At 41.6% G+C, this 57,671-nt stretch carries 53 protein-coding genes and 3 pseudogenes (1 of these 56 running past the window's edge); 32 read left to right on the forward strand and 24 right to left on the reverse strand.

The genetic code is table 11. The features are described 5' to 3' along the window. Positions 1-306: 306 nt before the first annotated feature. Positions 307-678: a hypothetical protein gene (locus tag HWQ58_RS04440; protein ID WP_292858294.1), complete on the forward strand. Its 372-nt coding sequence runs from the start codon at positions 307-309 to the stop codon at positions 676-678. A 104-nt stretch (positions 679-782) separates the two neighbouring features. Here HWQ58_RS04440 and HWQ58_RS04445 read toward each other — a convergent pair whose 3' ends face one another. Further along, positions 783-2,012, reverse strand: coding sequence for a TetR family transcriptional regulator (locus HWQ58_RS04445; protein WP_292858297.1), 1,230 nt, complete (start codon positions 2,010-2,012; stop codon positions 783-785). A gap of 172 nt (positions 2,013-2,184) precedes the next feature. Here HWQ58_RS04445 and HWQ58_RS04450 point away from each other — a divergent pair, with 172 nt between their 5' ends. The 13 genes and pseudogenes from HWQ58_RS04450 (at position 2,185) to HWQ58_RS04510 (ending at position 13,040) form a co-directional block, all read left to right on the forward strand. After that, positions 2,185-3,042: a fatty acid desaturase gene (locus tag HWQ58_RS04450; RefSeq protein WP_292858300.1), complete on the forward strand. Its 858-nt coding sequence runs from the start codon at positions 2,185-2,187 to the stop codon at positions 3,040-3,042. A gap of 92 nt (positions 3,043-3,134) precedes the next feature. Next, entirely contained in the window at positions 3,135-3,554 is a 420-nt protein-coding gene (locus HWQ58_RS04455) for a hypothetical protein (RefSeq protein ID WP_292858303.1), read from the forward strand. 137 nt (positions 3,555-3,691) lie between these two features. Beyond that, positions 3,692-4,501: an Rpn family recombination-promoting nuclease/putative transposase gene (locus HWQ58_RS04460; protein ID WP_292858306.1), complete on the forward strand. Its 810-nt coding sequence runs from the start codon at positions 3,692-3,694 to the stop codon at positions 4,499-4,501. 76 nt (positions 4,502-4,577) lie between these two features. Further along, a complete protein-coding gene (dusB, locus tag HWQ58_RS04465) occupies positions 4,578-5,633 on the forward strand; it encodes a tRNA dihydrouridine synthase DusB (protein ID WP_292858309.1) in 1,056 nt (351 codons plus the stop codon). 151 nt (positions 5,634-5,784) lie between these two features. Continuing rightward, the gene (locus HWQ58_RS04470) at positions 5,785-6,339 is read left to right on the forward strand and encodes a Uma2 family endonuclease (protein WP_292858312.1); all 555 of its coding nucleotides are present in this window, start codon (positions 5,785-5,787) and stop codon (positions 6,337-6,339) included. A gap of 115 nt (positions 6,340-6,454) precedes the next feature. Continuing rightward, on the forward strand, positions 6,455-6,802 hold the full coding sequence (locus HWQ58_RS04475) for a hypothetical protein (protein WP_292858316.1): 348 nt from the start codon (positions 6,455-6,457) through the stop codon (positions 6,800-6,802). Beyond that, positions 6,771-6,988: pseudogene (locus tag HWQ58_RS04480) on the forward strand (IS630 family transposase); the annotation flags it as partial. The gene HWQ58_RS04475 and the pseudogene HWQ58_RS04480, both read left to right, overlap by 32 nt. Positions 6,989-7,299: 311 nt before the next feature. Further along, positions 7,300-8,499 carry an ABC exporter membrane fusion protein gene (locus HWQ58_RS04485; RefSeq protein ID WP_292858319.1) on the forward strand — a complete coding sequence of 400 codons (1,200 nt, stop codon included), beginning with the start codon at positions 7,300-7,302 and terminating at the stop codon, positions 8,497-8,499. Between the two features lie 111 nt (positions 8,500-8,610). Next, entirely contained in the window at positions 8,611-9,783 is a 1,173-nt protein-coding gene (gene devC, locus HWQ58_RS04490) for an ABC transporter permease DevC (protein ID WP_292858447.1), read from the forward strand. Between the two features lie 89 nt (positions 9,784-9,872). Next, positions 9,873-10,571, forward strand: a complete 699-nt coding sequence (locus HWQ58_RS04495) for a DevA family ABC transporter ATP-binding protein (RefSeq protein WP_292858322.1) — start codon at positions 9,873-9,875, stop codon at positions 10,569-10,571. A 519-nt stretch (positions 10,572-11,090) separates the two neighbouring features. After that, a complete protein-coding gene (locus HWQ58_RS04500; protein ID WP_292858325.1) occupies positions 11,091-12,026 on the forward strand; it encodes a M23 family metallopeptidase in 936 nt (311 codons plus the stop codon). A 121-nt stretch (positions 12,027-12,147) separates the two neighbouring features. After that, positions 12,148-12,312 (forward strand): annotated as a pseudogene (locus tag HWQ58_RS04505) (competence protein ComFB); the annotation flags it as partial. Positions 12,313-12,455: 143 nt separating this feature from the next. Then, positions 12,456-13,040: a late competence development ComFB family protein gene (locus HWQ58_RS04510; RefSeq protein WP_292858450.1), complete on the forward strand. Its 585-nt coding sequence runs from the start codon at positions 12,456-12,458 to the stop codon at positions 13,038-13,040. A gap of 4 nt (positions 13,041-13,044) precedes the next feature. On the opposite strand, the gene HWQ58_RS04515 is transcribed toward HWQ58_RS04510, so the two are convergent. Then, positions 13,045-13,677, reverse strand: coding sequence for a L,D-transpeptidase (locus HWQ58_RS04515; RefSeq protein WP_292858453.1), 633 nt, complete (start codon positions 13,675-13,677; stop codon positions 13,045-13,047). 678 nt (positions 13,678-14,355) lie between these two features. Here HWQ58_RS04515 and HWQ58_RS04520 point away from each other — a divergent pair. The 3 genes from HWQ58_RS04520 to HWQ58_RS04530 all read left to right on the forward strand — a co-directional run bounded on the left by HWQ58_RS04520 (position 14,356) and on the right by HWQ58_RS04530 (position 16,302). Then, positions 14,356-14,508 carry a hypothetical protein gene (locus HWQ58_RS04520; protein ID WP_292858327.1) on the forward strand — a complete coding sequence of 51 codons (153 nt, stop codon included), beginning with the start codon at positions 14,356-14,358 and terminating at the stop codon, positions 14,506-14,508. 365 nt (positions 14,509-14,873) lie between these two features. After that, the gene (locus tag HWQ58_RS04525) at positions 14,874-15,530 is read left to right on the forward strand and encodes a sigma-70 family RNA polymerase sigma factor (RefSeq protein WP_292858330.1); all 657 of its coding nucleotides are present in this window, start codon (positions 14,874-14,876) and stop codon (positions 15,528-15,530) included. A gap of 157 nt (positions 15,531-15,687) precedes the next feature. Then, positions 15,688-16,302, forward strand: coding sequence for a transcriptional regulator (locus tag HWQ58_RS04530; protein ID WP_292858333.1), 615 nt, complete (start codon positions 15,688-15,690; stop codon positions 16,300-16,302). A 16-nt stretch (positions 16,303-16,318) separates the two neighbouring features. On the opposite strand, the gene HWQ58_RS04535 is transcribed toward HWQ58_RS04530, so the two are convergent. Next, the gene (locus tag HWQ58_RS04535; protein WP_292858336.1) at positions 16,319-16,789 is read right to left on the reverse strand and encodes a gamma-glutamylcyclotransferase; all 471 of its coding nucleotides are present in this window, start codon (positions 16,787-16,789) and stop codon (positions 16,319-16,321) included. A 183-nt stretch (positions 16,790-16,972) separates the two neighbouring features. Next, positions 16,973-17,161 carry a hypothetical protein gene (locus HWQ58_RS04540; RefSeq protein ID WP_292705282.1) on the reverse strand — a complete coding sequence of 63 codons (189 nt, stop codon included), beginning with the start codon at positions 17,159-17,161 and terminating at the stop codon, positions 16,973-16,975. A gap of 128 nt (positions 17,162-17,289) precedes the next feature. On the opposite strand from HWQ58_RS04540, the gene HWQ58_RS04545 reads away from it, so the two are divergent. From HWQ58_RS04545 to HWQ58_RS04565, 5 genes are all read left to right on the forward strand, one after another. Continuing rightward, a complete protein-coding gene (locus tag HWQ58_RS04545; RefSeq protein WP_292858339.1) occupies positions 17,290-17,667 on the forward strand; it encodes a hypothetical protein in 378 nt (125 codons plus the stop codon). 253 nt (positions 17,668-17,920) lie between these two features. Continuing rightward, positions 17,921-20,569, forward strand: coding sequence for a leucine--tRNA ligase (gene leuS / locus HWQ58_RS04550; protein ID WP_292858342.1), 2,649 nt, complete (start codon positions 17,921-17,923; stop codon positions 20,567-20,569). 175 nt (positions 20,570-20,744) lie between these two features. Next, positions 20,745-21,071, forward strand: a complete 327-nt coding sequence (locus HWQ58_RS04555) for a DUF433 domain-containing protein (RefSeq protein ID WP_292858345.1) — start codon at positions 20,745-20,747, stop codon at positions 21,069-21,071. 3 nt (positions 21,072-21,074) lie between these two features. Continuing rightward, positions 21,075-21,416 (forward strand): DUF5615 family PIN-like protein, encoded by a 342-nt coding sequence (locus HWQ58_RS04560; protein WP_292858456.1) that lies wholly within the window; start codon positions 21,075-21,077, stop codon positions 21,414-21,416. Between the two features lie 1,210 nt (positions 21,417-22,626). Beyond that, positions 22,627-23,781, forward strand: coding sequence for an alanine--glyoxylate aminotransferase family protein (locus HWQ58_RS04565; RefSeq protein WP_292858347.1), 1,155 nt, complete (start codon positions 22,627-22,629; stop codon positions 23,779-23,781). Between the two features lie 344 nt (positions 23,782-24,125). Here the strand turns inward: HWQ58_RS04565 and HWQ58_RS04570 are convergent, their stop codons facing one another. The 6 genes from HWQ58_RS04570 to HWQ58_RS04595 form a co-directional block, all read right to left on the reverse strand. Further along, positions 24,126-24,353 (reverse strand): DUF2949 domain-containing protein, encoded by a 228-nt coding sequence (locus tag HWQ58_RS04570; protein ID WP_292858349.1) that lies wholly within the window; start codon positions 24,351-24,353, stop codon positions 24,126-24,128. 510 nt (positions 24,354-24,863) lie between these two features. Continuing rightward, positions 24,864-25,364 (reverse strand): DUF192 domain-containing protein, encoded by a 501-nt coding sequence (locus HWQ58_RS04575; RefSeq protein ID WP_292858352.1) that lies wholly within the window; start codon positions 25,362-25,364, stop codon positions 24,864-24,866. A gap of 151 nt (positions 25,365-25,515) precedes the next feature. Then, positions 25,516-26,202: a response regulator transcription factor NblR gene (gene nblR / locus HWQ58_RS04580; RefSeq protein WP_292858355.1), complete on the reverse strand. Its 687-nt coding sequence runs from the start codon at positions 26,200-26,202 to the stop codon at positions 25,516-25,518. A gap of 418 nt (positions 26,203-26,620) precedes the next feature. Further along, complete coding sequence (locus tag HWQ58_RS04585; RefSeq protein ID WP_292858358.1) at positions 26,621-27,538, reverse strand: NAD(+) kinase; 918 nt, start codon at positions 27,536-27,538, stop codon at positions 26,621-26,623. A gap of 131 nt (positions 27,539-27,669) precedes the next feature. Then, entirely contained in the window at positions 27,670-28,668 is a 999-nt protein-coding gene (locus HWQ58_RS04590) for an SDR family oxidoreductase (protein WP_292858361.1), read from the reverse strand. 232 nt (positions 28,669-28,900) lie between these two features. Next, the gene (locus HWQ58_RS04595; RefSeq protein WP_094344256.1) at positions 28,901-29,005 is read right to left on the reverse strand and encodes a PetM family cytochrome b6-f complex subunit 7; all 105 of its coding nucleotides are present in this window, start codon (positions 29,003-29,005) and stop codon (positions 28,901-28,903) included. Positions 29,006-29,211: 206 nt separating this feature from the next. Here HWQ58_RS04595 and pdxA point away from each other — a divergent pair, with 206 nt between their 5' ends. From pdxA to HWQ58_RS04610, 3 genes are all read left to right on the forward strand, one after another. Continuing rightward, on the forward strand, positions 29,212-30,303 hold the full coding sequence (gene pdxA, locus HWQ58_RS04600; RefSeq protein ID WP_292858364.1) for a 4-hydroxythreonine-4-phosphate dehydrogenase PdxA: 1,092 nt from the start codon (positions 29,212-29,214) through the stop codon (positions 30,301-30,303). Positions 30,304-30,342: 39 nt separating this feature from the next. Beyond that, positions 30,343-30,483, forward strand: a complete 141-nt coding sequence (locus HWQ58_RS04605; RefSeq protein ID WP_292858366.1) for a hypothetical protein — start codon at positions 30,343-30,345, stop codon at positions 30,481-30,483. 98 nt (positions 30,484-30,581) lie between these two features. Next, positions 30,582-30,815, forward strand: a complete 234-nt coding sequence (locus tag HWQ58_RS04610) for a hypothetical protein (protein ID WP_292858369.1) — start codon at positions 30,582-30,584, stop codon at positions 30,813-30,815. 356 nt (positions 30,816-31,171) lie between these two features. Here the strand turns inward: HWQ58_RS04610 and HWQ58_RS04615 are convergent, their stop codons facing one another. Then, the gene (locus HWQ58_RS04615; protein ID WP_292858372.1) at positions 31,172-31,891 is read right to left on the reverse strand and encodes a response regulator transcription factor; all 720 of its coding nucleotides are present in this window, start codon (positions 31,889-31,891) and stop codon (positions 31,172-31,174) included. A 662-nt stretch (positions 31,892-32,553) separates the two neighbouring features. Here HWQ58_RS04615 and HWQ58_RS04620 point away from each other — a divergent pair. Together HWQ58_RS04620 and HWQ58_RS04625 are read left to right on the forward strand one after the other, a co-directional pair. Next, positions 32,554-32,769, forward strand: a complete 216-nt coding sequence (locus HWQ58_RS04620) for a hypothetical protein (protein WP_292858375.1) — start codon at positions 32,554-32,556, stop codon at positions 32,767-32,769. Positions 32,770-33,023: 254 nt separating this feature from the next. Continuing rightward, a pseudogene (locus tag HWQ58_RS04625) lies at positions 33,024-33,470 on the forward strand (rhodanese-like domain-containing protein); the annotation flags it as partial. A 635-nt stretch (positions 33,471-34,105) separates the two neighbouring features. On the opposite strand, the gene HWQ58_RS04630 reads toward HWQ58_RS04625, so the two are convergent. The 7 genes from HWQ58_RS04630 to alaS form a co-directional block, all read right to left on the reverse strand. Next, a complete protein-coding gene (locus HWQ58_RS04630; RefSeq protein WP_292858378.1) occupies positions 34,106-34,735 on the reverse strand; it encodes a ribonuclease D in 630 nt (209 codons plus the stop codon). Between the two features lie 89 nt (positions 34,736-34,824). Next, positions 34,825-35,373 (reverse strand): CAP domain-containing protein, encoded by a 549-nt coding sequence (locus HWQ58_RS04635; RefSeq protein WP_292858381.1) that lies wholly within the window; start codon positions 35,371-35,373, stop codon positions 34,825-34,827. Positions 35,374-35,786: 413 nt separating this feature from the next. Next, on the reverse strand, positions 35,787-36,314 hold the full coding sequence (locus HWQ58_RS04640; RefSeq protein ID WP_292858384.1) for a CAP domain-containing protein: 528 nt from the start codon (positions 36,312-36,314) through the stop codon (positions 35,787-35,789). A 429-nt stretch (positions 36,315-36,743) separates the two neighbouring features. Beyond that, the gene (locus tag HWQ58_RS04645; protein ID WP_292858387.1) at positions 36,744-36,932 is read right to left on the reverse strand and encodes a hypothetical protein; all 189 of its coding nucleotides are present in this window, start codon (positions 36,930-36,932) and stop codon (positions 36,744-36,746) included. A gap of 244 nt (positions 36,933-37,176) precedes the next feature. After that, complete coding sequence (locus tag HWQ58_RS04650) at positions 37,177-37,314, reverse strand: hypothetical protein (RefSeq protein ID WP_292858390.1); 138 nt, start codon at positions 37,312-37,314, stop codon at positions 37,177-37,179. Positions 37,315-37,887: 573 nt separating this feature from the next. After that, entirely contained in the window at positions 37,888-39,123 is a 1,236-nt protein-coding gene (gene trpB, locus HWQ58_RS04655; protein WP_292858393.1) for a tryptophan synthase subunit beta, read from the reverse strand. A 286-nt stretch (positions 39,124-39,409) separates the two neighbouring features. After that, the gene (alaS, locus tag HWQ58_RS04660; RefSeq protein WP_292858396.1) at positions 39,410-42,052 is read right to left on the reverse strand and encodes an alanine--tRNA ligase; all 2,643 of its coding nucleotides are present in this window, start codon (positions 42,050-42,052) and stop codon (positions 39,410-39,412) included. Between the two features lie 258 nt (positions 42,053-42,310). On the opposite strand from alaS, the gene HWQ58_RS04665 reads away from it, so the two are divergent. From HWQ58_RS04665 to HWQ58_RS04675, 3 genes are all read left to right on the forward strand, one after another. Further along, positions 42,311-42,550 carry a heavy-metal-associated domain-containing protein gene (locus HWQ58_RS04665; protein ID WP_292858399.1) on the forward strand — a complete coding sequence of 80 codons (240 nt, stop codon included), beginning with the start codon at positions 42,311-42,313 and terminating at the stop codon, positions 42,548-42,550. 889 nt (positions 42,551-43,439) lie between these two features. Then, entirely contained in the window at positions 43,440-44,465 is a 1,026-nt protein-coding gene (locus tag HWQ58_RS04670; protein WP_292858402.1) for a diguanylate cyclase, read from the forward strand. A 500-nt stretch (positions 44,466-44,965) separates the two neighbouring features. Continuing rightward, a complete protein-coding gene (locus tag HWQ58_RS04675; protein WP_292858404.1) occupies positions 44,966-46,549 on the forward strand; it encodes a DUF262 domain-containing protein in 1,584 nt (527 codons plus the stop codon). Between the two features lie 140 nt (positions 46,550-46,689). On the opposite strand, the gene HWQ58_RS04680 is transcribed toward HWQ58_RS04675, so the two are convergent. Next, on the reverse strand, positions 46,690-47,427 hold the full coding sequence (locus HWQ58_RS04680; RefSeq protein ID WP_292858407.1) for a Ycf66 family protein: 738 nt from the start codon (positions 47,425-47,427) through the stop codon (positions 46,690-46,692). 215 nt (positions 47,428-47,642) lie between these two features. Here HWQ58_RS04680 and gndA point away from each other — a divergent pair, with 215 nt between their 5' ends. Then, positions 47,643-49,127: an NADP-dependent phosphogluconate dehydrogenase gene (gene gndA, locus HWQ58_RS04685; RefSeq protein ID WP_292858410.1), complete on the forward strand. Its 1,485-nt coding sequence runs from the start codon at positions 47,643-47,645 to the stop codon at positions 49,125-49,127. 162 nt (positions 49,128-49,289) lie between these two features. Here gndA and HWQ58_RS04690 read toward each other — a convergent pair whose 3' ends face one another. The 3 genes from HWQ58_RS04690 to cax form a co-directional block, all read right to left on the reverse strand. Continuing rightward, on the reverse strand, positions 49,290-50,462 hold the full coding sequence (locus HWQ58_RS04690; protein WP_292858413.1) for a DarT ssDNA thymidine ADP-ribosyltransferase family protein: 1,173 nt from the start codon (positions 50,460-50,462) through the stop codon (positions 49,290-49,292). Continuing rightward, the gene (locus HWQ58_RS04695; protein ID WP_292858415.1) at positions 50,459-51,607 is read right to left on the reverse strand and encodes a serine/threonine-protein kinase; all 1,149 of its coding nucleotides are present in this window, start codon (positions 51,605-51,607) and stop codon (positions 50,459-50,461) included. The genes HWQ58_RS04690 and HWQ58_RS04695 overlap by 4 nt, the downstream gene beginning before the upstream one ends. A gap of 229 nt (positions 51,608-51,836) precedes the next feature. After that, a complete protein-coding gene (gene cax / locus HWQ58_RS04700) occupies positions 51,837-52,934 on the reverse strand; it encodes a calcium/proton exchanger (protein ID WP_292858416.1) in 1,098 nt (365 codons plus the stop codon). A gap of 530 nt (positions 52,935-53,464) precedes the next feature. Between cax and HWQ58_RS04705 the strand changes: the two genes are divergently transcribed. Then, positions 53,465-56,182 (forward strand): DUF3536 domain-containing protein, encoded by a 2,718-nt coding sequence (locus HWQ58_RS04705; protein WP_292858417.1) that lies wholly within the window; start codon positions 53,465-53,467, stop codon positions 56,180-56,182. Between the two features lie 237 nt (positions 56,183-56,419). Here the strand turns inward: HWQ58_RS04705 and HWQ58_RS04710 are convergent, their stop codons facing one another. Together HWQ58_RS04710 and HWQ58_RS04715 are read right to left on the reverse strand one after the other, a co-directional pair. Then, complete coding sequence (locus HWQ58_RS04710) at positions 56,420-57,067, reverse strand: CatB-related O-acetyltransferase (RefSeq protein ID WP_292858418.1); 648 nt, start codon at positions 57,065-57,067, stop codon at positions 56,420-56,422. 382 nt (positions 57,068-57,449) lie between these two features. After that, positions 57,450-57,671: the 3' portion of a hypothetical protein gene (locus HWQ58_RS04715; protein WP_292858419.1), read on the reverse strand. 24 nt of this gene lie beyond the right edge of the window; the window shows 222 of its 246 coding nt (coding positions 25-246); its start codon lies beyond the right edge, outside the window — the gene reads right to left on this strand; its stop codon occupies positions 57,450-57,452.

The raw sequence follows: 57,671 nt of genomic DNA on the forward strand, positions 1-57,671 counted from the left end.
AACACGATGTTGAAGTACCTCAACACGACTTTGAAGTACCTCAACACGACTTTGAAGTACCTCAACACGATGTTGAAGTACCTCAACACGACTTTGAAGTACCTCAACACGACTTTGAGGTATCTGTTGCTTATTTGATGTTACTTTTTTGACAGATTTAATAAATACCTCAGTACAATCCACTAAAAATAATTAGGTCGATCTTAATTTGCTTTAATTTTTCCGAATTATCTCTCAGAGAAGTTTATTGTTGCATTGGCTAGAGTACATGCAGTAATCCTATAACTTCCTTCAGGAGCGCATTTTATGGCACGACTAAAACGCAGTTCACCGACTCTAGAAAAGGCTCTCCGTCGAATTGCAGGAATGCGATCGATTAGCCCGACGTTAGAATTTGGCAACGGATTGAGTTTGACAGACTACGACAGCCACATCCAAAACTTGCAAACCCAGCTATCAACCTACAACACTTTACTCTCTAGCATAGATGAAATGGCAGGTCGCCTCTCTCTAATTGAAGAAGAATTGGGCGGCTATTCTGAAAAGATGTTAATGAGTGTGGCAACCCATTATGGCAAAGACAGTTTGCAATATGTTCAGGCGGGAGGCAAGTCACGCAAGAAATTATCACGCCGTTCGAGCAACACCCAATCCTCATCTGATACCGTTTCACTTTAAGACTGATACAGATGGCAGGCAGGGGAGGCAGGGGAGGCAGGGGAAGTAATTTGTATCAATAATTTAGTGAAATGGTATGAGAGTACAGCTAATCTCCCCACTCCTTATCCCGGTTTATGATCCAAACGAGTCGCTTGCTCTAGGGCGGCTTTTTCTTTGGCTCGGCGAGCATAGGGTTGTAATTGCGTGCGATCGCAAGCTGTAAAAATACTCAGGTTTTCTAAGGTAATCCCCCGCATTAACATTTCTACGCGCCAGGTTTGTTGTGCCTGGGCGATCGCTGGCGTTTGTCCTTGGGGAGTTAATAGCCCTTCACTCCATACTTGCCAACGTGTCTCAAGTTCTGATTCTAAGATACGTGTACCTGTTTCATTCAGAAACATCGCTGTTTGAGCATCTTTACGACTTTTCAGCCATTTAATTAAAGGATTATTGGTAAAAGAACCGTAGCGTTTGCCCAAAATCCACTGATTCACAGGCACTTGACGGACAAATCCGGGAATTGTGATTTGCAGAAAGTGCCCTTGAGTATCGTAGATTTGGTGCGATCGCTCTAAGCTAGTTATTTCTGTAGCGGATAACCCAGCCCCAAATAATACGTAAGCCAAGGCATAATCTCGTACTCCAAATTTCCTAGACTGTTGCAGAATTTCGTGAACTAAACTAGCTGGCAAATCAGCTACTTCTGTGGTGGTGAACCCTCCTTGTAAGGAGTTTATTGCTGATTCTGCTGAGGGTGACATGGCTCCATGTAAAAACAACTCCACCAAATTTTCGAGAAAATCATTCCGATCCTCCCAAAGTTCATGAAATTCGCTGGTGAACTCAATTACTGCATATCCCAAAATCATCCCATTCAGCAAACTGGCTAATTTTTCTGCGGGTAAATAGGTATTTAGGTGTCCTTGCTGGATTACAGTAGCTAAATACTGAGCTACATAACGGTTTGCCTCTGTTACTCCCCTGCCTAGTGCGCGGCGATTTTCTGCCGGGAATTGGTCGGCTTCACCTACCACAGACCGAACAAACTCTGGTACTCGTTCTAATGCATGTAAGCTATCACTTGCATAATCTTTAAGAGCTTGGTAGACATTGCCGGGAGGCGTTGCCCGCCGCACCAGCGACTCACCTAAATCCTTGAAGGCTGCGGACTCTTCTAGCACAGCTAAAAGCAGTCCATGCTTATTGCCAAAATTCCGAAATAGAGTCACTTCGTTAACTTCAGCTTTTTCAGCAATTTGGCGGGTTGTGGTAGCGCTAACTCCCTGAGCAGAAAACAATTCAAGTGCAGCTTGAATCAGGCGTTGACGAGTGGAAATGAGTTGAGATGACATAGAAAAATGCAAGTGGCACTTGCAGAAAATATCAGAGTTCTGCTAGCATAACAAATGTAAGTGATACTTGCTTTACCTACTGTAACAAACTAGTATACAGGGCGGGTAAATCTCTGTGGGATTATGCCCAAGAAAAAGCAAATCGCTTTCTCATCCATCAACAGGAATTTTTATGACCGCAAATTTTGGGGCGATCGCCCCTGAGAGAGGCAACTCACCTCGACTCAGTTGGACGAATGTAGTATTTTTTGCTGCATTTCATGCTTTAGCACTTCTGGCTCCTTGGTTTTTCTCTTGGCCAGCATTAGGTTTGCTAGTGTTTCTTCACTGGTTATTCGGGAGCATTGGTATTTGCCTGGGATATCACCGACTACTAAGCCATAAAAGTTTTCAGGTTCCCAAGTGGTTAGAGTATGCGATCGCCCTCATTGGAGCGTTGGCTTTGCAAGGCGGGCCAATTTTTTGGGTAGGTGGACACCGCCAGCATCACGCTCACACAGAAGATATCAATTTAGACCCCTATTCTGCTCAAAGAGGATTTTGGTGGAGCCATATATTGTGGATTTTCTACCCACGTCCAGAATTTTTTGACTATGACACCTATAAAAAATATGCCCCTGACTTAGCCAGACAACCCTTTTATTGTTGGCTAGATCGCTACTTTTTGCTGTTGCAAATACCCTTCGGGCTGCTACTTTATGCTATAGGAGGATGGTCTTTTGTGTTCTACGGAGTGTTTCTCAGATGTGTCTTGCTTTGGCACTCAACCTGGTTTGTGAACTCAGCATCACACCTGTGGGGTTATCGCACCTTTGATGCTAATGATGGCGCTCGTAACCTTTGGTGGGTATCCCTCGTCACTTATGGAGAAGGATGGCACAACAACCATCATACTTATCCCCACATGGCGAAATCTGGGTTGTCTTGGTGGGAAATTGATGTTACTTGGTGGAGCATCTTAGTGTTGCAGACTTTGGGTTTAGCTAAAAAAGTTGTCTCGCATCCTCCTCAAGGTGCAACTCACGGCTAAATTGCAACTAAATTATCAGAAATTTGTTATGCCGATTGCTTCTTGCAGTCGGCTTAATAAAATGTTAAATATTTTAATTGCATATTTATATCATGATAAATACTTCTAGGTTTCGTCAGACTATCCTACTAGCTGTTATCACACTCAACCTCATTTCTACTTGGCTACATTATATAGACAATGCATTATTTTTGAGTCAATATCCTGGCCCGGCGTGGTTCACTTCTGTTGGAGTAATTAGTACTGTAATTGTGATGACTCCAGTAGGACTATTGGGATATTGGTTTTACACCAAAGGTATGTTTTGGTTGGCGTACTTTTTATTAGCCTTATACTCAATCACTAGTATCTCCAGTCCAGTCCATTATCTCTTTCCGATGGTTGCTGCTATGTCTTTGAAAATGCATAGTCTAATTTGGCTGGATGGATTTTTGGGACTATTACTAATAGGTTTCTTGCTGTGGTCTAGTTTTGTATTAAAAGAGTGGCGTAGTATACAATCTGCAAATTGATGTAACATACATAGACATAATATATAATAACTGAAATCGCCCCTCATTCTGTTAACTCTAATTGAAATTGAACAAAATATTTTACTAGCTATTTCACGGTAAAATCTAACGGATTAAATCACTGTAGTGCATCAAGTGTGAAAACTGACAGCATTTTTTATCGACTTTTTCAAGAATTTCCTGGGATCTTTTTTGAATTAATTGGCAATCCACCCCAAACGGCAGAGACTTATAAATTCTCCTCAATTGAAATCAAGCAAACGGTATTCCGTATAGATGGTGTTTTTATCCCAACACAAGGGGAAGAAAATCCGATTTACTTTGTTGAAGTCCAGTTTCAAACTGACACAGAAATTTATTCACGCTTATTTTCAGAAATTTCTTTATACTTACGCCAAAATAAACCGAAAAATTCTTGGCGAGGAGTAGTTATCTATCCCAATCGCAGTTTAGATACAGCAGATATCAAGAATTACAGTGAATTTTTTGCTAGCCAGCGCATCAGTCGCATTTATCTTAATGAATTAGGTGAAACTGCATCATTGCCAGTTGGAATTGCTACGATGAAATTAGTGGTCGATGAAGAGGAGACAGCAATTATAGCTGCTAGGCAGTTAATAGAGAGAACCGAGCAAGAAATCAACATCGAACCACAACGGCGGCAGTTACTAGAATTGATAGAGACAATTTTGGTTTACAAGTTTCCGACGATGAGTCGAGAGGAGATTGAAGGTATGTTTGGGTTAAGTGATTTGAAACAAACACGAGTTTATCAAGAAGGTAAGCAAGAAGGCAAGCAAGAAGGAGCGCGTGAAGAAAAGTTTAAAATGATCCCTTTGTTGTTGAGATTGGGATTGAGTTTTGAAGAAACTGCGAAAGAGTTAGGTTTGAGTCTAGAAGAGATTCAGCAAGAAATGCAAAAACAGCCTCCAAGTCAGGATATGTAACCTACAATTACCACTGAGCGCAGATAACCCTAAATGTTCCTGCTATTTTCCATTCGCACAATTCTTAATTTTTTCTATGATTTCGCTCTCTCCTATTCTTCAAACTAGACTCTCCCAACCCTTAAAGATTGGCTCTTTCGAGGTAAAAAGTCGGGTTCTCCAGTCGCCTCTATCTGGAGTGACAGATATGGTGTTTCGCCGTCTCGTGCGTCGCTATGCCCCAGATTCGATGATGTATACCGAAATGGTGAATGCTACAGGGTTGCATTATGTCAAGCAGTTACCCAAAATCATGGAGGTAGACCCCAATGAACGCCCAATTAGTGTTCAACTATTTGATTGTCGTCCAGATTTCCTGGCAGAAGCAGCAATAAAGGCAGTTGCAGAAGGTGCTGATACTGTTGATATTAATATGGGTTGTCCAGTTAATAAAATCACTAAAAATGGTGGTGGTTCTTCCCTGTTGCGGCAACCAGAAGTAGCAGAGGCAATTGTGCGGGAAGTGGTGAAAGCTGTTGATGTCCCTGTGACAGTAAAAACCCGTATTGGCTGGAATGACAACGAAATTACCATTCTCGACTTTGCCAAACGGATGGAAGATGCAGGGGCAAAAATGATTACGGTGCATGGACGCACCCGTGCCCAAGGATACAATGGTAATGCCCGTTGGGAATGGATTACCCGTGTGAAAGAAGTGCTTTCTATCCCAGTGATTGGGAATGGAGATATTTTTTCTGTTGAAGCGGCGGTGAGATGTTTAGAGCAAACTGGCGCTGATGGTGTAATGTGTTCCCGTGGAACTTTGGGTTATCCGTTTTTGGTGGGAGAAATTGATCACTTCCTGAAAACTGGGGAGATATTACCGCCACCTACCCCAATTGGGCGTTTGGAATGTGCAAGAGATCATTTACAAGCCTTGTGGGAATATAAAGGCGATCGCGGTGTGCGTCAAGCCCGTAAGCACATGACTTGGTATGCTAAAGGTTTCGTCGGTGCTGCCGAACTCCGAGGACAGCTAAGTTTAGTTGAAAGAGTAGATCAGGGTTTGGCAATGATTGACCAAGCAATTGAAAAATTAGCTAATGGTTATGAATTAGAGGAAGAAGCGCAAGGTAGTTTGGTAATGCTTTAAAAAGTTGATTTTATCACTAGCTTGGAGTGATATTGCTGGTTGCTAAAAGTGACGCGATCGCTTGGATACTACTATTTCAGTTAGGGTTTAAATTTCCTTATGTAACTCTTGTGAATTTTGAATGTTTAACTAGTCAAAATGGAGGCTCACAATGTTAGTTTCCAAACACAATGATGTTGTAACCGTCCCCGAAATCCTCTCATTAGAAGACTTTATGGCAAATCCTCCAGACGGAATGGAGTGGGTGGATGAGCAACTGATAGAAAAAACAGGGATGACATTAAAACATAGTGAAATTGAAGTTAATCTAAGCTTTTACTGGAGAAGTTACATCAACTCCAATCAAGTAGGTGGGAAAGTTTACACTGAAGTACCTTGTCGCATATCTAAACAGGGTCGTCGTCCTGATGTAGCTTATCTGACGCCGGAATTGGTAGCTCAGTTTGGTGATGTTCCGACTTTGCCACAGAGTTTCCCGTTGATTGCTGAGATAGTTTCACCCACCGATTTAGCTGAGGAATTATTTCTCAAAGGGCAAGAGTATTTGCAGTCCTGTTGTGAGGAAGTTTGGTTAGTATTTCCTGAAAGTCGGTTAGTTATTGTCATCACTGATAATCAGGTTTGCGGGTTTAAAGCTGGTGATGTGGTTAGTACTCAAAAAGTATTACTGGGTTTTAGTGTAGCTGTAGACGAATTGTTGAGTTGAAAAGGCGATCCATTTAATAGAGATTTTAGTTAATTGCAATCTATAGGAATCATATTTGATTTCTGAAAAAGGTTACGAGATAATACGGAGGAACGTATCTGTCTAATAGCGGACAATGATAGACCAGAATCTACAAGCTGCGATACCTTCTTTACGAGACGCTACGCGTAGCTTGCTTCCCTGTAAGGGTACGGTGAGCTTCTCTACGAGACGCTTCTCTTTGCAGAGAGGCTTGTCTGCGACACGCTCTGCGAACGCCAACGCGAACGCTAACGCAGAACTACAAGAATTTATAGATAATCGCCCAGATGCGCGTGAGGTCAGGAAAGCATTGGCAGTAAAGCTGGTTTATCAAGACTATAAGTATGAGGAAATTCAAACAATTTTAGATGTGTTTGTTGGTTTGATAACAAGCTGGAAGAACGCCTATATGGAAAATTCACTGTGTCCGTTTTGCTTCTAATTGCCCATCACAAAATCCACGCTTAGGATATTTGGTTACAAGCTAAAACATGGGTGCGGCGTTTCTGTGCTTTGATTCCTTCGTTCTCTCATCTGAAGTGGATGTTTGAGTGGTTTATCCGACACACAAACGAGTGATTTTGCCACTCTTCAAATGTACGGAGTTTTTTCAAAAATAAAATATTAGTCCTATATGATTGTTGGCGCTGTTACAACCCATATTTTTGAAAAGGTTTACTATACCTAAGTACTTTCATAAACCAAAGGTAGTTTACTAGAAAAATAAACTTTTAAATCAGTAGAATGATTTGTTATTTTTCTATCCATCTAAATAACCTTATCTAAGTAAAATATCAACAATTTACAATTTTGTTATGGAGTTTTCAGTGATAAATCAACAAGAAATGACTAAGAGAAGTAGGAATTAGTAAACAAGTACGGAGAAAAGCCTAATCTATTCTTTTTCTTTTTTCTGCGCCACTAGTTAAGAGGTAATCTATGGTGCGAAACTCAAAGCTAGGGTACAGAACGTTCCCTAAGTCTATTCTGTGTCCATCCGTTGCTATAGGTATAACTATATCTTTATTAGTTGGCGGAATAAGTTTTTATATAGTAAAACGCGGGCAAAATTATGCCAATCAAGAAGCACAAGTACCAGCAACACAATTGCCACAGTTAAAAACAGTAACAGCTTTAGGGCGACTCGAACCGCAGGGAAAGGTAATTAAACTCTCTGCTGCGGTGTCTGCGGAAGGAAGTCGGGTAGAAAAGTTGTTAGTGAAGGAGGGTGATGGGGTAAAGGCAGGACAGACGATCGCAATTTTGAACAGCCGCGATCGCTTGCAAGCGGCATTTAAAGAGGCACAGGAACAAGTGAAAGTAGCCCAGGCAAATCTAAACCGCACTCAAGCAGGTGCTAAACGCGGTGAAATTACCGCCCAAAAAGCTGCGATCGCTCGTCTAAAAGCAGAACGCCAAGGTGATATCAATACGCAAGCAGCGACAATTGAGCGATTTCAAGCCGAAGTGCATAACGCCCAAGCAGAAGACGAACGCTATCAGCAACTATATCAACAAGGCGCAATTTCCGCCTCCCAACGGGATAGCAAGCGTTTAAACTTGGAAACCGCCCAAAAAAGCTTGCAAGAAGCCCAAGCACAGTTAAATCGTACCCAATCAACTAGTCAGCAACAAGTTAAACAAGCCACAGCAACACTTGATGAAATCGCCGAAGTGCGTGGAGTGGATGTAGAAGCTGCTAAAGCAGAAATCAATCGTGCCCTAGCAGCCATGAATCTGGCAAAAGTTAATCTCGAACAGGCTGTAGTGCGATCGCCCCAAAATGGACAGGTATTTGAGATCCATACCCATCCTGGGGAATTAGTATCAAATGATGGCATTGCAGATATTGGACAAACCAGCCAGATGTATGTCATCGCCGAAGTCTACGAAAGCGATATCGGCAAAGTGCATTCAGGGCAGCAAGTGCGAGTACTTGGTGATTCCCTCCCAATTGAATTGCAGGGAATTGTAGATCGCAAAGGCTTACAAGTGCGACGGCAGAATGTCATTAACACAGATCCCGTCAGCAATATTGACAACAGAGTAGTAGAAGTCCATATCCGACTAGATGAAACTTCCAGCCGAAAAGCCGCTACCTTAACCAATATGCAAGTTAAGGCAGTAATCGAATTGTGAAATTTGTCATTAGTCATTAGTCATTTGTCATTGGTTATTAATTCTTCTTCGTTACTCCCTTACTCCCTCATCTCCCTTGTCCCCTCATCCCCCCACTCCCCACTTCTTATGATGGGATTGCTCAAACAACTGCGACGGCGAACTCCTCTAGGATGGCTGCAACTAAATCATGAAAAAAGCCGTCTTTTAGTGGCATTATCAGGCATTGCCTTTGCGGATCTTCTGATGTTCATGCAGCTAGGCTTTCAAACTGCGCTGTATGACAGTAACACCAGACTACATCGCAGTTTGCAAGCAGACATTGTTTTAACCAGTCCCCAAGCCCGTAACTTAGCAAGCTTGTCTACATTTTCTCGGCGGCGACTTTACCAAGCAATGGATATACCAGGGGTGAAGTCGGCGGAACCAATGTATTTCAACAACACAATCTGGAAGAATCCCCAAACACACCGTGAGACAGGGGTGTTAGTTATCGGCTTTAACCCAGACAAGCCAGCCTTTGACTTACCAGATGTTAACCAGCAATTGCAAGCGATCAAAATGCCGGATACCGTCTTGTTCGATCGTGGTGCAAGAGGAGATTATCAAAAAGCGATCGCTCAAATTGACCAAGGTAAAACCCTGACTACCGAAATAGAACGGCACACAATTACCATTAGTGGCTTATTCCAAGTCGGGGCTTCCTTTGGCTTTGATGGCAACCTGATTACTAACGACCAAAATTTTTTGCGGCTATTTTCTGGGCGACAGTCCAGCAGTGTCAGTCTAGGTTTGATTCTTCTCAAACCAGGCTATGAACCGAAAAAAGTAGCAGCAATGCTCAAAGCCTACCTCAAAGATGATGTCAGAGTATTAACCCACGCCGAATTTATTGAATTTGAAAATAACTTTTGGAGAACAAATTCGCCAATTGGGTTTATTTTCAGTCTAGGTGTATCAATGGGGTTTGTGGTGGGCGTGATCATCGTCTATCAAGTCCTCTCTAACGATGTTAATGCCCACGTTCGAGAATACGCCACCTTCAAAGCAATGGGATATCGCAATTACTACCTGCTAGGTGTGGTGCTTGAAGAATCCTTGATTTTAGCAGCACTGGGCTTCTTCCCTGGATTGGGAGTGTCCTTAGCACTTTATCAACTGACTCACAGTGCTACAAATTTGCCCATCTACATGACTGCGATTCGGGCATTGCAGGTGTTAGTACTGACTATCATTATGTGTACAATTTCTGGTGCGATCGCCACTCGCAAACTCCAAGCCACCGATCCCGCTGATATGTTTTAAATTTGTCATTTGTCATTGGTCATTGGTCATTTGCAATTGGACTTTGGACAAATAACCAATGACGATCGTCACGAGTAATCGATCTATTTATGACCAGTCAATCCATCATCTCTATCCAGAATCTCGACCACCACTTTGGTCACGGCTCACTCTGCAAGCAAGTTTTATGTAATATCAACTTAGAGATTAACGCTGGTGAAATTATTATTATGACTGGGCCCTCTGGTTCTGGAAAGACTACCTTGTTGACCTTGGTGGGTGGATTGCGTTCTGCCCAATCTGGTAGTTTGCAGGTGTTGGGACGAGAACTTTGTGGTGCTAGTGCTGAAGAACTAGTGCAAGCGCGACGCCATAACGGTTATATTTTCCAAGGACATAACTTGCATGGTAGTTTAACGGCACTCCAAAACGTCAAAATGGCTTTAGAATTGCACAAACATCTTGGGTTAAAAAAAATGCAAGCTAGGTCAGCCCAAATGTTAGAGCAAGTAGGATTGCGAAATCATTTGCATTACTATCCCGATCGACTATCTGGGGGACAAAAACAACGAGTAGCGATCGCTCGTGCCTTAGTTAGTCATCCTCAAATAATTCTAGCAGATGAACCCACCGCCGCCCTTGACAGTCAATCGGGACGAGATGTAGTCAATCTCATGCAAAAACTAGCAAAAGAACAAGGCTGTACCATCTTGATGGTTACTCATGATAACCGCATCCTAGACATTGCCGATCGCATCGTTCACATGGAAGATGGCAAACTCAAGTCAAAAGTAATACTATCAGCCTAAAGTTAATTAGCGTATTCTCTCATTCAGAGTTGATTTATAAAGTAAATCTGAAGTGGGGCGAAGCTGACTCCCATTTCTGCCTTACTATCATCGGTTTTTGCTAATCTAAGCGCTATTATGAGCAAATTTTAAAATATTTACTATTATATATAATTTAATTTACCCTTACTGACTTACTTACCTAGTTTAAGTAATTTCCCTATACCAATTTCAACCTAACAATGTGATATTAGTGTCCAGTTGAAAAAGTGTCCAGTTGATTCCAAGATTTCCTTCAAGTATTATTTATGTAATCACAGTTAAATTTTATGCTCATTGCCAATGTCATATACCTTGGTTATTAGAGTTAAGACCAATTTCCTAAAATTACAGATAAAATGATTTGCCCTTGCAATCCATAAGTACCTGGAGAATTTCCAAAAATTTATGGTTGTCAACAACATTGGCTTCAAACAGGAAACACTAGCGATAATAAGCTAATCTATTTTCCAATACAAGCAAGGGATTTTTTGTAGTTCTATGATTATTGAGAATAGCGCTAGTAGTTCAAACAAAAAGTTGCTCGGTTTTGATGTCAAAACTTTGACAGCCAATCGCCGTGCAAGAAATGTGTTAAAGGGAATATTTGCTGTTCTCCCGATCGCCTTGGCATTGCCTGTAGATGCTTTGCAAGTAAAAGTGATTCCAACTAATCCTAAATTAGGGGATACACTCTCGGTGGTGATTAATCTAGATAATCCAGAGAATCGTACAAATCCAACAGTAGCCAGTGGTAAAAATACATACCCAGCCTTTGAAATTGCACCCAATCAGTATCGGGCATTTGTTCCCACAACTCCATTAGAAAAAGCTGGAACTAGAACACTTCGGGTTGCAGGGGATGGTCAAGTTAAAAACTTAGCAGTGAATGTACTTAATCGCAAATTTCCCGTACAACGCATTACTTTGCCACCTGGCAAAGCCGGAGTGGATGCCACAGAGTATGAACTGAAGCGTGTGGCGGCTTTTAAGGCGCTACAAACACCAGAAAAGTATTGGAATGGAGTATTCCTGAAGCCAAATGCAGGGCGGATGAGTACAAACTATGGTGTACGTCGCTACTATAATGGTACATTTGCAAAAGACTACTATCATCGTGGTCTTGACTACGCTGGTGCTGCCGGTTCACCGGTAATTGCCCCAGCCACTGGGCGAGTTGCTTTGGTAGGTAGGGTATCCCAAGGATTTCGGATACACGGTAACGTAGTTGGCATTGACCACGGTCAAGGAGTAACTAGTATTTTCATGCACCTAAGTCGTATTAACGTTAAAGAAGGTGATTTTGTGAAAGCTGGTCAACTAATTGGTGCAGTAGGTTCAACAGGTGCAGCCACGGGGCCACATTTACACTGGGGTCTGTATGTCAACGGACAATCTGTTGATCCAACACCTTGGCGAACTAAGGTTGTTAACTAGTAAAGGCAGAATTGATCTTGTCTTTGCATAATTTGTGTATTTTTTGCTGAGAATTAGGCAAAATAAATTGGATTGATACCGTCCCTACCTTGCTTGGTCAACATAAATGATGATAAGCGTTATGAGTATCGAAAAAATTGTCGAACAAGCTCTCCAGGATGGTTATTTGGCACCAGCAATGAAAGCAGAAGTCGGTAGAATCTGTGACAACGCCTCCCAACTCTCAATTGAAGAGTATATGGCGTTGGATCGGCTGATGGGTGCGTTATTGAATGGTGAGGTAGTGGAGGACTAAGGTCGTTAACTAGTAGAGGCGGAGTTGATTGTGTCTGTAGATAATTTGTGTATTTTTTACTGATAATTAGCCAAAATAAATTGGATTGATACCGTCCCTACCTTGCTTAGCCAACATAAATGATGATAAGCGTTATGAGCATCGAAAAAATTGTAGAACAAGCTCTCCAGGATGGTTATTTGACACCAGCAATGGAAGCAGAAGTCGGTAGAATCTGTGACAACGCCTCGGAACTTTCAATTGAAGAGTATATGGCGCTGGATCGGCTAATGGGTGCGCTATTAACTGGTGAGGTAGTGGCGGTACCTCGCAAACAATTCATTAACGTGATGGAAGAATTGGTATTGACAGAAGCGATCGCACGAGTCGCAGAAATTGAAGCCACCAGCGAAAGTTCTCTAGATGTCGGGGATATTGCTGCTTACGCTCTCAATCGACTACCACCTTTGTATGCTACTACAGAAGAGGGTGCTAACTTCCAGCGCCAAACGGCTCAGGCACAACTGCAAGACTTAATTTCTCAACAAATAAGTGAAGCGATTAACCGTTACCTCGATCGACCCAATTTCTTCCCAGAACGGCAAGCCTTGGGCAAAAACACTGGCAATGAGGTTGTACGCCAAGTTAGTGCTTTGCTCCAAACATACGCACCTAATTTTGAGCAAAATGACAAGCCAAATGACGAGCCAGATGACAAGCCAAATGACAACAACTCTTAACTAATTAATCACGTACTAACACTTTTGTCCCTAAACTGACTTGCTCATATAACAATCGGACATCAGAATTACGCATTCTTAAGCAGCCGTGGGATACAGCCGTTCCTACCAGGTCAATATCCGGCGTGCCATGAAAGCCAATTTCATTCCGTCCATCTGACCAAAAACCAATCCATCTATCTCCCAAGGGACTATCCGTACCAGCCTGAAATACTTTGCCAGTAATCGGGTGACGCCAGATTGGATAGTGTCGCATGTGGATCACCAGGAAAGAACCTGTAGGGGTTTCCCAACCTTTCTTACCAACAGCAATGGGATAGCTGGCTATCACCTCGTCTCCTGCATATACATAAGTGCGGCGATCGCTTAAATCAACTATCACTTGGGTCTTGGCATTTGCCAGCCTATTAGATGGTATTTGTTGGGCTGAAGCCTGAGACCACAGACCTTTTGGCCAACTATCTGCAACTGGATTTTGTCTTTCTACTTGCGCCACCAGCCGCGTCTGAGTTGGTTGGTTGCTTGCTTGAGCTACATTATTCTTAATAGTTTGGGGCTGAGTTTGAGGCTTAATGGTAGAAGGCTTGAGTGTAGAAGCTCTACGAGTACTTGCTTTGCCTAGATTCTTCTTAATTATTTGCGACTTAATGGTAGAAGACTTGAGTTTAGAAACTCTACGAGTAGTTGTTTTAGCTAGATTCTTCTTAATTATTTTTGATTTAGTTTTAGGTTTAATAGCAGAGGACTTTGGTGTAAATGTCCTCTGGGCAGTCGAGCCTTGGGTCACTTCATCAGGTGGCACAGATCCACCCAAGGCAATTTCCCCCAAACTCACTTGGGAAAGATTCTTGTAGACTCCCTCTGTCCGGCTTCCCTTAATATTGGTTCGGGTAGGATCTCGCCGCATCAAAGTAGATGCAGACTTCTCATACTGCCGTTCCGCCGTACTAATGCGCCAATGGACAGCTAAGGATAAAAATGCTGTGCCAAAACAAAGCAGCATTACCATACGCCCTACAGATTCGTTTCTTACCATTGCCATCGCCTATTGTTTATCCCTGACGTATCCAGCCGAATAATTGGATGAGTTCATCATCTAATTATCAAAAATTTATCAATACTTATCATTTCTGCTGTAAATCTGCCAACACCTCTGGGCAAACTAAGACTATGCAAATTGTCCCAGCGGCAAAATTCCAAGTGAGTAACCTCATTCCTCAAAAGTTCTGAGGATCGTAAGCCTCTCCTCGGACTTTTTGGTGGAACTCTTGAAATGTAGCAATCAATCATTAATGGTGTGGGTGGATGAAAAATCATGTTTGAAAAACTATTGCTAGCGGTAACAATTACATTTTCCCTGAATTTCTTTTTTCAAGTTCGCGTACCAGAGCAACATAACTCTAGTGCTGCCTTCGGCCCACAAGCAGAACAATCAGCAATTATTCTGGTAACGAAATCAAAAAATTAAATCACCATCTTAGCAACCACAGCAACCTAACTTCCAAAAATTATTACCCGAATTTTAAAGGTATCAAGAAGTTAGAATTACAAAATTTTATCTTCATTTTTATAGCCAAATTTAATTATCTTGAGCAAGCGTATATACCCAGTTGCTAAAAATACTAAAATGTGCATTTGAGCGCACCTTTGTTCGTTGATGGGTCTTAGGCAACTATGGGAGCAGTATAAGGAAAAGTGGCTCTGCTTATTGCTATAAATGTATCCAAAATTGTATGCTTCAGTGTTCCAGTCATCAATCCGTCACCTGAGCATGGAACTTCTGTCCCATTAGCAGGTCTAATAGATAGGGATGATTTAGAGCCAGTACGATCTATGAGTCAATCGATTACTGTATCCTGGTCAACGGTTGATGCAAAGTATCCAGAAGCATCAGTGCAAGTTGACAAACTCCCTAACCACGATTTAATTTTGCGCTGTCAAGCCGGACTGCGACCAGATCGTGCTGCTTTTGCGGAACTATTACGCCGCTATCAAAGTCAAGTCGATCGAGTTCTATACCACTTGGCTCCAGATTGGCCTGACAGAGCCGATTTGGCTCAAGAAGTTTGGATTCGAGTGTATCGGAATATTAACCGATTACAAGAGCCTGCTAAATTTCGGGGCTGGTTAAGCCGCATTGCCACGAACTTGTTTTACGACGAGTTACGGAAACGCAAGCGGGTTATGAGTCCTTTGTCATTGGATGCTCCCCGTTCCTTAGAGGACGGCGAGATGGATTGGGAAATCGCTGGCGATACCCCAGGTCCTGAGGAAGAACTGACAACTAGAGAATTTTACGAGCAATTGCATGAAGCGATCGCGGATTTACCAGAAGTTTTTCGTACTACCATTGTCCTCAGAGAAATCGAAGGCATGGCCTATGAAGAAATTGCCGAAATCACTGGAGTTTCTCTAGGAACTGTAAAGTCAAGAATAGCCAGAGCTAGATCGAGGCTGCAAGCCCACTTGCAAAATTATCTAGACTCCTAATTTACAGTATCTTGCCTCTGCCCAATGGCAGAATTTAAGCATAGATTAAAAATTACTAGAAAGACATAGATAGTTTCTGCCTTTAGGAGGAAAATTGGCTAATTTTCCCGAAATTTCCGCCCAGTTTACCCGTGTATGAATTGGTAATAATGTTAAGATGACTACTGATTCTCAGTTTTACGACCGTTCTCCTTTGCAACTTCCTCAAGATTTGTCAGACGGAATGGCCAAGCATACCAATGAATCAACGGGTCTTATGGATATGGTGAAGCGCGATCGCTTCGAGTTATTGAGTGCTTATCTTGATGGTGAAGTCACAGCCACCGAACGCAAGCAAGTAGAAGAATGGCTGTCAAATGATGCCTCTGTTCAATGCTTGTATGCCCGACTGCTAAAACTGCGCCAAGGCTTGCGGACGCTCCCAGTGCCAGCAGCCCAACAGTCGCCAGAAGTAACAGTTCAGCAAGTTTTGACACGTTTGCGCCGCCGCTCCCGTTTCAACTGGATGGTGGGAACTGCGGCCGTTGCTGCTTGTGCGATCGGTGCAGTGTCAGGCTTAGTAGGTGGTGGTTCGATGGTGCCGCAACTGGCACAACGACCACAAAGAGAACCTATACAAACGTCCTCAGCGTCTATAGTTCCCCCTTCGCCGCTGATGGTGGGACTAAATAACCCGGTAATTGAAATTCCGAAAGCAGCAGTAGCCTCTCCAGAAAATTCAATTTATCAGGTACAGCCGCAACGACACGACCCCAAACAGGACATAAACTAATCGCAAAGTTAACAGTTTACAGATAACTGTACTTTGGGGTTAAACCACAGCCGCTCCACCAGCCCCCAGGCTGGAGGAAGCCTCCTAATCGCTCAACTTTCTCTAAAGTCATTAAATAAATCCAAGCCCAACTATAAGAGAGCGACTGTTGCTCATAGACCTCGATAATTTGTCGATTATAGAGGTTTTCTGGCGTTTTTCTATTAGGCTGGTAATCTTCCAGCACATCTAGCTCATTTAAAATCTTTGGGTTGGAAAAAGAGAGTAAATATCCATAAACTTGGCTATCCCCTAGCGTCATCGCTGGGTAGCCCATTGGCAGAGCAAATAATTTGCCTTGTACAAGAGCTATTTTGACATCAACTACTTTGCCACTACAGTATCTTTTATAGTTAGCTTCACCTGGTTTGAGCGTGCCGTAGACAAAAACCCGCACCAAATCAGGAAATTTTATATTTGATTCACAACCATCGCCTATTTTAACCATCTGAATTTCTTTGCCTACTATTTACAACATAGAGGCAGATACGATAACAGATCCAGTAGGAGGATTTTTGGTGGATTCTCCATAGAATTGGTCAGCAATAAAAACCTATCATAGTAGATACATGTAGAACTGATATCTGGAGGTATTTTTATTTACTCTGATTAGTAGCTCGACAATTAAGTACTACTTTCCTTTTTTCTCATCCAGTGCTTTCTGAATTGCTTCTCTACAAAATTCTGGAGGGTCTTCCTGTGCCTTCACCTCTTCCTTCATTTCCTTGGTGACACGAAAATTTAATTGTTCGGTTAACTTAATCTCTCTATCTGACGGTGCAGGTTCTAAATTCTGAGGATTACCTTTAGGATTAGGCATTATTGCGAAAAGTAACTATAACTTTATTGGAAGGTTAACATTCAAATAGAGTTTTAAATCGGTGGTGTTTTCATCCTGGTAAATGGTTCACCACCGATACCACTTTTATAAATGGGTAACTCTATTTTATGTTCACAAGGTCAGAACTCGAAATCAAAACCACTGCTGAGTTGAGAGACTTGTGTAGGCGTTACGGATTAAAGCCTACTGGGAATGGAGGCTACAAGACTAGTTGGATTGTCACCTTAATGGCATTCCCGCAGATAGCACTCGCTCAAATAAGGCAGGGAAGAGGGTTAAAGTCTCCAGGTTTCAGTGTTATTCAATTCCTCGAAGGGGTGGTAGATGAGATGAACTCACCCACTGATGAGCAAGTGGCGTTGATTAAGCTGACGATGGAGGGCAAAGCGATGAGCTATCCTGACAGATATGCTCAAGAAAATTTGCTTAACTTGCACAAAGCTAAGATGCACCTTGAAATGGCGATCGGACTGCTAACCCAGTAAATCAGTTTAAAACCATAACACATCTAGTCCCCAACATCCTAAGCTTAGGGACTTTTTTATGTCCTATATACCCAAAGTTGCTGGACTTTAGGGATATAAGATAGATAGAAATAGAGGGTAGAAAGAAATAGTAAATTGATTTTATAAATTAAATTAGAAAATTACTAGACAGATAATTCCCTCAATATAGTAGTTCAAATGTACTAGCAAAGATCAAATACTAGAAAATTAGTAGAAGTAAAGTGTAACAGGCATGAAACCATTGGAAATACGTGATTCTGTTGATTCCCGATATAACCCAGCAGCAATTGAGGAAAAATGGCAAAAAACATGGGTAGAACTTGGCTTAGATAAAACACCGACAGCTAGCAACAAGCCAAAATTCTACGCTCTTTCCATGTTTCCTTATCCATCGGGCAGCCTACACATGGGTCACGTCCGTAATTATACGATTACCGATGTGATTGCCCGCCTCAAGCGAATGCAAGGGTATCGGGTAATACACCCAATGGGTTGGGATGCCTTTGGCTTGCCAGCAGAAAACGCTGCCATTGACCGTGGTGTACCACCAGCAAAATGGACTTATCAGAATATGGCTCAGATGCGGCAACAATTGCAGCGTCTTGGTTTATCCATTGATTGGGAATGCGAACTTGCTACCTGTTCACCAGATTATTACAAGTGGACACAATGGATTTTCTTGCAGTTTTTGCAAGCAGGGTTAGCTTATCAAAAAGAAGCAGCAGTAAACTGGGACCCGATTGATCAAACTGTACTGGCAAATGAGCAAGTTGATAACGAAGGACGTTCTTGGCGGAGTGGGGCAATAGTTGAGCGCAAATTATTACGCCAGTGGTTTTTCAAGATTACCGACTATGCCGAAGAATTACTCAATGACTTGCATCAATTGACAGGTTGGCCGGAACGCGTCAAATCGATGCAGGCAAACTGGATTGGCAAATCTACAGGCGCTTACTTAGAATTTCCCATCATTGGGATAGATGAAAAAATCGGAGTGTACACCACACGCCCAGATACAGTTTATGGTGTTAGCTACCTAGTGTTAGCACCAGAACATCCCTTAACAAAGCGCATCACTACAAAAGAACAACAAGCAGCGGTAGAAGCCTTTATTAAAGAGGTTTCCCATCAAAGTGAGTTGGAACGTACTGCTGACGACAAACCTAAGCGGGGTATCCCCACAGGTGGTAAGGCAATTAACCCATTTACAGGGGAAGAAGTGCCGATTTGGATTGCTGACTATGTACTGTATGAGTATGGTACTGGAGCAGTTATGGGTGTACCAGCACACGATGTCCGGGATTTTAAGTTTGCCAAAAATTACGATTTGCCAGTTGATTTTGTCATCGTTTCTCCACATGATGTTGCAGGCTTTGACTTAACTCCAACATTAGAGATTGATGAAGTCACACAACTCATTCAAATTGACTACAACCAGGCATACACTGAACCAGGAATTTTAATTAATTCTGGGGCTTTTACTGGTATGACTTCCACAGATGCTAAACAAGCAATAATTGAATACGCCGAACAACAAGGTTTTGGTAAGGTGCGCGTGCAATATCGCTTGCGGGATTGGTTGATTTCGCGGCAGCGTTACTGGGGCGCACCGATACCTGTAATTCACTGTCCCAACTGTGGGATAGTGCCAGTTCCTGCCAAAGATTTGCCAGTACAGTTGCCGGAAAAGGTGGAATTTACTGGACGTGGCGGTTCACCTTTGACTCAGTTGTCAAGCTGGGTAAATGTACCTTGTCCGACTTGTGGGACTCCGGCAAAGCGGGAAACCGACACGATGGATACTTTTATTGATTCCTCGTGGTATTACTTGCGCTTCCCTGACGCTAAGAATGAACAACAAGTTTTCGATTCTAGTAAAATAAACGACTGGATGCCAGTTGATCAGTATGTGGGCGGGATTGAACATGCGATTTTACATTTGTTGTATTCGCGGTTCTTTACTAAGGTTCTGCGGGACAGAGGCTTGTTAAATTTTGACGAACCTTTCCAACGCCTGTTAACTCAAGGTATGGTGCAGGGTTTAACTTACCTAAATCCTAATAAGGGTGGTAAAGATAAATGGATTCCTTCTAATCTGGTAAATTCAGCTGACCCGCGCGACCCCCAGACAGGTGAACCGTTACAACGTCTCTATGCCACCATGTCTAAATCAAAGGGCAACGGTGTAGCGCCAGAAGATGTAATTTCCAAATACGGTGTGGATACAGCGCGGATGTTCATCTTGTTCAAAGCGCCGCCAGAAAAAGATTTGGAATGGGATGAAGCCGATGTGGAAGGACAATTCCGCTTTTTAAATCGGGTTTGGCGTTTGGTGACAGATTATATTGCGGCTGGGGTATCCCGTAAAAAAGCTCAACTCTTTGATTTAACTAAAGCAGAAAAGGAGTTGCGGCGGGCAATTCACACGGCTATTCAAGCGGTGACAGAAGACGTCGAAGACGAATATCAATTCAACACAGCTATTTCAGAATTGATGAAGTTGAGTAACGCCCTAACTGATGCTGACGCAAAAAATTCACCAATTTACGCAGAAGGTATTCAGACTTTGGTGGTGTTACTAGCACCCTTTGCACCACACATTGCTGATGAATTGTGGCATTTATTGGGTGAAAGTGATTCTGTTCATACTCAAACTTGGCCATCATTTGACCCGGCTGCTTTGGTAGCTGATGAAATCACTTTAGTGATTCAAGTTATGGGTAAAACTCGCGGTTCGATTCAAGTACCAGCACAAGCAGATAAAGCAGCGTTGGAGAAATATGCCCGTGAATCAGAAATTGCCCAGCGTTACATCGAAGGCAAAGAGATTAAAAAGGTAATTGTAGTGCCTGGAAAGTTGGTGAATTTTGTAGTTAGCTAAGTACAGCTTTGCATAAAATCGTGGCAAATTAAGGGTTTAAATTTAAACGCAGATGCGCTTCGCCTTTTTGCAGGGTAGGGGCGCAGATAATTCGCCACGAATTAATAAAATGTTGTAATTAGAATCGATAAAATTATAAATGTAGCCTGAACAAAACATCAGAGGATTTACATCCGTGACACTCAAAGAGTTAGAACAACAACTTCTTGCCCTCAGTCCTGATGAAAAATTGCAGGCTATACAGTTACTTGCTCAAAGTCTTGGCAACAATTGGCAAGGAATTGAAAAAACTCCTAGAGTCTGTGGTGGAGAGGCTCGCATCGCTAAAACTCGTATTCCTGTTTGGGTACTTGTGGAAGCTCGCCATCTTGGATATAGTGATGCTGACCTTTTGACAAGCTATCCAACCATTACAGCTATAGATTTAGCTAATGCTTGGGTATATGCAGAAGCTTATCCCGATGAAATCGAATTGGCAATTGAGCGTAATGAGGTTGCCTAATCGATAGCACGATTTTATGCAGATGAGCAGTTTCCATTTCCAGTTGTGGAATTATTACGCGCTTTGGGACATGATGTTTTGACAGTTCAACAAGCAGAAAATGCAGACCAAGGTATACCTGATGAGGAAGTGCTAGCATTTGCCATAAGTCAAGAACGCTCAATATTAACTATCAACAGAGTTGATTTTATCCGTTTGCATCGTCGTGATTCTAACCACTTCGGTATTATTGTTTGCACGAACAATCGTAATTGGGAACAATTTGTAGCACGGATAGATGAGGCTGTGGCAGCAGAAGAACCGTTGCAAGGAAAACTAATTCGTGTGGTACGTCCAGTCACTTAAAAAGGTTTTGATGGAACGCGCAAATGCTAAAGTCGTCAAGTATATGTTGCAACAACTTTTTTATCGGTAGTTGACTTCTCTGGTGTATGTGTATTTAAAAACATCTATCTGATCGTCTAGAAAGTTGGACTGTTTTATTTATACACAAAAAAGCGCTTGAGAGTTTTGCTCACTCAAGCGCTTTTCCGTAAAAGCTTATACCAACTCACTCGTTTGATGCAACATTTGAAATCTGCAACACTCCCTGAGGAGGGAGTATTACGGGGATAACTTGTGACAAACATGTGTGAAATGGTATCACTCCTTGCACTAACTAAGAATATCTCTTTTGCAAGAGTACCGGGGATCTAGTGAGTGACAGTTTATGAACTGAACACTAGTTAAAAACGACTCACCGTGAATAGTAACTAAGGAGACTAAGCACGATTGTAGCAATTTTGTAAGTATAGTATAAAAACTTATAGTTTATTAGCGCCCGCCGTCGGCATCGCTTACCACTAAGTGCAGTATCAAAAAGTGCAGCAATTAGTAGCATAAATATCTCAACTTCTGCGTCAAATTAGTCGCTATCAAATAAGCCAGAAAAGGCTTGGATATTGGTATCGAAGCGATTTTGACTCAAATAAACCATAGATGAAGGTATTTTTTAGAGAATGGCAACCTAAGAACAAATCTTTGACCCAAATAGATTGAAAAGTTTGAGTTGGGTATCTTCTATCTCTTAGCAAACGGTGACATCCAAGTCTTCCGTATAGTGTAGGGGGTTACTTCTTTCGTGGAAGCAAAACACAACTTTCTCACCACAATTACCCCGATGTTCAAAACGATTTCGCGTTTTTCTATAAAAACAACTGAGGTGGATTATGGGTAGATTTTAAGAATTTATTGTACCTATGCCTCATTTAGATAGATGTTTCATCCTTGGCTAAAATAGCCGTTCGCCTACGAGCAGACACCTTAACCTGGCGTCTAAGTGTGTGGTAAGATTGCCTGGAACAAAGGTTTTATCTGAGTTGGAGTCTGGTATAAATTGCAAAGGTCAAGCTGACCGATCGTTAACTCCCACGATACTTTTCCTATGAATTTGGAAAATATACAACAATGCTGGTGACGATCTGAGTGGAATTTGTAGATGAATATCTAGGATTTGCTATCAGACTTAACTAACTTCCCACAATTTTGACTTTTATTTGACTTTTAGGATAGACACATGAACGATAAGCTGATGCTGATGATTCCAGGCCCTACACCGGTGCCAGAAGCTGCCTTACTGGCATTAGCCAAGCATCCGATTGGGCACCGTACTAGTGAATTTAGCAACATATTGGCAGAGGTGACAGAAAACCTCAAATGGCTGCACCAAACTCAAAGTGATGTGCTGATGCTGAATGTCAGTGGTACGGGTGCTGTAGAAGCGGGAATAATTAATTTTCTCTCTCCAGGCGATCGCATTTTAGTTGGTTCTAATGGTAAATTTGGCGAACGCTGGGTAGAAATCGGTCAAGCCTACGGTTTGAATGTAGAAGAAGTTAAGGTGGAATGGGGAAAACCCTTAGACCCCGCAGTATTTGCCGAAAAACTCCAAGCTGATACTCAAAAGCAAATCAAAGCCGTAATCATTACCCACAGTGAAACCTCGACAGGTGTGTTGAATGACTTAGAAAGCATCAATCGCCATGTTAAAGAACACGGTGAAGCTTTAATTCTCGTTGATGCCGTCACTAGCTTGGGTGCATTCAATTTACCCGTGGATGCTTGGGGTTTGGATATCGTCGCCTCCGGTTCCCAAAAAGGTTATATGATTCCGCCGGGATTGGGTTTTGTCTCTGTCAGTCCCAAAGCTTGGGAAGCTTACAAAACTGCGAAGCTACCGAAATATTATTTGGATTTAGGCAAATATCGCAAAGCCACAGCCAAAAATACAACTCCATTTACTCCGCCTGTGAACTTGATCGTAGCGTTACACACCACGTTACGAATCATGAAAGAAGAAGGCTTGGAATCAATATTTGCTCGACATGAACGGCTCAAAAATGCTACCCGCGCCGCCATTAAAGGGTTAAATTTACCCCTGCTTGCAGCAGATAATTCCGCTAGTCCGGCGATTACAGCTGTAGCACCACAAGGAATTGAACCGGATAAAATTCGGTCATTGATGAAAAAACGCTTTGATATTGCCCTCGCTGGTGGTCAAGATCATTTGAGCAATAAAATTTTCCGTATTGGTCATTTGGGTTTTGTGAGCGATCGCGATATCCTTAGCTGTATAGCATCCTTAGAAGTTACCCTCACAGAACTTGGCTACGAAGACTTCACCCCTGGTTCTGGTATAGCAGCAGCAGTTAAAGTGTTTAGTCAGTCCTGAGTAATAAATCAAAAGAGCGAGTTGATAATTTAACTCGCTCTTTTAATTTGTATATAGAGTAGAAACCGTCAGAGTCAAGAGAGCTCTACATCAATGTTTGCATCAGGTAGAGTTGATGTGTACATACCTCAATTCTCTAAATGACACCAAGTTGCCCTAGATAGTATTATTTGCTTTGAAGAAAGTCGTACTGTATCTTTGACACTAAACAAGACTAACTTTGGCAACTTAGTATCATACCAAATTGCCATCAATAGTATTTATTGTTTGAGATTCTGCTAATAGGCATTTGGTAGAAACTTTTAATCCAAAGTCTAAAATCTACAATCCAAAATTGGTATAATCTACGCCGTCTCCAGCCAATCATAAATTTGTTCTAATTGCTCTAGAGTAATTAACCCATATTGCCAAAGAATCATTGCCAAAGGGCCTGGGTCTTGCTCCCGATGCCGAAGCGCCACCGCTAGTGATGCTGTGGAAATTGCCAAATCTTCTTGCAAAAAATTAATCATTCGAGAATATTTTGATGGTGACATTTGTATCTCACCTCCTTGTGCAGAATGTATTGTCATATATCAGTTCACCATTACTCGGTAGACACTAGCCAGTATTTCATCTGTCACTGTGCCGTTATCGGCTATACACCCCAGCACAGTTTTTGTTAATCTGCCTTTAAGACAGGCTTCCCATAGAGGGTCTGAGAAATAAAAATTCTCATACAGATCATCTGCTAGATTATTAAGCAGTATTTTTACCTAATTAAATTCGCTTCATCTTATTTACCTTTGTGTTTTATTTAATTACACAGGTAGTAATAAAGATTCCATAGCCTATACTCTCTTATTGGCGACTATTTACACTTGCGCCCAAGGGAATATTTTTGAGACCAAAGCTGAAGACTGCGATTTCAGGTTTGAGACAGTAGAATTTTACATTATTACCACAGTTTTTAAATAGTAGCGTTACAAGTGCTTTTTGACCACATAAAGTGACATTTTTTACAGAAAAAACATATATTTCGACCGTATAGGCTCTAAACCGAGTAATTACCCAAATTTTTATCCCCACAAAGCACCGGAGTTTCAAAACTCAATTTTGAGAATATCGCCCACTTTCAACTTCAATTCGGCAGCTCTTCCAGAACGAAGTTCAATCACCTTATCAATTGGTGTATTGGGGCCATAGGTAGGACAAGGCTCACTTGCACAAGGAGGTGCAGCAATCTGAATATATTTAACTACACCTTTATGTAGAAATACCATATCCAGGGGTACAGGTACATTCTTCATCCAGAAACTGACTGGTTGTGCTGAAGGGAACCCAAACAGCATCCCTCGGTCATCTGGCAAAGCTGGTCGATACATCAACCCCATCGCTTGCTGTTGTGGCGTCTGCGCTACCTCTAATTGAATCGTTGTACCATTAGGCACAATGGCTTTAGCAGAAATTGGTAGTTTTTGACCTAAACTCTCTGGTGCTTCAGAACTAGAGGTGAGGCTAGGAGATTTAGCTGTTGTTGGTACAGAACAACCCATCAGAAAAACACTCAGCACTATCGAGAGCAAACTTAGCTGACGAGTCATATAGCTTTTCGATTTTGTAATTTAGACTTCAATTTTACAGTGTTGTAGGCAGAAAAACCTTTGGGTGGGAGACAACAGCACCCAAAGAAAGCATTCCCAATCTGAAACTGGGAATGAGGCAAGGAGATAGACAAACTCCCGCTACAGTATACTAGGATTCTCTTAAAACGTACCCTACGCCTCGCACTGTTTGAATGAGGCGCTTTTGACCTTCATCTTCGATTTTTAACCGCAAGTAACGGATGTACACTTCAATTACATTCGACTCACCCAGAAAGTCATAACCCCAAACATTTTCTAGAATTTGTTCGCGGGTTAACACTTCACGGGGATGTTCCATTAAGAATTTTAATAATTCAAATTCCTTCATTGTCAAGTCAATTGGTCGCCCGTTGTGTATGGCGCGGCGAGTTGCTATGTCTAAAATTAGATCCCCAAAGCGTAATTGCTCCGTGGTATCCACATCGGGTTTTAAGTAGAGGCGAATCAACTTCAAAAAGTCTTCTGAGCGGTAAGGTTTGAGGATGTAATCATCCGCTCCAGCTTCTAGACAAGCTACACGATCGTCAACTGTATCCCTTGCCATTAAAATCAATACAGGCGATCGCATACCAGTGCTTCTGAGATTTTTGCACAATGAGAGTCCTGATTCTCCTGCCAACATCCGGTCTAAAACAATTAAAGCAGGCTGGCGATCGCGACAGTGTTGTAAACCACTTGTCGTATCATGAGCCAAAATTGATTCATAGCCGGCTTCTTGCAAATCACAAGAAAGCTGATTTGCAAGGCTCTCATCGGTTTCAATCACCAAAACACAGGGACTTTGAGCAACTGTCATAACAATTTTAGATATTGGATTTGGGATTGTAAAGATATTCCAAAGAAAATCTTTACATCAGTTATAAAGTGCAATTACGAGTTTTTAGTGATGTAGCAATCCTGATTTGACGCGCTGCTAAGGATGTTTTAGCACGTTCAGGTGTCAGCTATCGAATTCTTGGATGCAATCTTAATAACTAACTCCAAATTCCATCTCCATACCAGTAATTCTGGAAGGAAATCAGCAAATGGGGGCATGGGGGAGGCAGTGCGGTCTTCTCCCAAAGGGAGAGGCTAGCGCCAAGGGGTTTCCCCAAGTGGAGCAACTGCCGTCATAGGGAATAGGTTGATGAGGGCGATAAGGGAAAAGAATTAATAACCAATGCCCAATCCCCATTACCCCTTATCCCCAGAGGGGGCCCCACCTTCCCCAATCCTTACGGCAATTCTACCGAAGTTGGTTTAGCGATATGTGGCAAACCCCAACCTAATTTTTCTCGCAAAATTCGGAAAAACTCAGGCGGTTGTAGGCGAATAAATCTGGCACTATATTGCGATCGCTCCATATATACTCGATCTTCTGGTAATATATAGCACCCTCCATTCCCATCTACTACCATTACCAGCCGAGGGATATTGACTGGGTAAATATTGACCGATTCAGTATCTGGAAATACCAATGCTCTAGAAGCTAGGGAATGGGGACAAATTGGTACTAGCTGTAAAACAGGTACGCCAGGAGTCACCACTGGCCCACCAGCACTCAATGAGTAAGCTGTAGAACCAGTAGGCGTAGAAACAATCACACCATCTGCGGCAATATCTACTGGTGCATGACGCCCTATGGCAATTTCAAAATGGCACATAGAGGTCAAAGGTTCCCGGTGTAGCACCATTTCATTCAAGCATAGGGCTTCCCATAGCACTGAATCATCCCGAAACACTTTGACAGTGAGCATAGCTCGTTCTTCAATTTCATACTCACCTGCCATCGCCTGTTCTAGCGCTTGGGGCAATTGATTCAGAAAAGTTTCTGTCAAAAATCCCATGTGGCCGGTATTCACTGTTAATAGTGGAATACCACAAGGGGCTACTTGACGAGACGCTGCTAGAACAGTCCCGTCTCCCCCTAATACCACTGCAAACTCCATATCTGAGTCAAAACCAGGGGGTGTCAGACCGTCAATGGGAGTATGGCACACAGGACTCTCCGGGTTAGGGTAGCCTAGTATACCACCAATACTCGATGTGATACATACATTCCAACCGGCTGCGGTTAGCTTGTCTTTCAACTCGATAGCGACACGGCCCGCTATCGGTTTAACGTCATTGTAGATAATGCCTGCTTTCGGCACACTCAAATATCCAAGTTTAGGCGATGCTCTGTATTATGTAATCGTTACACATTTTTGGTCATGTAGTCATTAATCTAGAGTCTAAATATCCAGAGTCTAGAGTTTTACGACTAATGTCTGTTTTGTAATGACTATTGACTATTGGCTTTTGAAGACTCTTTAAAAGGAGTTTTTTTCGGTTTCTGCTTTTTATTTTTATTTTTCTGGTAGTCTACTTCTTTTAGCTTCTTCATTATTCGGCTGAAGTACTCTTGTAGATAGCTTTCTAGAGTTGTGGTTTGTTGCTGATCTAAATCAAACACTGTATATACTTCATCCATTGAAGCATTTAACTGTTTACCACTAGCCAATACTTCTGTAAACGCTAGCCTGTCTGCTACGTTCCATCCCCACTGAAAGAAACGCATTATGCCGCGAACAGCACGCAGTAAGTTTATTGGCATCCGCGTTACTCTGGCATCTTTTCCAGATAAGCGTTCGCACAGGTTGATAATTTCTTCTGCACTCCATGCACGAGTACCGACTACAGGAAAAGCTTGGTTTTCCGTTTCTGGTACACTCAATGCTCGGATTGCAAACTTAGCAATGTCCTGAGTGTCCATATAGGCGATGGGAGAAGAATTACCTGTTACCCAAACTGGCTGTCCTTCCAAAATGGGAATCCCATACTGACTGATTAACCCTTGCATAAATCCAGCTAGTCGCAAGATGGTATAATTCAAGCCTGACTCAGCCAAGAATAGTTCTGTACACCGCTTAATTTCCATTAGCGGCACTTCTGGATATTTATCGGCATCTAAAATAGAAAAGAAGATAAAACGCTCTACACTCGCTGCTTTTGCAGCTTGAATCAATGCTACTTTGCCTTCCCAGTCCACTTGTTTGATACTCAGTGAATCTGTAGGGCGAGATGTTGAAGCATCAATAACTTGGGTTACACCTTCCAATGCTTCGGCTAAGGTATCGGGGTAACGCAAATTTCCGGGTACGAGTTCTGCACCCCATTCTTTAAGAAAAGCTGCTTTTTTACTGCTGCGGACAAGACAGCGTACTTTATATCCCTCATCGATCGCACGACGAGCCACTTGTCTTCCTAAGGTGCCAGTGGCACCAACGATTAATAATGTCATGAGGGTTGTAATAAATTTTAATGTTTTATGAAAATAATGTTATCAGAATAACCTATGCAAACAAAAGTTTACATCTTTTCTCAGAAAATCAATTTATTTGGATAGACTTATGGGAAAAAAGCTGTCCGATTAACGGACAAGCTTTTTTTCTCATTTCGATGAAAAAGTTAGTAGGGAATGGGGAGTGGGGAGAATAATAACTCTTAATTCTTAACTCAGCACTCAGTACTAATTATTCTTCTGTGCCCTGAATTTTCAGTAACAACGCGCCTAAGCCCCAGCCCACGAAGATTAAACCGAAAGATAATAGAGCTGCATTCAAAATTTCGCCGCCCATTGGTGTGATTCTCCTTATGCAAAGTGGTGTGTAAACTAGGTCTACCAGAAGCTTTTCAATAATTGCTGTAGGATTAGACCTGTGTAAATAATTTTAAACTAGTTTAGCAGGTAATCCCTACTGGTTCGGGGGGCAATCCCTACTCTTTCCAGAAGGAAGATGGGGAAATTGGGAAATTTTGATGATAATAATTATGAAGAGATTTTATGTATCCAAATAATCAAGCTAGTTTAATAAATTTTGTTAAAGAGAATCGTCCGCGTTTGGCGCTGACGCTGGGAGATCCAGCGGGGATTGGGCCGGAGGTGATTTTGAAAGCTTTAACTGATCCAGAAATTTGTCAAAAATATGACGTTACAGTAGTGGGTAACGGAGATTTGCTCACACAGATTTATCACAAACTGAATTTAACTGAGAATTTAGTAGCTTTGGCAAATCCAGATGAGTTGTCAGTCAGCGATGTGCAGTTGGATGGAAAAATTAAAGATCGAATTATTTCAGGAATAGGTAATGCAGCCAGTGGTGCGGCTAGTTTTGCATATATGGAATATGCGATCGCCGAAACACTGGCTGGTAAATTTGATGGTATTGTCACAGGGCCGATCGCTAAATCTGCTTGGAAAGCCGCAGGATATAATTATCCAGGGCAAACGGAACTTTTGGCACAAAAATCAGGTGTTGACCGTTTTGGGATGTTATTCGTAGCGCGATCACCTCATACTGATTGGACACTCCGCGCTTTACTTGCAACCACACATATTCCCCTACGTCAAGTAGCTGATGTGTTGACACCGCAGTTGTTGACACAAAAACTGGATTTGCTGGTGGAGTGCTTGGAGAAAGATTTTGGTATATATAGAGGGAGAATTGCGATCGCCGGGTTAAATCCCCATAGTGGCGAACAAGGACAACTTGGACATGAAGAACAAGATTGGTTAATTCCCTGGTTAGAGCAAGAGCGACAAAAGCGACCACAATTGCAGTTAGATGGGCCAATACCGCCAGATACAATGTGGGTTAAACCTGGTCAAGCTTGGTATGGAAATTCTTTAGTAGAAAATCCTGCTGATGGCTACTTGGCACTTTACCACGACCAAGGCTTAATTCCTGTGAAGCTGATGGCGTTTGATCGAGCAGTTAATACTTCTATAGGTCTTCCTTTTGTTCGGACTTCACCCGATCACGGAACAGCGTTTGATATTGCGGGTAAAGGAATTGCTGATGCTACGAGTATGAAAGCAGCTATACATTTAGCGGCTGAGTTGGTTAGTCAAAGATTGGCGGTGGATTGTAGTTAAAAGTTCTTTGTTGCAATATTTACTAGGAGTAATGCTTACTTGAATTTTGAAATTATCGGAGACATCACCAATATTGAAATAATTGCTGTTGGTAACTCCATTCGTGAACTAGAACGCTTGCGTAAAACTTATGGTTCAGGACGGTGGCGGAAACTTAAAGGCTTTGCAACCATTAGCTGAGACGACGGAAGCATTTATGAAACTGAGTTACACTGGTATGAAGCCCACGGAATTGGTAAGAAAGAAATTAAAATAAAACGCTTTCTATAGGAGTCGTTATGCAGTCAGCGAACACAGAAACTCAATATGTTGTTTGCATTAGCAACAAAGATTATCCTGCTTCTTTAGAAATTCGGAAAATTTACCAGACTGTTTTTGATTCTGATGCTGTTAAGCACCGAATGATTAGAGTTATTGATGAATCAGGTGAAGACTATTTATATCCTAGCAATTATTTCGTATTGATTGAATTACGAAAAGCGGTTGCAGAAGCTTTTTCTCTAGCTACTTAAAATTTAATTATTTGTTCCAATGACTCTAAAATCTATTTCAAAAAATAGCTGCTACTTATCACCAAATCAGTTTGTATCAACGTCCCAAATTAACGCAACTTATACGGTCAAGCCTCAGTAAAAGTATCTAGGTAAGTCATATCGTGTCCGGTTAAAGACTTATCATTTAGACCGCAGTTCTTACTGGGGGCAGGGAGCAGGGAGAAAGAGGCTTTTGCGCTTTTTGCACAGAAGCGGGAATTATAACTAATTAGGCGGACATGATATCAGATGCCATGAGAATTTATAATTATTACCCCATGCATAAATGCACTCTTTTGTCTCCATTAATAAACAATGGTGTAAATACTCATTAATTACGAATTAGTATTCTCGTCGGGCGCTTCAAACTTGTAACCATAGCCTCGCACAGTTTTAATAAACTCCGGTATGCTGGGATCGACTTCCATCTTTTTGCGAAGCTGACCAATATGCACATCAACCACCCGGCCATCTCCTACGTAGTCGCAACCCCAGATTTGTTGGATTAGTTGTGGACGACTCCAAGCCTGATTAGGATGACTTGCCAAAAAATGTAAGATATTAAATTCCAACGCTGTTAAGGCAAGGATTTTATCGTTAAGTGTTACCTCCCGACCCTCTGGATTAATTACTAGTTGCTTGAAAACGATACGTTGTGTTGGGGAGGGATTGATGTAGCGTATCCGCCTCAAAAGAGCTTCTACTCTAACTTCAACTTCTGCAAGACTAAATGGTTTAGTCATGAAATCATCAGCACCTGCGCTTAAGATTTTAATTTTATCAGCCTCGTCAGTCCTACTAGTCAGTATCAGCACTAAGACGTTAGTACGACTCTGCATTTCTTGGCAAAGATTATAACCAGTAACATCCGGCAAATTCCAATCTAGAATTACTAAAGCTGGGTTGAATTGCTCAAACAACGATAAGGCAGTCCTACCATCTGCTGCCGACTCTATTTGATATTTCCGGCTTAAAAAACGATATACAAGATTTCGGACGCCGAAGTCGTCATCAACGATCAGAATTTTGGGAGTAGTAGCAGTAACCATAACCATAATGCTGTCTATTGTAGATTGGGCGATTTACTGTTGCGCCAGTTTTACTTTACGTGTTTCTATTGAGAGTTTATTTACGCGCTTCTCTGCTGAGTACCATCGCTACTGTAGTACTTGTGTACATTTAATTTCCATGAAGCTTATGACAACCTCAGCCATTGTCATGCCGATAAAATTTATAATTATTGCATGATTATTGCATAATTTTAAATTTGCATTGTATAATGTTAGATTTTTTTTTTGCATTTTGGATAAGTGTAATTAAAACCCATCTCTGTAACCGCCAATAGTCAAAAGACACATCCAGAAGCAACGGCAATTGCTACAACTTTAAAAGAGTAACGCACTCCTTGATTAATTAGGTCTCTATAAAGGCTTACAAACTAACTTATCAGCCAATCTAGGTTCTCAAGTCCTACTTACTCGACTGTACTATAACCAATACATATGTTTTCTTGAAGAAGGTCTACGAAAATCTACGCTGGTGCATTTACATGTAGCTGCCCTCTTAAGCATATACTATACTACAAGTTTCAGTTTAGAGACTATGACAAGCCCATGACTGAAAGCATCCCCAGAAGGCATATAGGGCAGCAAAACCAGCTTTAACAGACAAAATCAACAGCAAAAAGAATTGCTCTATAGCAATCCTAAATGAGATTATGAAAATTTTTGTTATGATCGTGCTTGGTCATAAATCATTCGTCATTTGTAATTACAAAGGACAAATGACTTATGACAGCCAACTCCAAAAATATTTCACAAATGATTTAGGACTGCTATATGAGCGATCGCTGATATTAAAAAGGTATCAATTACTATATTCATCGCTAAATATTTTTCATTTTCAACTAATGTTTTTCTCGATTTATGAGTGATTTAATAAAATGAAAAATATCTAAATTACTAAAATATCAAAAATATAAACTTTAAATTATTTAATTAAATTTATCGGAAAAATTACTACGTATACTCTTAAATGGCATTATTTGCAATTTATGAATTGGTAGAAATCCTGGAAATAATTCACTCTATCTGAAGAGAGAGTTTGAGAATATTCATACTAGAGAAAGATCAATTAAATATCTTCAGTTCGCTAAATTGCTATTAATATCGTCAGTAAGGAAAAATTATGGTTAATAATTTAGTCGGCGGCATCATTCCTCCACAGGAACCAATAGAAGCACAAACTGATGCTCATGTCCTGAAGACTCGTTTGGAATGGGGCGAACCAGCTTTTACAATCCTAGATGTGCGCGATCGCACGACCTACAATGAAGGTCACATTATGGGAGCAATGCCAATGCCAGCAGATGAATTGGTAGAGCGTGCAGCAGCTTCTTTGGATAAGAGCCGTGATATTTACGTCTACGGAGCCAATGAACAAGACTCTGCCCAAGCCGCACAACAACTGCGTTCTAATGGATTTGAGCATGTCTCCCAACTTAAAGGTGGTCTTGCCGCATGGAAGGAGATCGGTGGCCCAACAGAAGGGATTGTTGAATCAACAACTCCCCCAGGTGCAGATGAGTATAATGTTGTAGATCGGCTAAAAACTCACCAAGAGCTTCAGCAAAAGGGTGGTACTAGCGCGACGGAAGCTGTTAAACAGGGAGTCAGTAACCTTAAGGAAGGCATTAAAGAGGGAGCCAGTAACCTTAAAGAAAACATTCAAGAGGGAGCCAGTAACCTCAAAGAAAACGTTCAAGAGGGAGCTAGTAACCTCAAAGAAAATGTTCAAGAGGGAGCCAGTAACCTTAAAGAAAACGTTCAAGAGGGAGCTAGTAACCTCAAAGAAAACGTTCAAGAGGGAGCCAGTAATGTCAAAGAAAACGTTCAAGAGGGAGCCAGTAATGTCAAAGAAGGCATTAGTGAATCTAAAACTCCTAGAGACACTGAATAATTCCAATATTGGATCTTAGGCAAAAAATAACTTAGAAAGTTAGCGAATAGACCTCTTGTATAAATTAAGCATAAGAACCCCACTTTGCCTTTGACTAACGTCAAAGTTTCTCCTCTTTGATAGCGAAGAGAGGTTAGGGGTGGGGTGTTAGAAAATTTTTCAAGAGGTCTAATCTCGATTTTCATGAGCAGAAAAGTCACAATTCACAAATGGAGCCGGAGACTCCGAAGCTCCGACCAGAAGACAGAATATTCTGTCTAGTGATATTTGTCCTCCAGATCAATAACTTTTGTAATAGGTTTAGGGTTTGATCAGTGTTCAAACAAATCCTTAAATTGCAACAAATCTAAAGAAACTATCGTTGGAAGAAATTTAAAACATTCTTGAGCAATTTGCCAACGTTCTTCTCGTTTGAGCATTTCTATTAGCTTCTGCTGCACACTAAGCAAGTAGCGCACATCATTAGCAGCATAACTTAGTTGAGCTTCAGATAAACTAACGGCGTTGCCCCAATCAGAACTTTGAGAGCTTTTATCTAGTTCCACTTGTTCTAACTCTTGTACCACATCTTTGAGTCCGTGGCGATTTGTGTAAGTACGGGCTAATTTACTGGCAATTTTGGTGCAAAAAATCGGCTCTGCCTGAATCCCCAGATTGGCTCGCAAAGTGGCCAAGTCAAATCTAGCAAAGTGAAACACTTTCACAACATTGACTGCTTCCAAGAGTTTTTTTAAATTGGGAGCGTCAGCTTGTCCTTTGGCTATGCGGATTGCAGTCACTTTCCCTTCAAGATTGCACAGCTGGACGAGACATAAGCGATCGCGCAACGGTAGCAATCCCATCGTTTCTGTATCAACTGCGATCGCTGTAGATTCTAAATACTGGCTGAGGGCTGCGTCACTGAGGTCGCGATCGCTCACCTGAAAATCTGGTAATGTCATCAATTGTTCAAAAATAATAGCAGTGTCCAGCAGAAAAAAGTCTTGTCAGACACTAGATTATTATTGTGCAAAAAAATCAGAAATTAAATCTACCTAGTGCGAAAAAACATCTGTGTCAGGTAGACTTCGCCTTGATTATTAGTAGCAACACCAATTCCAGTCAGGTTGTAATTTCCTTTAAGATTCTTTAGGTGTCCGGGACTTTTGATCCAACCAGTAACAGCTTCCTCTACGGGGTTGCTATATCCCCGATTGAAAGCAACATTTTCTGCTGCACTGTTATAGCGAATCGGGATAGCTTTGACTCGCCCTTCAAATCCCTGATGGCTAAATGGGGTTTTACCTTTAGCCATATTTAGACTATGAATTCTTGCCTGTCGAGTTAAATTTGCATTTAAGGTCAACTTTGGCAGCCCTTTAGAAGCCCGATATCGATTAATTTGGTCAAATACTGATTTTTCTAGCTCAGTAGTTTTAAAAGTAGGAGTCGATATTGCAACCTGACTAGAAAAAAGCGACAACAGCTTATTACGGGTGGATGTATTCGTAGAAGTATGATTTGGTATCGGAGCAGTCGTTAATCCACTAGCAAGGACAAGCGCACTTAAAGCGATGCCAAAAGCAGTTTGTCGGAACATGGAGAATTGCGTAATGTGTAGAGATATAAGACTTCTACTCTACCCTATTGTTCCAAGGATATATACCACAATACTGTTAAGTAATGATGAATTTAGGCAATTTGGCTACATCCTTTACAAGTAACACAAACAATCATTTCCAATTGTCAGTATTTCAATAGGTCAGCTTCATGAAAATCACGGTTAATTTTGCTGATAATTTCAAATTTTCAGGAAATATCTCGCAAAAGCTTTGCTAACAGGTTGAAGTCTGGGGAATTTGAGAAAAACCTAAATTTTACCAAATCTAACGCTGTGTGCAATTTTTACTTAAACCTCATTTCTCAGCCCCTTGCTTTCAAAGCCTTTCTCTTTACCGGAGAGAGGAATGGAAGTGAGGTCAGAATATTAAATAGCACATTGCGTCAAACATATCAGCGAATGAATATTTGTGTGAAGTAGATTGCGCCTTGACTATTTTTGGCAATACCAATCCCCGTCAGATTATAATTACCTCTGATATTGGCAAGATGCCCTGGACTTTTGAGCCAGCCTTGAACAGCTTTTGTGGCAGGATCTTTGTATCCCTGGTTGTAAGCGACATTTTCAGCACCTGCTCTGTAAGAAATACGGGTTGCTCTAAGACGTTCTGAAAATCCATTATGTCCAAAGGGAACAGTACCATTAGCCATGTTCTGACTGTGAATCCTCACTTGATTATCGATAGCAACATTACGAGTCAGCGCTGGTAGCCCTTGGGAAATTCTGTAATTATTAATTTGGTTAAAAACCGACTGTTCTAGAGCAGCAGTGTCGATGGTAGATGCTGCAATTTTAACAGTACTATTTGACACATCTGAAACCATCGGCGTAAAAGCTGAATTAGTCACAGGAGTAGCGATCGCTCCACTACTGAGAATAATAGTGCCTAAAGCAACGCTGTAAATTATTGGTTTAATCATTTGCTAGAAGTAAAGTTTTAGACAATGTAACTAACTAATATCAATGTGACAAATTGCTTATAGGTCTATATAGCTCTATTTGTAGGCTTTTTTATTCAAAAACTACTAGCAAACGTTTAAATTTATGATTTTACAGAAAAATAGTGCTATTTAATCAATAATCGTCTTCTAGCATTAGTATGATTATTTGTATCTACATTCCGTACTTAGCTGTCATATAGTAGTGTAATTACTAAATTTTTGGGATTTCTTTAGTTTCAGATTATGCTTGTTTATCTTCAATATTCAGTTATTTTACTGTTATTAAGTATATTAAATGACTTTATTTACATATAAAAATCAGTAAAAAACGATTGTGGCAGTTGAAGATACGGAATGTAGAATATAAATAGGCTAGATTGATTCAGCAAAATATCTGCGTGATTTCAACTAGCTTTGGTTGAGGGTTTCTAACTCTTCCTGTACCACGCGCAACACCCGTGCAATATATTCTGCACGCCACTGTTCCCGTTCCTTGGTTACTTTGGCATCTGGCTCGTAAGCTTCAATCTCACTAGCTGATAAAATACCTTTCACCTCTAGCAACCGTTCAATGGTGTCTAGCCGCTCATGCAGCACGGACACCTCACCAGTCAACAAGAGGAAAAGGGGCAGTTCTTGCTGGGAGCAGAGGGGAAGACCAGGACGGAGCTTGGATGCCCCGTATAAGCGTCCTTTATGACGGGGCTTGTACCCATGTTCCCCCCTTCATTCCACGCAGTTCTTGAAAGGGCTTGCTCCCCCCGCTAAGAGCTCCTTTTCTCCCTGTCTCTTCTGGTCAAAGCCATAACGAACGCTAACAATTTATCAGTTTGCGGATTTTCTAAGTAACTAGCGGCACCAAATCTAAATCGCGTACAGCACTCCAGAAAGGTTCGTTGTTGTTAACAGTTTCCCAATCAGAAATAAACTGTGTATAAACATCCATGTTACTAGGAAGGATATTCTTGAAAATGTGCATTTTCATACTTTGCACAAAGCTTTGGCGTGCCAACTCGTTGTGAGTGGGTTGCGGTAAGCTGATGCGTGTCTAGGTTGTACATTTTTGCATTCAGACCGTCCTTACGTCAATTGGCCAACCCCCTTCTCTGCCAGACGCTACGCGAACGGGGGAATTCACGCATTCACGCATTCAAAGTTCACGCATTACAATCCCCACGGATAAATCCGGGGGCTTGAAATAATGATGCTGCGCTTTTTTTTATACCTCCATTCATAAATCTTCGCGCTTGACCGTTGCTCCAATCCAAACTACGATCCCAAATTCATGCAATTCAAAAATGTTGGAATTAAAAATTATTTAATTATTTTTGAATTTTGAATTTTGAATTTTGAATTGAAGCGAAGCGACGGTCATCTGTCCTTTGAAATACAAATGACTGATGACCAATGACCAATGACCAATGACAACTCTCTCCTGAAGGAGACGCTGCGCGAACACGATTAAATATACAAATTAAATGCGTAACAGCTTAACATTGGGTATTGGAATTGTCGATCCATTATTGTTTTCTCCCAAATATTTTATGTAGATTTACGCTGGGTATAATAATTTGGCTACCGTTTGTACATCTTTGTCACCACGTCCAGAGCAGTTAATTACAATCCGAGGACTGCCGGTTAGTTGAGGACAGAGGGTTTCGAGATAAGCGATCGCATGGGCTGTTTCCAATGCTGGGATAATCCCCTCTAATTTCGATAATCGCTGAAATGCCGCCAAAGCCTCTGCATCTGTCACACTATAGTATTCAGCACGACCAGTATCCTTTAAATAGCTATGTTCTGGCCCCACGCCGGGATAATCTAATCCCGCACTAATTGAGTGTGCCTCAATGATTTGCCCATCTTCATCTTGCAGTAGGTAGCTCATGGCTCCGTGCAATACACCAATTCGTCCTTTTGTCAATGTAGCTGCGTGTTTTTCGGTATTGACACCTTCCCCAGCTGCCTCAATCCCAATGAAGCGTATAAAAGGCTCATTTATAAACTCATAGAATAGTCCCATTGCATTGGAACCACCACCTACACAAGCCAAGAGAATATCAGGTAATCCACCCCACTTTTCCATTGCTTGGGCGCGGGTTTCTTCGCCGATTACTGCATGGAAATCACGTACCATCATAGGGTAAGGATGAGGCCCTGCTACCGAACCCAGGATGTAGTGAGTAGTTTCCACATTTGTCACCCAATCTCTGATTGCTTCGGAAGTAGCATCCTTTAAAGTTCCGGTTCCCGCGTCCACAGGCCGCACTTCTGCTCCCATCAGCCGCATTCTAAAAACATTTAAAGCTTGGCGTTCCATGTCCTGAACACCCATGTAAATTATGCATTCCAGCCCAAAACGAGCGCAAACTGTGGCTGTAGCAACTCCATGTTGTCCAGCACCCGTTTCAGCAATAATCCGCTGCTTACCCATGCGTTTCGCCAACAATACCTGACCAAGGGCATTATTGATTTTGTGAGCACCAGTGTGATTTAAATCTTCACGTTTCAAGTAAATTTGTGGCCCGGTGCGATCGGGTCGGGCATAATGAGCAGTCAGGCGTTCAGCAAAATACAATGGTGTCGCACGTCCTACATAGTCTCGTAACAACTGCTGTAGTTCTGCTTGAAAACCAGGGTCATTGCGGTATTGCTGATAAGCTGTTTCTAATTCAGCCAAGGCAGGCATGAGCGTTTCAGGTACATACTTACCGCCAAAGCGTCCGAAGCGGCCTAGCGTATCTGGAACCTGAGCAGTTGAACTTGGAGGTAGGGGAGTGGTAGTCACAGGCTGTTTTTAATGACGGGGAATGACTTAATTATTATAGAAAAGTCTGACGCATATCTGGGGAATGGGGAGGAAGCAAGGAGGCAGGGGGCAGGGGGCAGGGGGCAGAGGGGAATAATAAATAACAATATATTTATATTTGCCTTGAAAATAGAACAGGACTTATGCAAACTAATAGTTGAAACCTTGATGTTCAGTAGGGCAATTCATGAATTGCCCCTGAGCGCGTGTGCGTAAGTTCTATAGAAAATGGAGCTTGGGGGTTAGGTTTCGCGTTAGCAGCTTATTAACCCAACGCGGACTTTAAATCACTTTCCGCTTGTCCCAACGCATCTGGTAATTTAGTTGCATCGCGTCCGCCGGCTTGAGCTAAGTTCGGTCTTCCACCGCCGCCGCCGCCGCAAATTTTAGCGATCGCACCCACAAATTTACCAGCTTGCAAACCTTTTTTGTTCACTTCTGAACTAAAAGCTGCAACTATACTCACTTTTCCCTCTTCGGGAACAGAACCTAGTACCACTGCACCGTTACCAATTTTTTGCAACAAACGTTCGGCTGCGGTTTTCAATGATTCTGGATCGACATCTTCTAATTGGGCGACAATAATTTTATGATCGCCTACGGTTTGGGCTGTTTGTAGCAAGCTGTCTGATTTAGCGATCGCTAGCTGTACCTTTAAGGTTTCTAATTCCTTCTGGCTATTTCTCAGTTCGCTTTGCAGACTTGTGATTCTGTCTGGTAATTCTTCGGGTTTAACTTTAAAGCGATCGCTCAAATCTTTAACTACTTTATCCCGCAGGTTGAGATAATCTAGGATTGCTGGCCCCGAAACAGCTTCAATCCGACGCACCCCAGAAGCTACACCAGCTTCTGAGATAATCTTGAACACGCCAATTTCAGCAGTATTACTGACATGAGTTCCACCGCATAGTTCCATTGATACGCTAGGAAAGTCAATTACCCGCACTTCCTCACCATATTTTTCCCCGAACATGGCAACAGCACCCCTAGCTTTCGCCTCTGCTAATGGTAATACTTCCACTTTTGCAGCATGAGCCTCAGCAATCCAAGTGTTCACCTGTTCTTCAACTTGTTGAACTTCTTCTGCTGTCAAAGCGCGGGGACAGTTGAAGTCGAAGCGCAACCTATCAAAGGAAACCAGAGAACCTGCTTGAGATATGCCCTCATCAACAATTTTTTTCAATGCAGCTTGCAATAGGTGCGTTGCGGTATGGTTAGCTTGAGCGCGACGGCGACAAGCCGGATCGATTTGAGCGCTGACGCGATCGCCTACGCGCAGTGTACCGCGTTCGATGTGTCCGAAGTGAACAAAGAAATCAGATTCTTTCTTCACGTCTTCCACCCGAATTACGATACCATCACCAGAGATATAACCGCGATCGCCGATTTGCCCCCCGGATTCCGCATAAAATGGCGTTTTGTCAAGAACAATTTGCACTTCTGTTCCTGCTTCTGCTTCCTCTTGAGAAACACCATCTACCAATATTGCTTCGACTTTTGCCGTCGTTGCAGGTTGGGTATAGCCTAAAAATTCGGTGACTTGGATGTGTTCTGCTAATTTGTCGAGGGAACCTTGCACAGTTAAATCGATGGTTTCATGTGCTGCTTTAGCACGTTCCACCTGCTTTTGCATTTCCGCATTGAATCCCGCTTCATCGACTGTGAGATTATTTTCTTCGGCGACTTCTTGAGTAAGTTCAAGGGGAAATCCGTAGGTGTCATAGAGGGTAAATGCACTTTCACCGCTAATTTGAGTTTTCCCTTGCTGTTTCACCTCTTGGATGATTTCTTCTAGTAGTTTTTCGCCTCTATCCAGAGTTCTAAGGAAATTGGATTCTTCCCGTTGCAACTCAGCTTTAATTGCTGCTTCTCGTTGGCGCACATTGGGGTAAGCTGATTCGGAAAGAGCGATCGCAGTTTCGGCAACTTGGGTAGTAAATTCACCAGAAATCCCAATTAATCGCCCATGACGCACCACACGGCGAATTAAGCGCCGCAGCACATAACCGCGTCCAACGTTGGAAGCGCGAATTTCATCAGCAATCATGTGGATGACAGCGCGAATATGATCGCCGATGACTTTTAGGGAAGTTTTGGTTTTTTCATCACTGCTGTGGTAATCAACACCAGCAATTTGCCCTGCTGTTTGAATAATTGGGAAAATCAGGTCAGTTTCGTAGTTATTGGGCACTTTTTGGAGAATTTGCGCCATTCTCTCCAAACCCATGCCGGTGTCGATGTTTTTGTTTTGCAGTGGCGTTAAATTCCCGGAAGCATCTCGGTTATATTGCATGAAGACGAGGTTGTAAAACTCGATGAACCGGGAATCGTCTTCTAAATCTATATTTTCGTCACCGCGTTCTGGGTGGAAGTCGTAATAAATTTCCGAACAAGGGCCACAAGGCCCAGTCGGGCCAGATACCCAAAAGTTATCATCTTCGCCCAAGCGTTTAATTCTCGCTATCGGCACACCGATTTGATCGCGCCAAATCCCAAAGGCTTCATCATCATCTTCAAAAACGCTAACGACGAGATTTTCAGGGGAAAAGCCAAAGACTTGTGTGGATATTTCCCAACCCCAAGCGATCGCTTGTTCTTTAAAATAATCACCAAAGCTGAAATTGCCCAGCATCTCAAAAAACGTGTGATGCCGTTTGGTGCGTCCAACATTTTCGATATCGTTGGTGCGGATACACTTTTGCGAAGTCGTAGCCCGCTTAAATTCTGGTGTGCGTTGCCCTAAGAATATCGGCTTAAATGGTAGCATCCCCGCGATCGTCAGCAGTACAGTTGGGTCTTCTGGCACGAGGGAGGCACTTGGGAGAATTTGGTGTTCCCGTTGAGCAAAGAAGTCGAGAAATATGTTGCGAATTTCGTTACCGCTTAGGTACTGGGGATTTGAAGACATAGGTGTTTTTAACTTTAGACTTTAGACTTTCGACTTGGGCGTAGCGGCACTAGATAGGTGTATTTTCATAAATAGCTTTATATATTCTTGCATTTTGTTTCATATTACTGCCAGCGAATTCTGCCAGTCGGTGAGCAAAATGTAGTGATTAGGACGCTTTTACACCATAACCTGACTCTGGTAGGATAGGTGATCGCATTTCGCTGCTTAAAATTAATCATTAAGAAATAGTTTAAAATTCCCATACTGAGGTAACAAATGGCACTAAAACTGAAAGTATCAAATATTGCTTGTGAGGAATATGCAGAAATAATTACTGAGTCTATCCACGTTATGGAACCTGAGGTCAAAGTGGATGTTGATATTAACGCTAAAACGGTCACCGTGGAGTCCGAAGCTTCTGAGGAGTCAATCAAACAGGTAATTGTTGCTGCCGGTTACGCTGTAGAAGGTTATCGATCAGATTCCAGCTTTTTACAGAAGAAGTTTAGACTTTAATATCTCAGGCGACGCTAACAAAATTTTTTTATATTTTCCGCCTGTAGAGGGGCGGAATAGAAATAATTTCCCCAAATTAGGGGCAGGTTTTGACATAATTTTTTTATTTAGCTTTGTTTTCCCAATTTATGATGTTACAGCAAATCAAAAAGATGTAAATTAAGTAAATAGACAAATCCAGATAAAGTGTAGGCAGAAATATTTTATTTCTCCTGCTAATGCATTGTTTTTTTTGGTTAAATTTCACTTAAATTATAAATTTTTACCCGACAATTTATGTCTTGATTTAGAGGGTAGGTAAGCCCCAAAAAGCTACTGTACATAGCAGTAGTTAGTTTTGCTGTATCTGTATCTTTTATATATAATTTAAATACTTTTTTAATATTTGATTGAAGCCTAAATTATAAATAAAAAGCTAAAAATTTTTAGGGGACATGATATTTTTAATTACATAATAAAATTTTGGATTTGATAATTCAATGAAAAACTTTATGGTTTCTTCAATTTTCTATTTGAGAATAAATTTAGCTGACAATACAATGGTTATTACAAACTATTTGTTTCGGTAATTCCATCAGGTAAATAGTACTTAAGAAACCACAGGAATAGTTTTTATATATTGAAATAATATTCAGTATTTTTACTGTTTTAAAAACAACCTGTAAAGAAGACATTAGTTGTTAGAAATGAATACTTCCAAAACTGCATTAGTAAATATAAAGTCTTAAAATAAAATTAAATTTGGAAGTTCACTATCTAATCAATGCTCAAAAAACAAGATGTCAAAAAATATAATTTAGCCGAGAAGATCATATTTAGTATTAGACGACAAGAGCAGTAGTTACCAAGTGAATTTATTTAAAATTTAAATAGGATAAAAAATAAAGCAATGAATATTTCTATTCTGATCTTTGGAAAAAATAATTTTATCGCCACACTTCCAGATCAGATCCGTTATGCGACTGCTTTTAGTGTAGAAGTTATAGACAATTTGGATCGAGCAGTGTCGCGGATTAAAACAACACCCCCCGATATAATCCTGGTGCAAGCTAGCCTGGATAGTAGTATGGAACTCTGCAGTTGGTTGAAAGATCAGACAAAACTATCGTGGATATATTGTATTCTCTTCGAGGATCGTTCCCAACAGCTGACTGATAGAAATAAGGGTTGGCAAAGGGAATTGGAAATGAGTGCTGCGGCCCTAAAGCAAGGAGCCGATGCATATATTTGGCATCTTATTGAAGAAAAAACAGATTATAGCTTGGCAGAGTTGACTGCCAATCATGGACTAATACTTGCTCAATTGACAGTTGGTTTGCGGAAAGCACAAAAATACCGAGATTTGATTCGGACAAATGATATGTTATCTGCGATCGCTTTAGCCGATTCGTTGACAGAATTAAATAATCGTCGTGCTTTAGAATGGGATTTACCCAGGCAAATTCAAAGAGCTAGGACTCAAAAAACTTCCTTGAGTTTGATTATTCTGGATGTAGATCATTTTAAGAAAGTTAACGATACTCATGGGCATTTAGTAGGCGATCGCATTTTACAAGTATTATGTCAGCGTTTGCGCCACAATCTGCGCTGTCAAGATACAGCATTCCGCTATGGTGGCGAGGAATTTGTAATTCTTTTAGCTAACACTACTGATGATGAAGCACTATTAGTAGCCCGTCGTCTCAATCGCGTAGTCAGCGACGAACCATTTGCACTCAACAATAAACTGACAATTAATATCACCATTAGCTTGGGTACAGCCTCTCTGCAAGCTGAGGATGATGAGAAAGGAGAAAGTCTGCTGTATCGTGCCGATCAATGTCTGTTACAGGCTAAAACTTCTGGGCGTAATCGGGTGATTAACTCGAACTACTTATCTCATCATGGCTCACATCTGAAAGCTGTTTCTTCGTAAAAGTGGAAGGTGGGCATATCTCGTTACCATGCATCTGATTAGAGGCTCCACTCCAGTCAGACATTGAGTCAGCAGCCCAGATGAATGCGTTCCTATACGGAGCATGGATTCTTTAGAACCCTTAAACGAGTGACAAACTGGATTTGAAACTATCGTTCCATCTCCCGCGCGCTCCGCGCTGGAATTGAATAACTTTTCTGTGGAACGTGAGGTTGACAAAGCTAATGAGATTCACTTTTAGAACTTATCCAAAAGTAAGTATTTTCGTCCTTGCATCCCTGAGAGAAGCAAAGTAATCTTGTCAAGACTAGGGTTTCTTCACTAGTGGGACTTAGATAAAAAATACCTTAAAAAGAGCCTCAAATCTATATACAGTCTAAAGCCTGTTCTATTTGCTATGATTACTCTACTGACTTTTCTAAGGAATAGATGATACAGTTTATATGTTACATATAACTATCAGTTTATATGTTACATATAACTATTAAGCGTTATTTAATATGGAGTATCAATCTTATTCTATTAGACAACTTTTGGATTCTGTAAGTAGCGGTAGTATTAGAATTCCAGCCTTCCAGCGTGGTTTTGTATGGGATATGGATAGGGTGGCATACTTAATGGATAGTATTTACAAAAAATACCCATTTGGTTCTTTACTCTTCTGGAAAACAAAATCTAAACTTGCAACTGAAAGAAAACTTGGGGCTTTTGCTCTTCCAAGCCCAAAGGAAGATTACCCTATAGATTATGTTTTAGATGGTCAGCAAAGACTTACATCTATTTTCTCTGTATTTCAAACAGAATTGCAACCAACACAAGAATATGACTGGACTGGGATATATTTTGACTTAGAAGCGGAGGAAGATGTCCAAGAAAGTCAATTTTATGCATTACGTCGTGAAGAAGTGATTTCAGGAAAACACTTTTCTTTGAATGTGTTATTCGATTCTGTAAAATACAGAGAGGCTACAGAAAAATGTACTAGAGAACAAATTATACGCATAGATACACTACAAGAAAAGTTTAAAGAAGTATCTATTCCTGCACAAATTTTGAAAACAGAAGATAGAGCTATTGTTGCTATTGTTTTTGAGCGGGTTAATCGACTTGGAATGAAGCTTGATACACTGCAATTACTTTCAGCATGGACATGGAATGAGGATTTTGATTTACTAGAAAATTTCAAAAATTTGAAAGAAGAACTAGAAGAATTTGGATTCTCTGAAGTAGGTGAAGATTGTGACTTAATACTAAGATGTACAGCAGCTATTCTCAAAAAAGAAACCACTCCAGAAAGTTTATTAGAATTGAGCGGGCAACAAATAAGAGGAGCTTTTCCAAAAGTTAGGAATGGGATTTTTGGAGCAATTGATTTTATGAGAAAACAATTGAAAGTGACTGCTCTAAAAAACCTTCCATATCCTGGGCTTATAATTCCTTTATCTGTTTTTTTTGCCGAACCTGATGGTAAAGAAGTTTCGTATAATACCAGAGTATATAATCAATTAAAAAAATGGTTTTGGAGGTCTTGTTTCACAAATAGATATAGTATTCAAACTAAAAAAGTTATCAAAAGTGATATTGAACAAATAATTAAATTAAAAAATGGTGAAAATAATATTTTTGGAGAAATTGACTGTAAGATAGACCGAGATTTTTTTATAAATAACCGATTTCGTTTTGACAACGTTAACACTAAAACCTTTATTTTAATACTCGCTAATAATCATCCAAAAAGTTTTTTGTCAGGCTCCGATATTGACCTTGACAAAGTTTTGCAAAAGTATAATAGAACAGAATTTCATCATATTTACCCAAAAGCATTTTTAAAAAGTTTACGATTTGATGATAGCTCTATTAATTGTCTGGCTAACTTTTGTTTTTTGAATAGTTCTGAAAATAAAAAAATAGCAGCTAAAAAACCATCAGAATATGTCAAAATGATGCCAAAAGGAGATATTTTAAAAGACATTTTATCCAGAGCTTTATGTACATCAGATACCTTTGATGATAACTTCAACGCTTTTCTAGAAAAAAGAATAGAATTACTTGTCCATTTTACTAAAAAGTTAATCCAAACTTAATACATTGGAGTCAGAAAAACCGTAGAAGCAATTCCTAAATTGCTTCTACAATTATCCCCTATGTCACTCGAATGAAAACCGCTATGAGTTCATTGAAATCCAGTATCATCCATTAAGGTTAAAACTGGGTTTCACAGAATTCAACTACCTTGATTCGGCGGTATTGGTTCCGGTGGCGTTTCCGCTGGGGGAGCGAGTACCGCATCCGGCGCAATGTCTTCTACGGGAATCGGTTGCTTATCCTCAATTTCAAAATCTGGTTGCGCTGCTTCCACCAATTCAGGAGATGGGGGATGTGGGGGAATCGCTTCCGGTACACTTTCGGTTTTTGCTTCGGTGTCGGTAGTAACTGTCTCCTCTGCTGGTTGTTCTGGTATGACAATAGTTTTGTCAATAATCTCAACAGCAGGTTTCTCTGTTATTACAGAGGTAATATCTTCAGGTTTGGGGGTTGTGGGTGTCTTTTTGCTCACAGTCTGCTGCACCTTGTCTTTCGCGCCACTGAAGGTACTACCCAGACCTTTTTGCAACTGGCCTAGCCGTTCCTGAAGGGACAACTTATTTACCTGTTCTTGAATGCCAGTTTTTACCGTCTCAGGACTGGGTACTTGGGTTTGTTGTGCCTGTGGAGTCAATTGCCGACGTAATGATAGAGTTTGCCAGCCAAACCAGACCAAAAGAGCCACACTAGCCACATGACCCAGCAACAAACCTCCAGTAATGCGTGGTGCAAATACCCATAAGACTAAAGCGTAGAACAATCCTACGCCACTCCAAATGAAGTCATTCTTGCGGTGGATTTCTGGAAAAAAGAAAGCTGCTATGTAAATGGCTAAACTACCAAGACCCACTACCAAAGCTAGGACAAATGCCAGCATTATTTGGTTACTCCTTACTGCGTCCTTTGATTATTTCAATTTTGCAAATTTTGCCAGTCAATTGTTGATTTAGATACAATTTAAAATTAATTATCCATGTTAGTTGTGGATTTTTGCCCTTTATTCAAGTCTTAAGGTCTTCTTTAGGAGAGAAGGGAAAATATCGGACTACCCTTAAAGTAAAAGGATCTGCAAGAGTTAGCCAGAAATTTTTTATGACACTACAAAGCTTTGGTGTGATTGGATTAGCCGTTATGGGTGAGAACATCGCTCTCAACGTGGAGCGCAATGGCTTCCCAATTGCAGTTTACAACCGCTCCCGAGAAAAAACGGATGCGTTTATGGCGCAGCGTGCACCAGGACGGAACGTCAAAGCCGCCTTCACCCTAGAAGAATTCGTTGCCTTATTGGAACGTCCCCGCAAAATTCTAGTGATGGTGCAAGCTGGTAAGCCAGTAGATGCGGTGATTTCTCAACTCCGACCTTTGCTAAACGAAGGCGATATCATTATTGACGGTGGCAACTCTTGGTTTGAAGATACAGAACGACGCACTCAAGAATTAGAACCGGTTGGACTTCGGTTTATCGGGATGGGTGTCAGCGGTGGTGAAGAAGGTGCGCTAAATGGGCCTTCACTCATGCCAGGAGGTACACAAAGCTCCTACGAGTATCTATCGCCAATTTTTAATAAAATTGCTGCCCAAGTTGACGATGGTCCTTGCGTAACCTATTGCGGTCCTGGTGGCGCCGGTCACTACGTCAAAATGGTACACAACGGCATTGAGTACGGCGATATGCAGCTGATTGCTGAAGCCTACGACTTGCTGAAAAATGTTGCTGGACTAGACCATAATCAGTTACACGAAGTTTTTACCGAGTGGAACACCACCGACGAACTCAATTCGTTTTTGATTGAAATTACAGCAAAGATTTTCCCCTACATTGACCCAGAAACAAATCTACCCTTAGTCGATTTGATTGTTGATGCCGCAGGGCAAAAGGGAACCGGACGCTGGACAGTGCAGACTGCAATGGATTTGGGTGTTGCTGTACCAACAATCATTGCAGCGGTGAACGCCCGAATCATGTCTTCCTTCAAAAAAGAACGGGTAGCAGCATCCAAGATACTTACAGGTCCTTCTGGCAAGTATGAGGGAGATACCAAAGCCTTTATCAACATGGTGCGAGATGCCCTCTATTGCTCGAAAATCTGTTCTTATGCTCAGGGCATGGCACTGCTAGCTACAGCTTCAAAAACCTACAATTTTAACTTGGATTTAGGTGAAATGGCGCGGATTTGGAAGGGTGGCTGTATTATTCGTGCTGGATTTTTGAATAAGATTAAGAAGGCATTTAACGAAAATCCAGCACCACCTAACCTACTATTAGCCCCGGAATTCAAGCAGACGATTCTCGACAGACAAACAGCTTGGCGCGAAGTGTTGGCAACAGCAGCAAAACTGGGAATTCCAGTGCCAGCATTCAGTGCGTCATTAGATTATTTTGACAGCTATCGACGCGATCGCTTGCCCCAAAACCTCACTCAAGCTCAACGCGACTACTTCGGAGCGCACACCTACGAGCGACTTGATAAGCCCGGAGCCTTCCACACCGAATGGACGCCGATTTCTGAAGCATCAGTGCAAACTTCCACACCAAGAGAGCTGCAAACTTCAGAACCAACTACACCTACAAATTAGAGAGTTTTAGATTGTAAATTTGAAAGTGGCTCTTTTAGAGTCACTTTTTTTGTTAATTATCACTGTTAATTGTTAATTGTTAATTATTGATTGTTAAGCTAATGCACATTTAACTTGTATATTTTTCATTTTAGAGAAAAGCCATCTACGGCAACGTGCGAATCAAGAGCAATTTAGCAAGTAATCATTAGTTAGGTATTTGGAATCAATTTGGTGTTCCCGTGGAAGATAAATCGCAACCGGAATTCCTATATTGTGCAAATAACGACACATTAACGGACCTACTTCAGACCAATTTAAGTTGCCTAAACCACAACCCAAAGCTGGCATTGCTAAAGACTGAATACCAATTTCATGACAATTTTTTCTAACCCAGTCTAAGCCACCTTCAATGTCTTCTAAACGAGAGTTTTCTCGCCATTGTCTTTTAGTAGCAAACGACAAGAACCACTTTACAGCATTGGAGGACACAAGCGGAAGGCTAAGATCAGCTAGTTCTTGATCTAAAGAAGCTTCCCGTTTATAGAGATGGGGTTTTGTGGCAGTAAGCTGTTGATTCCGGCAAGCATCTTGATAAACTACATATACGTCAGGAAACTGATATTTTGCCCGTGACGCTAATCCTTTGCCCATTATGCCTTGAAGATTAACACTAATCGTAAGCGTTTGCATATTTGAAAAAAACATATCCCCATCAATCAAGGAAATATTAGTCCCGATACGGGCAGCAGATATGGGTTGGAAGAACATATTTGGTTCAGGAACAACAGGTATTTTAGCTGAACCTATAATTGTTTCGACTCGCTCTTTAGTTTTATAGTCTGCTACAAAGACTGAATGAACAAGTTCTGGGCTGATTTGCTCAAGAACCAGGTACTCAGCCATTATCTTTCGTTTGGAACCATCAAGCTCATTCCACCACTCATTTTGAATAATTTTCCATTGTTTCTGAAGTATTTCTATTCCTTCCCTAATAGCAAAAAATTGAGTTGGATCGTTGGCAGCATTTCCATCTGTAATTAGTCCTCCTAATGCTGCAAGTACATCGGGTTTGACTCCAACAACAGCAATATCTCTTTTGTCCTTTTCATGAACCACCCGATACATCATTGGGTTACGTGGCTGAAAATATAAGTTAGCGTAATCCCACAAACTACTCCTTCCAGGCGTAGACTTATCTTTACGCTTGCTAACAATTCCACTGTCGTAGATTAGTGTATATGAAATATCTAACTCCTCAACTGCTTTGTGCGATAAAATACCTCTTTGAAGTATTGAGGGCAGATTTTCAATGTGTGTGATGTAATAGAGACTTTTTATATCTGGTTTTATCATTGATTTGGCGTGTTATTCTTTCCAAGGTATTTGGCTTTTAATTCTTCTAATTCTTCATCTATTTTGCTTTTACTAGTAGGCTGAGATGTAGGATTTGGTGGCTGTATTGTATTTTGTTGAGGTTTACTACTACCCAAAAATTGGGTTTTCATTTCTTCTAATTCTTTCTCAAGTTGACTAGGAGATTTTGATACAAAAGCGGGTGGAGAATTTGGTGGTGATTGAGGGATAGGTTTTGGTGCAATCGCTGGCTTCGATGCTACTGGCGAGTATTTATTTAAGTCTTTGAGAACTTCATCTACTGTTTGATAACGCCGAATTGGAATACTTTCTAGCATCTTGTTAAGAATGCGGCTCAACTCATTACTGACGGGAGTTTGCAAGTATTGCTGCCATACCCAAGTATCGTTGTTGGTATCATAAGAATCGAAGGGCGATCGCACTGTTAATAAATTAATACAAGTCGCACCCAAACTATAAATATCGCTGGCGAAAATAGCCCTACCTCTCATTTGTTCGGGAGCAACATATTGTGGACTACCAATACTAGTACCAGTTTTATTTAAGGCAGCGCCAGTAGCAGATTTAGCAGCACCAAAATCTACTAATACTAGTTTGCGATCGCTCTCGCGTAAAATAATATTTTCTGGCTTAATATCGCGGTGAATTACGTGTCTGGCGTGACAAAATTGCAAAACTGACAATAAATCATTTAATAGTTGCCAGACTTGTGTTTCACTAAAAGCACCTTTATGTGCCAATTCCTGGGCTAAGTTTTGCCCGTCGATAAATTCTTGTACGAGATACTGCCGATTTTCTTGGGTAAAATATGCCAGTAGTTCGGGAATTTGGGGATGTTTGCCCAATTCATCTAACTGTACTGCTTCTTGGTTAAATAACTCTACGGCTTTTGCCAGAGTGTTAGTGCCTTGGGATTGGGGATAAAATTGCTTAATTACGCAGCGTGGTTTTGAGGGTTTATCTTCATCCACAGCTAAGAAAGTTTTGCCAAAACCACCTTGTCCGATTGGTTTGATAGCACGGTAACGTTCTTTGAGGAGTAACTTGGTACCGCAAGTCCGGCAAAACTTGACATCATCAGGATTTTCAGGCTTGGGACAATGAGGATTAAGGCAGTAGCTCATACAGGCGATCGCTCTTATATCTCTCTATTTTACTGGCGTTATGGGTGGAGACTTTTGCGAATCCGTTAAAATATGAGCGATCTCTACGACGGGCTATTCGGCGTCGCACTACTAACTAGTACAGCTTGGCGGAAATCAAGCCACCATTTTAAAACTTGCAAAAGCCTTGATATACAAACTTTTGACTTTTGACTTTTGACTTTTGACTTTTGACTTCCGCCTTGCAGTACTACCCCATACCTTCCATAACTGGATGGAAGTAGAAGGCAAACCCCAACACTGTATAGGCAGCTAATAACAAAGTGCCTTCCAGCCAATTGGATTTACCATCGGAACTAATACTGTTGGCAATCAACACTGACACAACTACAGCGACTAATTCAAAGGGTTTGAAATCCAAATCCATTGGTTGCCCCAATACCCGCCCTGCGATAACTAACACGGGTGCAACAAATAGGGCAATTTGCATACTCGACCCCACAGCTACCGACAGGGAAAGATCCATCTTATCTTTCATCGCCACGGTGACTGCTGTAGCGTGTTCAGCCGCGTTACCGACGATGGGAACCAAAATTACCCCTGTAAACAGCGCTGTCAAACCTAGCTCAGATGTGGCCACTTCCAGAGAATCTACTAGCATTTCTGACTCAATTGCCACTAGCAAAGTACATACTAGCAGCACGCCAACCCATAAAACCATATTTGGTTTACCATGAGATATTTCCTCTGCTTCTGCTTCTGCCTCCGCTACACCCACATCATAAAGATAGGAGTGAGTTTTCATCGAAAATAGCAGCGTTAGGGCATAAACCAAGATTAATACTACGGCAACAGCAATAGAAAGATTTTGCAGTGTTTGTTGGTTAATTCCTTGAGAAGTGTAATTCATCGCCGTTGGCATCAAAATCGCAATCACTGCCAAATTCATCGAAGCAGCATTCACCCGCGCCACAATTGGCTGAAATGTCTGTTCTTTGTAGCGCAGTCCTCCCAAAAGCATGGAAAAACCCATTACCAGTAGTAAGTTGCTAATAATCGATCCCGTGATACTGGCTTTGACTACATCTATTAACCCAGCGTTCAGCGCTACTAGGGCGATGATTAATTCTGTAGCATTGCCAAAGGTGGCGTTTAACAAGCCCCCCAGCGATGGCCCAACGACGACAGCAATTTCTTCTGTGGCTGTACCCATCCAAGCTGCTAAGGGCAGAATTGCTAATCCAGCTGTAATGAAAACTGTCAATTCTCCCCATTCCAGAAAGTGGGCTGCTACAGAAACCGGAATGAACAATAGTAAAGCGAAAAGAATAATGTTTTTGGTTGACATTTGTTGTCTTAAGTTGAGGGTATCATTCACAGCGAGCAATCCTAAGTTTCAAATTTGGAGTGTTGAATTAACAATCACTTTCACTCAGCACTCCCATAGGATACTCTCAACCGCCTATAGAACAATTCAGAGATTGTACTGTTTTCCGTTCACCGCTGTGGATGTTGTGTAAAGCAAAATTACGATATAATGAGTTTTTGTAATCTTTTGTTGCAAAACTATGAATTTGAGCCAAAATATTACACCAAAAATGGGGTTTAATATATTAAAAGACAATTAAAATTTTGATTGGCGCTAAAGAAGAGAAAACCCCTAACTAAGGCTTTGTTCAATGGCTAATTACTTTGAGCCTTCAGGGAAAGGGCTGTGCGATAACGCAGATTTCCGGCTACAATAAAACCGCTTTGTCAAAAATTTGGTTGGATTCCATAGTTGTTGTTTATACCGGATTTTGTGTTCAAACTATTGGAGAAAGGTTTATGCACAATGTTTTCGGTGCAAATGCAAGTTTTTGTTTTGGATAAATATACATGACTTCTGCTGCCCAAATGCCAGCTAGCTCTGGCTCAACGTTAACATTACATTCAGATCCGAATAACACCAAACAAACCGATCCCCTGAGAAAGGCTAATGGTGTTTATGTGACGGTGCATGGTCATTTTTACCAGCCACCAAGGGAAAACCCTTATCTGGACGCAATTGAACGCCAACCGAGCGCTGCACCTTTCCATGATTGGAATGAGCGGATTCATTGGGAATGCTATCGTCCAAATGCCTTTGCCAGAGTCTTAAATGACCAAGGCGAAGTGGTGGGGATCGTCAACAATTATGAGTATTTCAGTTTTAATATTGGGCCAACGCTGATGTCGTGGCTAGAACGCTACGATGTGGAGGTTTATCAGCGGATTTTAGAGGCGGATGCCAAGAGTAGGCAACGTTTGCATGGTCACGGCAATGCGATCGCGCAAGTATACAATCACATCATCATGCCTCTGGCGAACGAGCGCGACAAATATACCCAAATTCGCTGGGGTAAAGAAGACTTCCGCTCCCGCTTTGGACGCGATCCCGAAGGGATGTGGCTAGCAGAAACCGGTGTGGATTATGCCACCCTAGAAGCTCTTGTTGCTGAGGGTATTCGCTTCATTATCCTTGCACCATCTCAAGCATTGCGTTGCCGTCCCCTCCCCACCGAAGATCATCCCCATCCAGAATGGCTGGAAGTCGGTGGTAGTCAGATCGATCCCACCCGTCCCTATCGTTGTTATTTGCAGCCCACACTAGATACTTCATCTTCATCTCTGAGTGCGATCGCTACTAGCCCCAAAAAAGATAGAAAAGAAGAATTACCCTATATTGATATCTTCTTCTACGATGGCCCGATATCGCGAGATATGGGTTTTAGTGATGTCGTTTATAATTCCAGTCGCTTTGCCGGACGTATCGGTTCAGCGGTGCGTGGGGATCATCGTCTGGCACAGTTAATTTCTGTGGCGACGGATGGGGAAACCTTTGGACATCACAAGAAGGGAACTGAGAAAACTTTAGCTTATGCCTTTACTAAAGAGTTTCCTCAACAGGGTTGGACGGTGACAAACTTCGCCCACTACCTGAGCTTAAATTCTCCCAGTTGGGAAGTGGAATTAAAGTCAGTCACAGCCTGGAGTTGCGCCCACGGTGTTGGTCGATGGGAGGATGACTGTGGTTGCGGTGGAGAAGGCGGTGTTTGGCATCAGAAATGGCGTCGCCCCCTGCGAGATGCCCTAAATTGGCTGCGGGATCAGCTAATTGAAGTGTATGAGGAACATGGTAGGCAGTTATTTCGCGATCCCTGGCTAGCACGAGATGAATATATCCAAGTAATACGCGATCGCTCTGCTAGCAATGTCAACCGTTTCCTCGCCCGTCATCAAACCCACAAACTAACGGCAGCCGAACAAGTAGACGCTTTGCGCTTGTTAGAAATGCAGCGTCACGCGTTGTTAATGTTCACTAGTTGCGGCTGGTTTTTTGAAGAAATTTCTCGTCCAGAGGGGACACAAATTCTGCGCTATGCAGCCCGTGCTTTGGAATTGGCAGGGGAAGTGGCAGGTGTGCAGTTGGAAAAAGGCTTTGTCAAACGTCTTGGTTTAGCCCCCAGTAATGTGGATGACTTCAAACACGGTGCGGAAATTTATCGGCAACTGGTGTTAACTGCCCAACTGGGCTTTAAGCAAGTTACAGCCCATTACGCCATTACTTCCCTGTTTACCAATCAGAAATCAGCAGAGACACATAATTCTTTGCCGAGAAAAGATGCTGCTGACAAACAGTCTCAGCGTTACCAGAAGCGGGTTTATTGCTACGCTGCCAATGAGCTAGATTACCAACTACAACGGATGGGCTCGCTAACTCTGGCTGTGGGAAATTTAAAGCTAGTATCAGAGATTACTTGGGAAAGTGAGCATTTGGTATTTGCAGTTCTGCATTTGGGAGGCTGGGATTTCCACTGCTGCATTCAACAATTTACTGGGCGGCGTAACTACAGCCAATTAAAAGAAAAGCTGTTTGGCGCACTGCAACAAGCTAGTGCGGCTCATACTATTTTGGCGATGACACAGCTATTTGGAAAAGAAGCTTTTAACTTGCAAAATCTATTTGCTGAAGAACGCCACCGGATTATGCGATTGCTGAGTCAAGAAACGCTGACACGTTTAGGACAGTTGTATACTCAAGCCTACCGTGATAATTATGGGGTGCTGATGGCGTTTCATCGCGATGAAATAGCAGTACCGCAAGAATTGCAGGTTGCAGCAGATATTGCTTTAGGGCATCGCTGTTTGATGACATTACGATCGCTTGAGCAAGAGATTGCCGATCCCCAAAAGAGTTGGAGTCACATCTTAGAATTAGAGGCGATCGCTACTGAAGCAAAACATCTGCGTTGTCGGCTGAATATTCCCGACGGTAAGCAGATGTTAGAACAGTTAATTGCGCGATCGCTCTGGCAATTGTTGCACGATGCCAATGGTAGCTTTAATGCAGATATCCAACTATTGGAACGATTGATTGATGTCGGGGATCAACTAAATATTGATATTTCCCTACAGCGATCGCAAGAATTGTATTTTAGTTGTCTGCATAGTCAGATAGCGCCAGTGTGTATTACTAGCCTTGGTAATGAAGCAGATAATCAGTGTCTTCAGTTGCTCAAGTTGGGTAAAAAGTTAGCCGTTGATGTTAGCTCGATCTCAAATCAGTTGGCATAGATGTAGGGACTCATATTATGGCCGCTTGATTACTTATTAATCCCGGAGAACCCCACCTCGCCAAAGCTACGCTTTGTCTCCCCTCCCGAAAAGCGGGGAGGGGTTCTTTTATTATACCTGAGTCCGATATAAGAAAAAGTCTGAAAACTAGACATAGTAAGCGATTAAGCAACAGACGCTCATTTCACTGGATGTCAATAAGTCTAAATAAATGAGAATATATGTGTTATGGCTGTTTCAACTGAATCTCTGGTAACTATTCATTTGGGTTGGATCAATCAATTTCAATACATCTGCTTGTGGCTGTTTCAACTGGATCTCTGGTAGCCATTCATCCGGGTTGGTATATAGCAAATCTAAATTAGCTGAAATCTTCGCTAACTCCCAATCCCACCAAGATAGTTCTAGCAAACGTTCTACGGTCTTAGGCTCAAAGCGATACCGAATTATCTTAGCTGGATTACCGACCACAATTGCATACGCAGGAACATCGGAAGTAACAACAGCCTGTGCGCCCACAACTGCACCGTTGCCAATTTTCACCCCTGATAAAATCGTTGCCCCGTACCCAACCCAAACATCATGACCAATAATTGTTACCCCCTTAGAACTTGCATCGGTGTGACTTTCTTCAAAAGAAGTGTGTGCAGATAACCACTTGAAAGGAAATGTCGTTACTCTTGTCATAACATGGTTTCCTCCACCAAAAATGATCACATCCCTGGCTAGGGAACAAAACTTTCCGATCTCAATCCGGTCTGTGGGGGTAAATATTCCCAAACTGATGCGCCGATCAAAATAGGTGTAATCTCCAACTTTGATACGCGGGTCTTGAATGTGAGCATTTAGCCAAATAGGAGGAGAAGCGTATTCAAGCATAGGCATAAAAAATATCTACACTTCAAAAGTCTAATCAATTTGCTTCATTCATAATGGCATAGGGCTGAGATCCTTACAAGAGTGGAAATAGAGGCTCTTACTTGAGTTCGACGTAAAAAAAAGACTGAAAACTAGACAGGATAAATTTTATAGCAATACACAGCTTTCCATCTTAATGTCAATTAGTATCAAATTAAGTCAAAACTTCGTTCCCAGCTAGACACTGGAAACGAGGTCAATTTTTGGATAAAAATTTCACACACACAGAGAAGGATAATTATCCCCTTTTCTTTTAACAGTGAATTTCAAGTTAGTGAAGTACACAACGATTCGTCTCAAGTTCAGGTAATGTAGCCTGTTTTACTCCTGAATTCTGCTGTAATTTCCTTTACTTAAGATGAGAGCGATCGCAATGGTAGGGATAAAGCCATTCACACTTAAAGAGTCCACGTGTATGTTTCTCAAAAAATGTTCCTGCATGGCGTCCAGGTGATATGTCGATTCCAGCTTTGGTTTTAATCTCATATAACCAGGGAAAGGCTACTACTAAAATAGCTATGACTGTAAAGAGGTAGAAAATAGTAGTTTTAATGTTGGGAAATTTTCGAGA

It is taken from the genome of Nostoc sp. LPT (assembly GCF_017115165.1).
In the GTDB taxonomy this organism is placed as follows: Bacteria; Cyanobacteriota; Cyanobacteriia; order Cyanobacteriales; family Nostocaceae; genus Nostoc.

Excerpts from the sequence above, each read along its gene's own strand:
- HWQ58_RS04440 (WP_292858294.1), top strand. The coding sequence starts at position 307 with ATGGCACGACTAAAACGCAGTTCACCGACTCTAGAAAAGGCTCTCCGT.
- HWQ58_RS04445 (WP_292858297.1), bottom strand. The coding sequence starts at position 2,012 with ATGTCATCTCAACTCATTTCCACTCGTCAACGCCTGATTCAAGCTGCA.
- HWQ58_RS04450 (WP_292858300.1), top strand. The coding sequence starts at position 2,185 with ATGACCGCAAATTTTGGGGCGATCGCCCCTGAGAGAGGCAACTCACCT.
- HWQ58_RS04455 (WP_292858303.1), top strand. The coding sequence starts at position 3,135 with ATGATAAATACTTCTAGGTTTCGTCAGACTATCCTACTAGCTGTTATC.
- dusB (WP_292858309.1), top strand. The coding sequence starts at position 4,578 with ATGATTTCGCTCTCTCCTATTCTTCAAACTAGACTCTCCCAACCCTTA.
- HWQ58_RS04470 (WP_292858312.1), top strand. The coding sequence starts at position 5,785 with ATGTTAGTTTCCAAACACAATGATGTTGTAACCGTCCCCGAAATCCTC.
- HWQ58_RS04475 (WP_292858316.1), top strand. The coding sequence starts at position 6,455 with ATGATAGACCAGAATCTACAAGCTGCGATACCTTCTTTACGAGACGCT.
- HWQ58_RS04485 (WP_292858319.1), top strand. The coding sequence starts at position 7,300 with ATGGTGCGAAACTCAAAGCTAGGGTACAGAACGTTCCCTAAGTCTATT.
- devC (WP_292858447.1), top strand. The coding sequence starts at position 8,611 with ATGGGATTGCTCAAACAACTGCGACGGCGAACTCCTCTAGGATGGCTG.
- HWQ58_RS04495 (WP_292858322.1), top strand. The coding sequence starts at position 9,873 with ATGACCAGTCAATCCATCATCTCTATCCAGAATCTCGACCACCACTTT.
- HWQ58_RS04500 (WP_292858325.1), top strand. The coding sequence starts at position 11,091 with ATGATTATTGAGAATAGCGCTAGTAGTTCAAACAAAAAGTTGCTCGGT.
- HWQ58_RS04510 (WP_292858450.1), top strand. The coding sequence starts at position 12,456 with ATGAGCATCGAAAAAATTGTAGAACAAGCTCTCCAGGATGGTTATTTG.
- HWQ58_RS04520 (WP_292858327.1), top strand. The coding sequence starts at position 14,356 with ATGTTTGAAAAACTATTGCTAGCGGTAACAATTACATTTTCCCTGAAT.
- HWQ58_RS04525 (WP_292858330.1), top strand. The coding sequence starts at position 14,874 with ATGAGTCAATCGATTACTGTATCCTGGTCAACGGTTGATGCAAAGTAT.
- HWQ58_RS04530 (WP_292858333.1), top strand. The coding sequence starts at position 15,688 with ATGACTACTGATTCTCAGTTTTACGACCGTTCTCCTTTGCAACTTCCT.
- HWQ58_RS04535 (WP_292858336.1), bottom strand. The coding sequence starts at position 16,789 with ATGGTTAAAATAGGCGATGGTTGTGAATCAAATATAAAATTTCCTGAT.
- HWQ58_RS04540 (WP_292705282.1), bottom strand. The coding sequence starts at position 17,161 with ATGCCTAATCCTAAAGGTAATCCTCAGAATTTAGAACCTGCACCGTCA.
- HWQ58_RS04545 (WP_292858339.1), top strand. The coding sequence starts at position 17,290 with ATGTTCACAAGGTCAGAACTCGAAATCAAAACCACTGCTGAGTTGAGA.
- leuS (WP_292858342.1), top strand. The coding sequence starts at position 17,921 with ATGAAACCATTGGAAATACGTGATTCTGTTGATTCCCGATATAACCCA.
- HWQ58_RS04565 (WP_292858347.1), top strand. The coding sequence starts at position 22,627 with ATGAACGATAAGCTGATGCTGATGATTCCAGGCCCTACACCGGTGCCA.
- HWQ58_RS04570 (WP_292858349.1), bottom strand. The coding sequence starts at position 24,353 with ATGACAATACATTCTGCACAAGGAGGTGAGATACAAATGTCACCATCA.
- HWQ58_RS04575 (WP_292858352.1), bottom strand. The coding sequence starts at position 25,364 with ATGACTCGTCAGCTAAGTTTGCTCTCGATAGTGCTGAGTGTTTTTCTG.
- nblR (WP_292858355.1), bottom strand. The coding sequence starts at position 26,202 with ATGACAGTTGCTCAAAGTCCCTGTGTTTTGGTGATTGAAACCGATGAG.
- HWQ58_RS04590 (WP_292858361.1), bottom strand. The coding sequence starts at position 28,668 with ATGACATTATTAATCGTTGGTGCCACTGGCACCTTAGGAAGACAAGTG.
- HWQ58_RS04595 (WP_094344256.1), bottom strand. The coding sequence starts at position 29,005 with ATGGGCGGCGAAATTTTGAATGCAGCTCTATTATCTTTCGGTTTAATC.
- pdxA (WP_292858364.1), top strand. The coding sequence starts at position 29,212 with ATGTATCCAAATAATCAAGCTAGTTTAATAAATTTTGTTAAAGAGAAT.
- HWQ58_RS04610 (WP_292858369.1), top strand. The coding sequence starts at position 30,582 with ATGCAGTCAGCGAACACAGAAACTCAATATGTTGTTTGCATTAGCAAC.
- HWQ58_RS04615 (WP_292858372.1), bottom strand. The coding sequence starts at position 31,891 with ATGGTTATGGTTACTGCTACTACTCCCAAAATTCTGATCGTTGATGAC.
- HWQ58_RS04620 (WP_292858375.1), top strand. The coding sequence starts at position 32,554 with ATGAAAATTTTTGTTATGATCGTGCTTGGTCATAAATCATTCGTCATT.
- HWQ58_RS04630 (WP_292858378.1), bottom strand. The coding sequence starts at position 34,735 with ATGACATTACCAGATTTTCAGGTGAGCGATCGCGACCTCAGTGACGCA.
- HWQ58_RS04635 (WP_292858381.1), bottom strand. The coding sequence starts at position 35,373 with ATGTTCCGACAAACTGCTTTTGGCATCGCTTTAAGTGCGCTTGTCCTT.
- HWQ58_RS04640 (WP_292858384.1), bottom strand. The coding sequence starts at position 36,314 with ATGATTAAACCAATAATTTACAGCGTTGCTTTAGGCACTATTATTCTC.
- HWQ58_RS04650 (WP_292858390.1), bottom strand. The coding sequence starts at position 37,314 with ATGCACATTTTCAAGAATATCCTTCCTAGTAACATGGATGTTTATACA.
- alaS (WP_292858396.1), bottom strand. The coding sequence starts at position 42,052 with ATGTCTTCAAATCCCCAGTACCTAAGCGGTAACGAAATTCGCAACATA.
- HWQ58_RS04665 (WP_292858399.1), top strand. The coding sequence starts at position 42,311 with ATGGCACTAAAACTGAAAGTATCAAATATTGCTTGTGAGGAATATGCA.
- HWQ58_RS04670 (WP_292858402.1), top strand. The coding sequence starts at position 43,440 with ATGAATATTTCTATTCTGATCTTTGGAAAAAATAATTTTATCGCCACA.
- HWQ58_RS04675 (WP_292858404.1), top strand. The coding sequence starts at position 44,966 with ATGGAGTATCAATCTTATTCTATTAGACAACTTTTGGATTCTGTAAGT.
- HWQ58_RS04680 (WP_292858407.1), bottom strand. The coding sequence starts at position 47,427 with ATGCTGGCATTTGTCCTAGCTTTGGTAGTGGGTCTTGGTAGTTTAGCC.
- gndA (WP_292858410.1), top strand. The coding sequence starts at position 47,643 with ATGACACTACAAAGCTTTGGTGTGATTGGATTAGCCGTTATGGGTGAG.
- HWQ58_RS04690 (WP_292858413.1), bottom strand. The coding sequence starts at position 50,462 with ATGATAAAACCAGATATAAAAAGTCTCTATTACATCACACACATTGAA.
- HWQ58_RS04695 (WP_292858415.1), bottom strand. The coding sequence starts at position 51,607 with ATGAGCTACTGCCTTAATCCTCATTGTCCCAAGCCTGAAAATCCTGAT.
- cax (WP_292858416.1), bottom strand. The coding sequence starts at position 52,934 with ATGTCAACCAAAAACATTATTCTTTTCGCTTTACTATTGTTCATTCCG.
- HWQ58_RS04705 (WP_292858417.1), top strand. The coding sequence starts at position 53,465 with ATGACTTCTGCTGCCCAAATGCCAGCTAGCTCTGGCTCAACGTTAACA.
- HWQ58_RS04710 (WP_292858418.1), bottom strand. The coding sequence starts at position 57,067 with ATGCCTATGCTTGAATACGCTTCTCCTCCTATTTGGCTAAATGCTCAC.